We start from the raw sequence: 57,671 nt of genomic DNA on the forward strand, positions 1-57,671 counted from the left end.
TGGGCAACACCGAAAAACGCGGCACCGAAGTGCACTTTCTGGCCGATGAAGAAATTTTCGGCAAGATCGAATTCCATTACGAAATCCTCGCCAAGCGCCTGCGTGAGCTGTCTTTCCTGAACAACGGCGTCAAGATCAAGCTCGTTGACCAGCGCAACAACAAGGAAGAAGACTTCGCCTTCGCGGGCGGCGTCAAGGGTTTCGTCGACTACATCAATCGCGCCAAAACCGTTCTTCACCCCAACGTTTTCTACGCTGCGGGCAACACCAAAGTCACCACCGGCAACGTGCACGACGTAGAACTCACGGTTGAAGTCGCCATGCAGTGGAACGACTCCTACCAGGAGCAGGTGCTGTGCTTCACCAACAACATCCCCCAGTCCGACGGTGGCACCCACCTTACCGGCCTGCGCGCAGCGATGACGCGGGTGATCAACAAGTACATCGAAGAAAACGAAATCGCCAAAAAGGCCAAGGTCGACATCTCGGGTGACGACATGCGCGAAGGGCTTGCCTGCGTGCTCTCGGTGAAGATGCCGGACCCCAAGTTCGCCTCCCAGACCAAGATGAAGCTTGTCTCCGGCGAAGCCCGTCCGGCTGTGGAAGAAATCGTCGCCGCCAAGCTCGCCGAATTTCTGCTCGAAAAACCGATTGACGCCAAGACCATCTGCGGCAAGATCGTCGAAGCCGCGCGCGCCCGCGAAGCTGCCCGTAAGGCGCGTGAAATGACGCGCCGCAAAGGTGTGCTCGACGGTATCGGGCTACCCGGCAAACTCGCCGACTGCCAGGAAAAAGACCCCGCCCTGTGCGAACTCTACCTCGTCGAAGGGGACTCCGCAGGCGGCTCTGCCAAACAAGGGCGGGACCGCAAGTTCCAGGCCGTGCTGCCCCTGCGCGGCAAGGTGCTCAACGTGGAACGGGCACGATTCGACAAGCTCATCTCCTCCGAGCAGATCGCCACGCTCATTACTGCGCTCGGCACCAGCATCGGCAAGGACGACTACAAGCCCGAAAAACTGCGCTACCACCGCATCATCATCATGACCGATGCGGACGTTGACGGCGCCCACATCCGCACCCTGCTGCTCACCTTCTTCTACCGCCAGATGCCTGAGCTGGTCGAAGGCGGCCACATCTACATCGCCCAGCCGCCGCTCTACAAGATCAAGCACGGCCGGACCGAGCTGTACATCAAGGACGACAACGAACTGTCCGCCCACCTTCTCAAACTCGCGCTCGAAGGCTCCAGCCTCACCCCGCGCGAAGGTGTTGAGCCGATCGCGGGCAACGCACTCGAAGAGATGGCCCGTGGCTACCTCGTCGCCGAAGCCGTCATCAACCGTCTGGTTAGCTGGATCGACCCTGACGCGCTTCACGCCGTCATGGCCCACGGCACTGAGTTGGATCTGAGCGACGAAGCCAGCGCACAGGCCTCCGCCCAGCGTCTGCAAGCCATTGTGCCGCCTGCCATCCAGGTCAGCGCCTACTACAACGAACTGCGCGAAGGCTGGCACCTGGCACTTGAACGCATGCACCACGGCAACATCAAGCGCACCGAGATCGACCCGGGCTTCGTCTCCTCCAGCGACTACACCGCACTACGCCGCGCCAGCCAGTTCATCACCGGTATGATCGGCGAAGGTGCCGTCATGCGCCGCAACGACAAGAGCTGCCCCGTCACCAGCTTCTCCCAAGCCATCACCTGGATGCTCGGCGAAGTCGAACGCGGCCTGGGCAAGCAGCGCTACAAAGGGCTGGGCGAAATGAACCCCGAGCAGCTCTGGGAAACCACCATGGACCCCGCCGTGCGCCGCCTGCTCAAAGTCCAGATCGACGACGCCATCGCCGCCGACGAGATTTTCACCACCCTCATGGGCGACCAAGTCGAACCCCGCCGGGAATTTATCGAACGCAACGCCTTGAATGCACGGAATATTGACGTGTAAACGTGTCTGTAGTGCGCGTAACCCGAAATAGTGAGACAAAATCCCGTTTCGTGAGACTAAAAATCCCGAATTGGTGAGACAAACGTGGATGTTGGAAAAAAACAGTGTCGGGTGATACGGAAAGTGAAATCCGTACCAGGTCGGTGAAAAAATCCGACAAAAAGAGGCCGAGAGGCCTCTTTTTAGTTGGTAAGGCGGAAATTGAAGCCTTACAGAAATTGCGATGTTAGCGTGCCGCTTTGGTATCCTTCTTTGCTGCGACAAGCATCTGAAACAAACAAAGTAACAAATCTGCTTCTTCGATGACTAGAGACCAACTCAAGAAACTTGAAAACGATCTTTGGAGCGCTGCAGACAAGCTACGCGCCAACTCTGATCTCAAGGCCAGTGAATACAGCACGCCCGTACTGGGGCTGATCTTCCTGAAATTCGCCGATAACAAGTATCGCCAGCACGAAGCTGCCATCGAGCAGGAATACCAGCGGCGCAAAGGTAAGCGCACCGAACGTAGCCTGGAAGAAATTGCCATCGAGAAATGCGGTTTCTATCTCGATACCAAGGCACGCTATGACTATCTGCTGAATCTTCCCGAGAAGGAAAATATCGCCAAAGCCATCCGCGCCGCGATGGCCAGCATCGAGAAGACCAAGCCAGAGTTGCTGGGCGTGTTGCCGCAGGAGGAATACGACCGTTTCACCCGCAGCGATAAAAACAAAGGGATTCCAAAGGATCTGCTCAAGCTCTTCTCTGACATCCCGGTCGATGCCTCGGGCGATGTTTTTGGTCAGATTTACGAGTACTTCCTTGCCAACTTTGCGCTGAGTGAAGGCCAGGGTGGTGGCGAGTTCTTCACGCCACGTTCTGTCGTCAAGCTGATGACCGAAATCATCGAGCCGCACGGCGGCAAGGTCTTTGACCCTGCCTGCGGCTCGGGTGGCATGTTCGTGCAGTCCGCTGAGTTCATCCAGCAGCACCAGACCGACAAGGCCGCCGATCTGGACGTGTTTGTCTGCGGGACTGAAAAGACACTGGAAACCGTCAAACTCGCCAAGATGAACCTCGCGGTGAACAACCTGCGCGGTGAAATCCGGCAGGCCAACACCTACTACGAAGACCCCTTTAAATCCTTCGGTGCCTTCGACTACGTGATGGCCAATCCGCCCTTCAACGTGGATGACGTAACGCTGGACGCCGTCGAGAAGGACCGCCGTTTCAACACCTACGGTGTGCCGCGCAACAAGACCAAGGTAAAAAAATCAGAGGGCAAGGAAAAAGCTGTCGAGACCGTGCCCAACGCCAACTACCTGTGGATCAACCTGTTTGCCACATCGTTGAAAGAGGGCGGCCGTGCTGCGCTGGTGATGGCTAACTCAGCCTCGGATGCCCGCCATTCCGAGGCTGACATCCGCCGCTCGCTGATTGAGCAGAACCTCATCTACGGCATGCTCACCCTGCCGTCCAATCTGTTCTACACCGTCACCCTGCCCGCCACGTTGTGGTTCTTCGACAAGGGTAAGACAGATGACAAAGTGTTGTTCATCGACGCCCGCAACATTTTCACGCAGATTGACCGCGCCCACCGCGAATTGAGCGATGCGCAGATCCAGAATATCGCCCTCATCCCCCGCCTGCACAAGGGTCGCCGTCAGGAGTTTGTGGATCAGGTGGATAATTATCTGCATCAGGGAATGGCTCAGCTCAAGGACGCCGCAGAGCACCTGCCAGCCCTGAGTGAACGCCTGCTGGCGGTGCTGGACGAGGAGGCGGAAGAAGACTCCGCCTCTAACCAAGCCGCGCGAGACGCCATTGCCGCGCTGCAGGCGCAATGGGGCCAGCTTGCTACGCTGCAGCAGGCTCAGGCCCAGCATGAACGCACGCGCGGTCAGAAGCACAGCATCGACCAAAGCAACACTAAACAGCATGCCTTGCGTGCCCGCTTCACCCCCTTCTTCAGTGGCCTGCACGTAGCCGTGAAAACGCTGGACAAGGCCATCCGCGAGATGGATAAGCGCAAGGCCGAGGCCGCCAAGGCGGAAGGAAAGCGCACTACCGCCAACCGCCAGACCAAGGGTGTAAAGGTGGAGATGCAGGCCCTGCACGACGAACTCAAAGCTGCCGAGCTGTATTACCAACATGTGAGCTGGTTGCAGGAGCGTTTCCCCAAGGCCGCCTACGAGGACGTTACTGGCCTGTGCAAGTTGGCTAGCCGGGAGGAGATCGCCGAACAGGACTGGTCGCTGAACCCGGGGCGCTATGTGGGCGTGGTGATTGAGGAGGATGGGAAGACGGCAGAGGAGTTTCTCTCGGATCTAGCCATTTCCCAGGAGATTCTTGTGGCTCTATCCGAAGAGGCAGCCGTACTGACCGCCAATATCAACGGCAACCTACAGCAGATAATGGACGCACCATGAGTTGGTCAGCATCCTCTTTCCCTATGCGGCCGCTTGGGGAGCTTGCAACCATCCAAGCTGGATATGCGTTTGAGAGTGCCCGATTTACGGACGTGCCAACGGATCTGCCTCTGGTAAAGGGGGAGAACGTTCAGCAGGGCTATGTAGATTGGTCAATTGCTAAACGTTGGCCTGAAGCTGAGATAGATGCGCTTGAACAATTCCTCTTAAGGCCCGGCGATATTGTGGTTGCAATGGATCGGCCTTGGGTTGAAGCAGGATTGAAGTGGGCTTACATTAAGCCGGAAGATCCACCTTCGCTTCTGGTGCAACGGGTCGCGAGGCTGCGGGCTGGGGCTGAAATTGATCAAACTTATCTGCGCGCAATCATTTCAAGTTCGTACTTCTCCGCTTACATCCAACCAATCGTCACTGGCGTTAACGTTCCGCATATCAGTGGAAAGCAAATTGCTGCATTCAAGGTGCCAGTTCCATCGATGGATGTACAGCGAAAGATTGCAGCCTTAATTTGTGCCTACGATGACCTGATCGCCAATAATCAGCGCCGCATCGCCTTGCTGGAGTCCATGGCCGAGGAAATATACCGCGAGTGGTTTGTGAGGATGCGCTTTCCAGGTGCGGGTCATAAGCCCTTGTCGAACGGAATACCCTCAGGATGGGTAAGCAGACCGCTTCGGAAATTAATTACGCATTACATCGGCGGAGGTTGGGGTGAGGATCAGGCCACGACTATCTGCCCCGATGGTGCATTTGTCTTTAGAGGAACTGATCTCCCAGCAATCCAAGACGGGGATTGGGACAATTTTGTTTATCGCTTCCACAAGCCGTCAGCCCTTGCTTTCAGAACATTGGCGGTTGGTGATTTTGTGTTTGAAGTTTCTGGGGGGAGCACTAATCAACTGCTTGGCAGAAACCTGATGGTGTCAACCCAGCTTTTGGAACACCTTGACGCGCCTGCCATTTGCGCCAGTTTTTGCAAGCTGATTCGATTCGACCAAGCCGCTATCGCGCCGCTGTGGATGAAGTACTTCTTGAAGTTGTATTACGACAGTGGTCTCGTCGGTTTATACCAAGTTCAATCAACTGGCATCAGCAATTACCAGTTCGAGGCGTTTATCACGAGGCAGACAGTGCTTGTGCCAGATGCGAGTCTACAAGCCGAGTTCTGCAAGCTGGTCGAACCACTGAACGAGCAACGCGACTCGCTTGCTAGAGCAAACTTGCATTTGAAGAGGACGCGCTACGCCCTCCTCCCCCGCCTAATCTCTGGCAAACTACGGGTTGATGCCTTGGACATAAAGTTTCCGCCCAGCATGCAACAGCCCGAGGAGACAGCACCGTAGGCAAGCATCAAGCAGGGTCTTGTTCATTCCGGCGCATAACACCAGGGAGGGGCCATGGCAGCGAAGAACTTCATCAGCGAAGACGACATCGAACAGGCTCTGTTGCAGCGACTGCAGCACCTGTGCGGCTTCGATGTACTGAATTGCTTCACGGCCCAGCCCGAAGACCTGAACGACGGCTCCGGTCGTAGCGATAAACGCGAGGTAATTTTGGCCGACCGACTACGCGCGGCGCTGGAGCGCCTGAACCCGCAGGCCCCGGCCCATGCGGTGGAGCAGGCTTTGGCCCAGCTGCTGCAGCCACGTACGGCGATGAGCTTGGTGGCGGCCAACCACGAGATGGACGGCCTCATCCGCGATGGGGTGCCGGTGACCTACAAGCCCGAGAGCGGGCCGCAGGCCGGGCAGATGGTGACCGAGCGGCTGCGCGTGATCGATTTCGATGCACCAGACCCGCGCACCGGTCGCAATCACTATCTGGCCGTGAGCCAGTTGTGGGTGCGCGGTGAGCATGGGTATCGGCGGCCCGATGTGCTGCTCTACGTGAACGGCCTGCCGCTGGTGTTCATCGAGTTGAAGAACAGCAAGGTCAAGTTGCGTGCGGCTTTCGACGACAACCTTATCACCTACAAGGCCGAGATTCCGCAGCTTTTTGTAGCCAATGCGCTGTGCCTGCTGAGTAATGGCATCGAAACCCGGCTGGGCAGCCTGACGGCGCAGTGGGAGCACTTCTTCACCTGGCTGCGGGTGGATGATGAGAAAGAGCAGCTCGACCGCAAGGCGATTGCCGCTCAGGGCTTGAGTGTGGAACGAGTGGTGCAGGGGCTGCTGCGGCCTGAGCGCCTGTTGGATTATGTGGAGAACTTCTGTGTGTTCTACCGCGAGACGCAGAAGGTGATTGCGCAGAACCACCAGTTCATCGGCGTGAACAACGCCTTTGGGCAGTTCCAGCGCCGCCGCGAGTTGGGTGGGCGGCTGGGTGTGTTCTGGCACACCCAGGGCTCGGGCAAGAGCTTCTCGATGGTGTTTTACACCCGCAAGATCTTCCGTAAGCTCACTGGCAATTTTACGTTTGTGGTGGTGACGGACCGTGACGATCTGGACGGCCAAATCTACCGTAACTTTCTGCACACCGGCGTGGTGGCGGCCAAGGACGATGTGCGCCCGCGCGACAGCGCCCAGTTGCGTGACATGCTGGGCAAGAACAAGCGCGTGGTGTTTACGCTGATCCAGAAATTTCGCTACGACAAGGGCAAGGACTATCCGTTGCTCTCGGACCGCGACGACATCGTCGTGATCGTGGATGAAGCGCACCGCACGCAGTACGCGGGCTTGGCCGAGAACATGCGTGCCGGTTTGCCGCGCGCCAATTTTCTCGCTTTCACCGGTACGCCCCTGCTGGGCAGTGAGCGCAAGACCAATGTTTGGTTTGGCGATTACGTATCGGAGTACAACTTCCAGCAGAGTGTGGAAGACGGCGCCACGGTGCCGCTGTTCTATGAGAAGCGCGTGCCCGAGGTGCTGATCCAGAACGATGATCTGAGTGCGGAGTTCGCCGAGATTCTGGAAGACGAGAATCTCGATGCGCAGGCACAGGAGAAACTGGAAAGGCGCTTCGCGCAGGAGATGGAGGTGGTCAAGCGCGATGACCGGCTGGACATCATTGCGCGTGACATCGTCTACCACTTCCCCCGCCGTGGCTATCTGGGCAAGGGCATTGTGATCTCGGTGGACAAATTCACCGCCGTGACCATGTTCGACAAGGTGCAGACGCTGTGGAAAGCTGAGATCAAGGATTTGAACGGCCGCATCATTGCCACCAAGAACGACGTGGAGCGGCAGCGTCTGAAGCAGCTCAAGGCCTGGATGAGCAAGGTTGAGATGGCGGTAATCGTCAGTGAAGAAGCTGGAGAGGAGGAGAAGTTCGCCAAGAAAAAGCTCGACATCAAGCCGCATCGCCAGCGCATGAACGCGCTGGATGAACATGGCCATGACATCGAATTCAACTTCAAGGACCCTGAACATCCTCTGCAGCTAGTGTTCGTCTGCGCAATGTGGCTGACGGGCTTCGATGCGCCGACAGTCAGCACGTTGTATCTGGACAAGCCCATGCAGGGCCATACGCTGATGCAGACCATCGCACGAGCTAACCGGGTGAGTGGCTACGAGATCTTGGGGGTGACCAAGCGGAACGGCGAGATCGTGGACTACTACAACGTTTTCCGTCGTATGAAGAAGGCCTTGCGTGACTACGCCGCCGGCCCCGCAGATGACGAACTGCCTGTGCGGGAAAAGCAAGAACTCTTTGCTCTGTTGGACGAAGCCATCGAGCAGGGCTTTGCTTTTTGCAATGCACAGGATGTGCCCTTGCAGGAGGCGCTGGAACGGGGGGATGTGTTCACCAAGCTCGGCCAGTTCAATGTCTTTGCCGATACGCTGCTGGCCAGCGAGGAGCTACGCAAATCCTTCAACGTGTACGAGAACACTATCTCGGCACTATACGAAGCCTGCAAGCCCGAGGTCTTGAGCCAGAAAAAAGGCCGTGTGGTGTCGGCTTTCCAGTACCTGCGCGGGGTAATGGATGCCATCGTGGAGCAGACGGACATCGACAGCGCGGTGCAGCGCATTGAGGCGCTACTGGATGCCAGCGTGGTGGTGGACAACGCTGAGGCCTTTTCCGCCAAAGAATTTGAAGCGCAGTACAAGATTGTGCAGCGGGGTAAGGCCTGGGACCTCAGCAAGGTTAATGTCGATAAGCTGCGCGAGGAGTTCAAGCAAGCGCCGTTCAGGAACATCGAGATTGCTGACCTGCAGGCCTTCTTGCAGCGCAAGCTCACCGAGATGCTGGCGCAGAACAGCACGCGAGTGGCTTTTTTGCAGCGCTTGCAGAAGGTAATCGATGCCTACAACTCGGGCGCGACCTCTACCGAAAATTACTACGATGAGCTGACAGCTTACGCTGAGGAGTTGAAGGAAGAAGCCGAGCGTCACATCCGGGAAGGATTGACCGAGGATGAGCTGGAGTTGTTCGATCTACTGCAGAAGGAATCACTCACGCAGGACGAGACTCAGCGCGTGAAGCTCGCGGCCAAGCACCTGCTCAAGCGCCTGGTAGAAGAGCAGCCCAAGGTGTTGATCCAGAACTGGCACCAGAGTGCGCAGACGCAGAAGCAAGTGCGGGCAGAAATCGAGCGCGTGCTCGACACAGACTTGCCGGAGAGCTACGACCGCACAACCTTCAAGCAAAAGTGTGACAACGTGTACGACCTGGCTGTGGAGTACGCGATCAGGGGCAAGAAGTGGGCTGCTTGATAGGGAAGCAATCGTTCTGCCATGGCGTACAAGTGGCGATCGGGAGAGAGAGTGCATGAGTGATCAGCCAAGCGGGGAGTTCCTGCTCTACGAAACTGAAGACGGTAGAACGCGCGTTGAATGCCGTTTCGCCGAGGATACCCTGTGGTTGAGCCAAGCCTTGATGGCTGACTTGTTCCAGACCACGCCGCAGAACATCACCCTGCATCTGAAGTCTCTGTACGCAGAGGGTGAAATTGATCCGGTAGCAACTTGTAAGCCGTACTTACAAGTTCGCACGGAGGGTGGCAGGCAGGTCAAGCGTGAGCTCAGTTTCTACAACCTCGATGCCATCCTGGCTGTGGGCTATCGTGTGCGCTCGGTGCGCGGCACGCAGTTCCGGCGCTGGGCGACAGATAGGCTGCGGGAGTACCTCGTCAAAGGTTTCACGATGGATGACGAGCGACTGAAAAATCCGCCAGTGGGGCAGTCACTGGCGCCGGATTATTTCGATGAGCTGCTCGGTCGCATACGCGATATCCGCGCCAGTGAACGGCGGATGTACTTGCGGGTGCGCGAGATTTTCGCGATGGCTGCGGACTATTCGCCAAGCTTGGCGGAGACAACACAGTTCTTCCAGACTATCCAGAACAAGCTGCATTTTGCCGTGACAGGTAAGACTGCAGCCGAGTTGATCCATGAGCGGGCGGATGCTTCGGCGCCGAACATGGGGCTAACAAGCTGGAAGTCTGACCGTGTAAACAAAACCGATGTGCGTGTGGCGAAGAACTACTTGCGTGAAGGTGAAATCGACGAGCTAAATCGCATCGTAACGATGTGGTTGGATTTTGCCGAGGACCAAGCGAAACGTCGCAAGGAGGTCTTCCTAAAGGACTGGGAAGCGAAACTGAACGACTTCCTTAGGTTCAACGAACGCGAAGTGCTGCCTGATGCGGGGAGTCGCTCGCACAAGCAGGCCGTGGCGTACGCGGAGGCCGAGTACGAGCGCTTCGCTGCCCAGCGCCGTACGCTGCTGGAAGCAGAGGGCGAAACGCATAACGTTCAGATGCTGGAAGCGGCTGCCAAGGCCCTATCCCCAGCCAAAAACAAAACCCGCCCGCGAGGCCGCAAATGAGCGACATCAAACTCTTCCGTTACGCCAATAACGGTGCCAGCGAGCTGGCCGGCAAGTCTGCTGCCATCGAGCGCACGCTTCAGCGGCTGATCGAATCGCAGATGGACACCTTTCTCGGTGTGCGCTTCCTCGCCACCGAGTACAACACCGGCGCCAAACATCGCGGGCGTATTGATTCATTGGGGCTGGACGAGAATGGCTGCCCGGTGATCATCGAGTACAAGCGCCACAGCAATGAAAACGTGATGAACCAGGGCCTGTTCTACCTGGACTGGTTGCTCGATCACAAGGCGGATTTCCAACTGCTGGTGATGAAGCAGTTGGGCAAGGAGGAAGCGGACAAGATCGAGTGGGGTGGCACGCGTCTGCTATGCATTGCGGCGGACTTCACGCGTTACGATGAACACGCTGTTGCGCAGATCAACCGCAATATCGAGCTCATTCGCTACAAGCTGTTTGGTGATGATTTATTGTTGTTTGAGTTGGTAAATGGGGTAAGTGCAACGTCTACCACGCCGCAAGTGGTGGTAGAGGATGAGCCCGTGTTTGAGGGGAAGCCTGCCAAGGTGCTCGCGGCTTCTACGCAAGCAATGAAAACCCATGCCGATCAAATCTCCACAGCTTCCCCTGACCTGCTGAGCTTATTTGAGCAGACGCGCAGTTTCATTCTTGCGCAGGGGGATGACATAATCGAGAAGCCACTCAAACTCTATGTGGCTTTCCGTCGTTTGAAGAATTTTGTGTGCATGTCGCTGATCTCGAAGGTCGATCCGCATGTGTTCATGACCCTCAAGCTTGATCCGGCAACTGTGATGCTGGAAGAAGGCTTCTCGCGCGACGTGACCAATATTGGTCACTGGGGTACAGGCGATCTGGAGCTGACCCTGCGTACACCCGCCGACTTCGAGAAGGCCAAGGCGCTGATCGAGCGGGCGTATTCAGAAAACTGAGCGCATCCATTGATGCTTGGGAAGAACACAAAACCCCTGAATTTCCAACGTTGGAAAGTACTTTAAATATAGTATTATTCTTTGTAATCAATAACTTAGTTGTTGACGGCTTTCGAAAATCTGATAGTCTTGTAGGTACTGTCCTATTGAGTATTTTCGTGAGCAGCCCCTTTTCTGACTTCCTCCGATCTCAACGTTTGCGAAGTGGCCTGCGCCAAGCTGAGCTGGCGCATCTGCTTGGCTACGAACAGGCCTACATCTCGGCACTTGAGCTTGGCGAAAAACCTCCGAGTGAAGAGTTTCTGAAGCGGCTTGGGGCTGAGCTGCGCTTTACTGCGAAGGACTTCGCAGAGATGAATGAAGCCGTTCTGGAGTCTCAGCGGCGCTATGTCCTGCCCCGCGATCTGCCTACCGACATCTACCGCATGTACCGAGAGCTCTGGCTGAAGCTGGAAAAGCTCCACCCGGCTCAGATCGGGGCGATTCGTCACATCCTTAAACTGGATGAGCAAATGAAGTCAGAACCTGTCTTTCAGCCCGCTCGCATCAAGCGACGCACACAGGAACAGGAGGCCACAATGTAAAACGGACCAAACCCAGAGGGCCTGATCCGTTCGACAACCGGCCGATGACCGGGTACTGTAAGTTAGCGCCTCCAGTATCCCGATAGACCGGCTCACGGTCAAGACCTCCCAAGACTTTTCCACTGGCCCACTTGGCTAGAACTGTTGGTTTTACAGCCAACAGCGGGTGGTTGTACGCCCCGAAATCCGGTGTTCCAGCCGTGCGTCGCCTACAGCGGCCGCGTCGGGTCAGTGTTGCCCAAACATTCTGAGGATACTGAAATGACATATATGTACATACCCCACGTTCCGGCGATCGGGCGGAGTTATCCACACCTTCCTTTTCATCAGACGCGTAACCCGGTACGGCATACTGGGCGCGGATTCCGGGTCAAGTTCGCCTCCCAGAAAATGCGCCGGATGATCCGCTGCGAAAGTCTGTTGGAGATGCAGGCTGTGCAGCTTGCTGAGTTCGCACGAGACATTCTGACTATTGAAGAGCAACCCTTCAGGCTGCGTTACAGGGTAAGTGGCAAGCTGCGCCGCTATACCCCCGACTTTCGGTTTTGCTGGAGGGACGGTCGGGAATGGATTGTCGAGGTCAAACCACAGGAACGACTGGCCCTTCCGAAGAATCAATCCCGGTTCGCCAGAATCGCCGAAGTGGTTGCGGCGTCTGGCGCAACATTCGTTGTGCTGACTGAAGCGCAGCTTCACCGCGATGCGCTGAATGATCAGATCAATCAATGGCTTCGCCGTCGTCAGATATCCTTCCCTTCCACTTCGGAAGCACCACTGCAGAAGCTTTGGGCGGATCGAATCGGAAAGCTGCAGTGCTCACTGGAAGAGGCAGAGCAGGCCTTGGGCGGCAAGGACGTCGTTCAGCAGCTTTTCGCTCATCGTGACTTGGTGTGTGAGCTTGATGCGATAGGTTCTTCTCGCATGACCGTTCGTTTGTTCAGGGAGGGAGACGATGATGCCCTCTTTGTTTAGTCCGGATCAGATTCTCCTGGTCGCTTCGGACTACTGTCGGGTTGTGGAAGTCAATGCCAGTGGCGTCATGCTGCGTTCAGCCAAGCACGGCAATCTGCGCGAGGAAAGTGAGGCTGCGCTCCTGGATCTCTACACCAAGGGCGAATTAGTTTTCACGAACCTCGAGGCTTTGCCAGAGCAGGTTAGCGAGCAACTCAATCCGCCCAGGCCTGGACGGAGTCTGGATGACTACGCGGAGCCGTTGAGGAAGGAAGCGTATCTGCGCTGGAAGTATCTCAGCGAGCTAGCCCCTGGCGGCGTACCGGCCTGTCCCAAGGCGCAGCTGCCTGAACGGCTCAAATGCCTTACCGAGAAGCTCAACCCAGGTGGCCGGGTGCCTTCGGTGCAGAGCTTTTACCGCTGGCGGTGTCGATACAGAGCTTCTGGTGAGGATATCCGTAGCCTGGTGCCGAGAACAGCGCTGCGTGGTCAGCAGCCAAAATCTGACTACCCAGAGCGTCTGATTGAGATCATCAACGAAGGCATCCAGCGGGTCTACCTCAACCGCCAGGCTGAAACCAAAGTTGCCCTGCGCGACTGGATCCATGCCGAAATCAAGCGCGAGAACCTGAAGCGAGCCAAGGAAGAAGCCTTGCCGCTGGTGACGATGAAAGTCATTCAGCGCATTCTGGATCAGCGTGATCAGTATGTGATCCTGAAACGCCGCTACGGTGATCGTATTGCACGGCAGCGCTTGGCCATGTTCAGTCGCGGTCCCCAGTGTGACCGGGTCCTGCAACGCGTCGAGGTGGATAACTCTCCGCTTGATATCGTGGTGATCGATGAGATCACCCGGTTGGTTCTGGGTCGGCCGTGGATCACAGCCATGGTTGATCGCTACTCACGCATGCTGGTTGGCTTTCACATCAGCTTTCGAAAACCCAGTGTGGAATCCGTGCTGCGTTGCTTGAGGCATGCATTGCTACCCAAGACCTACGTCAGGGAGAAATTTCCCGCGATCAAGCAGGAGTGGCCGTGCTTTGGGCGCATCGAGCAACTGGTCTGCGACAACGGACTGGAATTTCACGCCCTGGATCTTGAGACCGCTTGTGCGGATCTGGGCATCCATCTGATTTACTGTGAGCCGCGAGCGCCGTTCCTGAAGGGCGTTATTGAGCGTTTTCTCAAAACGCTCAACTATTCTCTGACCCACAGCTTGCCTGGAACGACCTTCGCGAAGTACGACAAGCGCGGGGACTACAAGACAGAAGCGAATGCGGTACTCACGCTGGCGGAGTTCAACGAGGTGTTGCACCGCTGGATTGTGGATATCTATGCGCAGGAGTTCCACCGGGGTATTGACTGTGCTCCGCTGACGCGTTGGCAGGAAAGCGTTCAAGAGCATCCCCCTGCCCTGGTGCCAGACCCCAACCAGCTACGCGTCTATCTGAGCTGCGTCGAAACGCGCCAGTTGGACAAGGACGGCATTCAGCTCAAAAACCTGAACTACAGCTCCCCTGAGCTTGAGTCGATTCGTGGCACACGCAAGTCAGTGGAAGTGACCTGCCGCTACGACCCGAACGACCTTGGGACAATCCATGTCCTGGATTCTTGCAGTGACGAGTACATCGAGGTTCCCTGTACCCAGTTCGAGTACGCCTCGGGGTTGCGAGTCGAGCAGCATGAGCTTATCAACAAGCGGGCGCGCATGAACTACGCCTCGATGCCGTTGCGCGACGCTCTGTTGGTGGCAAAGCAGGATCTGCGGGAATTCACAGAGGCCTTGCTGGCAGGACGGCTGAGCAAGACCAAGAAGCAACGTCGGGAAAAAGATCGTGAGGTGCTGCAAAACCATGCAGATAACACGCTCCACACAAGTTGTTCCTCTGTGCAGAACAAAGCCAAGCCAGCGAAGGCCCCTGAAAAGGATGCTTTTGATATCGATGATTGGCTCGGTGATATGAGTGCCCCCATCTACAGCGTGAATCAGCATGCATCGCATGATGCCAATAATGACAAAGGAATTGCACGATGAAACCCGAACATGCCTTGAGCAGCCCGCCCAGCCTTTTTCCTCAAGTGACTGACTTTCCTCGCAACTTTCTGGATCTCCCCCAGGCGGACGAGAAACCCTCCCCACTGGAGCTTGCGGCCTCCTTCCGGAAACAGATTGTCAATTACCCGGCCTACGCACACGCCATCAGGGCGGTGGAGCGGTGCCACAAGATGGGGAAAGCGGGCTTGGACGAGCCCGATTGCCTCCTGATTACTGGCGTATCGGGTGCAGGGAAATCTACCATCCGCAAGCAATACGCAGCCCGCTTCCCTCGATACGAGGATCCGGACCGAACGCGCATCCCTGTGCTTCATCTGCAGCTTCCATCCCAGCCGACTATCAAGAACGTGGCCGAGCGAATGCTCCTGGAAATGGGTGATCCCTTTGCCGACCGTTCCACGGCAGAAAGCAAGACGGCGCGAATCATCACGCTGTTACGAGAGTGCCGAACCGAACTCATCATCCTTGATGAGTTCCAGCACTTTGTCGATTCTGCGCGCGGGAAAGTGGATTACGTTGTCGCCGACTGGCTCAAGCAGATCATCAATGCGACGCGTATTCCCTTCGTCCTGATGGGGCTTCCGCGCTGTGAGCAGATCCTTGTTGTCAATGAACAGTTGAGGCGGCGGTTCAACCGAAAAATCATCATCCGCCCGTTCGGCATCAAAACCAAACGGGAAGCGGAGCAGTTCATTGGTCTGCTCAAAACGCTCGAATCGACGGTTCCCTTGCCGAAACCCTCCTGTCTTTCGAGCTCGAACCTGATCAAACCCATTTACTACGCCACGGCGGGGCTGATTGATTTTCTGATCAAGCTTGTGGGAACGGCCACTGAGCTCGCCGCAGAGGACGGAGCGCAATGCCTTGACACTGACTATCTCTCCAAGGCTTTCGAGACCGTCATCCTGCCGGGATGCTCCGACGAGATGAATCCATTTTGTGAAGATTTTGTTCAAAGAATCCTGAATCGGGAAGGGGAGCCGTTTCATGGGTACCGCTAAGCACGCAAAGACCAAGCTTCTTGTTCATAGCNGCATTCATGAGGATGAAAACCTCACCGCCTATCGAATGCGGATAGCAGAGGAAAATGGATTGGATAAACCGTATTGGGCCTTTGAAAGGATGGGCAAAGCTTTTCAAAATAAGCTTGAATCAATTCAAAAAACAGCGATCCTGACCGAACAGCCCTTTGAGCATCTCCTCAGTCGTGCGTATCTCGACTTCTTGCATTACGCAGTGCATATCAATTGGTGTGGCAGCTTGGTGTCCAGAGAAATGATCAGGAAAGACCCCGCGCTGTGCCCAGTCTGCATCAAGGAGAAAGCTTACATCAGGAGTTTTTGGGACCTCAAAACGGTGGTGGCGTGTCCGTATCATGATTGCTGGCTTGTGGACAAATGCCCGTCATGCAAAAACACGATTAAATGGGACGGGATAAGAGGTACTCGTTGTTTATGTGGAGACAGCCTGGCTTGTTCAGACGAAATCACAGGTGCGAGTAAAGAAGCCATTTCCCTTGCCGCCATATCTGAAATCGCGTTTGGGTTCAAATCGGAGGCCTTACTCAGGAAAGCGAAAGTATTCCCCAAGACGCTATTAGAACTACCGCTTTCTATCTTGAGCCAACTCTATAACGAGGTCGTTTATAGTTGTTTTAAATATGATTACGGTGAACCAAAAGGAGATATGAATTTTGACTCGTTTGACTTGGTTTTCGATGCTTCAGCAGTGAACTATTTTGTGAGCGTTTTTTCGAACTGGCCTAGCGGATTAAGCAGCCCACCAAGCTGGGTCGATTTTTCTTCGCCATCGTCAAGAAAAAACTTCGTTAAGTCCATCAGATACTTCCCGAATTTGATGAATGGACTGGTGCGTGACGGATTCCGTCCGAAATGTGTAATGGAGTTCATTTTTCGTGACACAAATCTATCTGAGAAATATTTTCGGGGAAATGAACTCAGTGAAACCGAAGCAAGCTATATCGTTGATCAGATCATGAAAAAGAGATAAGGCCGAGCTTTGATCACGCCAGGCATCATTGGGCATGAAGGACCAGCAGGTCATCAGTTGCTGGTCCGCCCTTTTCCCGTACAGGGGGAGAGCAGTCTCGGCTACGTGCTTCGGCTCTCATCCCTGAACGGCCTGGACTCTCCCGTCTGGTTGGAGCAACTCGGGACTGGATCCAGTTTGAGCCGCATGTCAGGACACGAGGTAGGTACTTTCCTGCGAGGCCCATTGCGAATTTTCCTGCGTTTCATGGCTCCGATCCGAGAGGCCTTTCTTTGCGGCACTGGAACACTCGTCGGCCCCGATTCTGCCCAGACTGCCTGGCTACGCAGGCGCTATGGAAAGCGAGCTGGGACCTGAATCTCTACACCGCTTGCCCAATACACAAGGTGCAGTTGCTGGAGCAGTGCTCGGCATGTGGAAAACTCTTGTCATGGAGAAGGCGCTCGCTTACGCAATGCTCATGCGGCGCATCCTTGTCCGAGCAACACGCACCGGTGGCCTCGCAAGCCACGATTGCGCTGGCGGAGGAGCTTGAAAACCGTCTTCTGCACTCCCTTGAGAATGTGGAGCCCCGCTTTCCTGCGCTGGCGCAGCTTGGCATGGAAGAAGTGCTCAATCTGTTCTTTTTCCTGGGTGCCTATGCCGTATCGGCAGCACCTAAGCCACTCAAGGTCCCACGACTAGCAGAACTCGCTATGTCACGGGCAATCGCAGAGAACGGCGCTGCAGCGCCGCTTGATTGGCCGCATGGCTTCTCGTCATTTCTGGATGGTATTGTGGATCGGAACCGCCAGGTTGATGCACCAGATGCCCGCCTGCAACAGCGCTATGGATACTTCTACCGAGCCTTCCAGCTTGAGTTCAACAACCCGGCGTATCAATTTCTGTATGAGGCATTCGAAGCTCATGTCCGGTCGACCTGGAAGGGGCAACTGGCTCGTCGTCATCGCAATCTGTCGAGCGAAACGCGAACATCACATGATTGGATTCCACTGTTACAGGCCGCAAAGGTGCTCGGGGTCAGCAACAAAACGATTCAGCGTTACATTGAACAAGGGCGATTGGTGGGACAAACGTATCGAACTGAGGCCGGGCGGATCTTCGGTAGCGTTTCACGGGCAAGTGTGGCCGATCTAGCGGAGACCAGAAAACACTGGCTGACACTCAAAGCTGCCCGAGCCTACTTGGGCATTTCACGCAAGGTCGCGGAGTCCTTGCTGCGCAAAGGGAGTATGACGCCCATCAGTGGCCCAAGCGTTGACGGTACGACTGTCTGGATGTTCGGTGTGAGGACGCTCCCTGATCCCCGCGATAGCTGCCTGCAACCCAACGCCACAGCTGATGAAAAGCCATGCGATGGAGCGCTTTGAACGATGGAAGTAAAACCGCTCGTTGTTTTTCTGGACTGTGAATTCACAGACTTCATCCAGATTGATCTGATCAGTATTGGACTCGTGTGCGAGGACGGTCGTGAGTTTTATGCAGAAAGGACTGATTTTAGTTTGGAGGAATGCTCGGATTTTGTAAGTGCAGCAGTTTTGCCGCTTCTTGGCTCAGATTCCGAAGCCAGGATGTCCAGGGAGGAGTTAACAACTCGTCTGCATACATGGCTCGCCGCGCTGCCAGCGTTCATGATTGCCTGTGACTCAAACCACGATCGTGATCTGCTCGTGGATGCTCTGGATTATCAGCCTGTGAACAATCTGGTGGGGTGGATTAATCTGAACTCGCTTGCACCTGAGGAGCATGCTGTTTTTCAGCACGAGGCTGCTCGATATCACGATTTGCCTGACCACCCTTGGCATCATGCGCTCCATGACGCCCGAGCGCATCGTGTGGGGTGGCTGGCCACAAAAACGCAGGGGCCGCTCCTGAATATTCGAAGTGACTGAACCAACTAGGCGCGAGGTTCTCTGAGTGGTTTCTGTGGATAAGTTTGGTGTCGATGCTTGGGTGGTAGTGGACGTTGGCTATCCACCATATGTTGGAACTACCGTGGACGATCCAGACCTGCCGTAAGTTTTTGGAGACTACGTGCCGTATGTAACTGAGTAAATCCGCCATTCGTTAAAGTTAGCGACCGACAAGTCATCGGCCTTAGCTGCCGGTCGCCTTCTCTAAGTCGAACGACCGGAGCCTCCTCGTAACCAGACGAAACCTTTCCTCTGATCTGCTACTTGATTGCTATCGCCTCTGGCTCTTTGGGTTGCCAACCACCGCCCAGTGCCTTGAATGCTGCGACTGCGGCACGTGCTGATTCCGTTTGCGCCTGCACTCGCGCATCGGACGCACGCAGCAAATTCTCGTCCGCCTGCAAAACTTCGATCAGACTGATAGCCCCCTTCTGGTAAGCAGTAAATGAGAGCGAACGCGCGCGGCTGAGCGAGTCGACGCCTTGAGTGAGTACGGCAGTCTGTTCCTCCTTTTTGACCAAAGCCGAAAATGCATTTTCCACGTCCTCGGTTGCGAGTAATGCAGCGAGCCGATAGGCTGCCAGTGCCTCGGCTTCCTGCCCCTTCGCTTGCTCGATTTGTGCGTTGATGCGCCCGAAATCGAAAAGACGCCAGCGCAGACCAAGCACCCCGGAAGCCTGGCTGGCGCCATTGGTAAACAGGTTGCTGCTAGATATCGAGGTTGCACTGCCAACGAGGCCACTCAGGGAGACTTTGGGATAGTATTCCGCGATGGCGACGCCAATCCGTGCGTTGGATGCGGCGAGACGGCGCTCGGCCACGATCAGATCAGGTCGGCGTCTAAGCAGTTCGCCCGGAGAACCGGCAGCGGCAATCTGAGGAGGCGTGGGAATGTCGCTGGCTTCCGCCAGCTCCGCACGGTGGGTGCCGGGGAGCGCGCCAAGCATCACATCCAGTGCGTTCATGGCCGCGTCCAACCCTGTTTCCAGAACCGGGATAGATGCTTGCACCTGAGCCAGCGCCCCTTCGGCCTGCTTAACCTGCAGTTCCGCAGCCAAGCCCTTGCTGTACAGAAGCTTGATGGTCGAGAGTAAGTCCTGCTCAGTTTGTACCTGCCGTCGCGCAATGTCCAAACGTGTCTGTAATCCACGGATGGTGATGTAGGTATCGGCAGTCTGCGCGGCTACGGCCAATCGAGTCGCTACCGCACCCGCTTCTGACGCTTGATAGTCAGCAAGCGCCGCCTCCCGACCTCGGCGGAGGCCGCCGAATACGTCCAGCTCCCAGCTTGCGCCGACATCCGCTTCGTAAGATCCACCATAGCGGTCAAAACCAGGTGTCGAATTCAAAACTCTCCCCAAAGGAGTTTCGATGGACTGGTAGGCTCTGGCTGCTTGGCCACTGATATTGCCGGAGGGGAGCAAGGCAGCGTTGGCGGCACCAAGGCCAGCACGCGCTTGAACTACGCGCGCCGACGCCTGAGCAAGATCAAGGTTCTGCTCCAGGGCCAGGGTCACGAACCGAGTCAGACGAGCGTCACCGAAACCTGCCCACCATGTGACGAGATCTGCGTTTGAGGTCGCCTGACGCTGATTGATTGCCGCCTGACCGTGGAACTGCTCCAGCATGGGAACGTTTGGCTGTACATAATCAGGGCCGACTGCGCAGCCTGCTAGCAGGCCTGCCACGATGGCGATGAGAGTGTGTTTGGGCAGCATGGGGACTCTTTCGTGGATAAACTGTAGTGACTATAATACCAAATAGTCACAGGTTGTCCAGTTAAACCGACTGGAGTAAGCTTAATCCCATGAAAACGACGACTACCTATCCCACTTCAGCCCGAGGTCCGGCTGACCACGAGGTGCGAGACCAGATCGTGGCGGCGGCCACCGAGCACTTCAGCCGCTATGGCTATGAGAAAACAACTGTTTCCGATCTCGCAAAGGCCATTGGTTTCTCTAAGGCTTATATCTACAAGTTCTTCGAATCCAAGCAGGCCATCGGCGAGATGATCTGCACGAACTGTCTGCGCGAGATCGAGACCGAAGTCAGCGCGGCAGTTGCTGGGGCCGATCAGCCGTCAGACAAGCTGCGGCGAATGTTCAAGGCCAGCACTGAGGCGAGTCTTCGCCTGTTTTCTCAGGACCGCAAGCTCTACGAGATCGCCGCATCGGCTGCGACGGAGCGCTGGCAGGCAGTGCTTGCCTACGAAGAACACACTCAGAAGCAACTTCGAGATGTCTTGCAGGAAGGGAGGCAAACGGGAGATTTTGAGCGCAAGACGCCGCTTGACGAGACGGCGATGGCGATCTATCTGGTGATGCGCCCTTATCTGAATCCTCTATTGTTGCAATATAGCTTTGACTACACGGAAGAGGCGCCCGTTCTACTTTCCAGCTTGGTGCTTCGTAGTTTGTCGCCCTAAAAGTGAAGAGACGAGGTGTTGTGACTATTGACTTGATTAGTCACAAGTACCACAATGAAAGTTCTGAACACTTTGTTAAAGGGACTTTCATGCTCCGGCCCCGCCTCGCTACATCTCTATTCATTTGTGCATTACCGTTGGCATTGGTCGCTTGCGGTGAAAAGACGCTTTTCGATCCACGTACCGAGGCTCCCTTGGTGCGTGCAGTGACTGTTCAAGGGGCTGCTGCTGCGTCACGTTCATTTACGGGAACCGTCGCCGCCCGTGTGCAGAGCGATCTGGGATTTCGTGTCTCAGGCAAGGTGCTGGAACGCTTGGTTGACGCGGGCCAGACCGTCAAGCGTGGGCAAGTGCTCATGCGCATTGATCCCATTGATTTGAAACTCGCTGCACATGCCCAACAGGAGAGTGTTGCGGCTGCACGAGCACGCGCCCAGCAAACGGCGGACGATGAAGCCCGCTACCGCGACCTGCGCGGCACTGGCGCCATCTCTGCTTCAGCCTATGACCAGATCAAGGCTGCGGCAGATGCCGCCAAGGCCCAGCTCAGTGCAGCCGAGGCGCAAGCCGACCTTGCCCGTAATGCGAGCCGCTACGCTGAGCTGATCGCAGACGCTGACGGGGTTGTCATGGAGACAACAGCCGAACCCGGACAGGTCGTCAATGCAGGGCAGGTCGTGGTTCGCTTGGCGCATGCCGGGCGTCGCGAAGCGATTATCCAGCTGCCGGAAACCCTGCGACCTGCTGTGGGCTCGACGGGGCAGGCCACACTTTTTGGCAAGGAAGGCGTCAGCGTCCCCGCCAAACTTCGGCAACTTTCAGATGCTGCGGATAAGCTTACCCGCACTTTCGAGGCACGGTATGTGCTCGAAGGGGAACTGGTCAATGCGCCGCTAGGTGCCACGGTCACCATTGAGATCCCCGACGGGCCAAGTCCCAAGCAAGATGGCTTGCAGGTGCCCATCGCTGCCTTATTCGATGCGGGTAGAGGGCCTGGGGTGTGGATCATCAGTGGAACGCCTGCCAAGGTATCTTGGCGGCCCATCGTGGTCCAGCGTGTTGATGATGACCATGCACGTGTAGCGGGACAACTCAAACAAGGTGACAGGATCGTCGCGCTCGGCGCGCATCTGCTGCGTGAAGGCGAACAGGTCCGCGTGGCGGGCCTTGCCGCTGCCACGGCAACTGAAGGAGCGCGTCCGTGAGCGAAGGCCGTTTCAACCTCTCGGCGCTCGCGGTACGCGAACGCGCCATCACTCTGTTCCTGATCATCTTGATCACGGTCGCAGGCATTCTCGCCTTCTTCAAGCTTGGGCGCGCGGAAGATCCGCCGTTTACGATCAAGCAGATGACGATTGTCACCGTCTGGCCGGGCGCGACAGCCCAAGAGATGCAGGACCAGATCGCCGAACCGCTCGAAAAGCGCATGCAGGAACTGCGGTGGTACGACCGCACGGAAACCTACACGCGTCCTGGCATGGCCTTCACCATGGTTACCCTGCGTGACAATACGCCACCTTCGGCAGTTCAGGAGGAGTTCTATCAGGTCCGCAAGAAGATTGGGGACGAGGCCAAGAAATTGCCCGCAGGTGTCATAGGCCCCTTGGTCAACGACGAATATGCCGATGTGACGTTCGCGCTCTTTGCCCTTAAGGCCAAGGGAGAACCCCAGAGACTGTTGGTGCGCGATGCAGAAACGCTGCGTCAGCAACTCCTGCATGTTGCGGGGGTAAAGAAGGTCAACATCATCGGAGAGCAGCCGGAACGCATCTTCGTGTCCTTCTCCCATGATCGTCTGGCGACTCTGGGGGTTGCGCCGCAGGATATCTTCGCCGCACTCAACAGCCAGAACGTACTGACCCCGGCTGGGTCCATCGAGACCAAGGGGCCCCAGGTCTTTATTCGCATTGATGGTGCATTCGACAAGCTGGAGAAGATTCGGCAGACCCCGATTGTTGTGCAGGGGCGCACGCTGAAACTGTCAGATGTGGCCACTGTCGAGCGTGGCTATGAAGACCCAGCCACCTTTCTGGTCCGCAACGGCGGTGAACCGGCACTGTTGCTCGGCGTTGTGATGCGCGACGACTGGAACGGGCTTGATCTGGGTAAATCACTTGAGGCAGAAGTCACCAAGATCAACGCGGAACTCCCCCAGGGAATGACCTTGTCAAAAGTGACGGATCAGGCCGTCAACATTCGCTCGGCGGTAGACGAGTTCATGGTCAAGTTCTTTGTCGCATTGCTCGTCGTGATGGTGGTGTGCTTTCTCAGCATGGGCTGGCGAGTCGGTATCGTTGTGGCTGCGGCTGTCCCCCTGACGCTGGCGGCTGTGTTCGTCATCATGGCGGCCTCTGGAAAGAACTTCGACCGAATTACCCTTGGCTCCCTGATCTTGGCGCTGGGTTTGCTGGTGGATGACGCCATCATTGCAGTCGAAATGATGGCGGTGAAGATGGAAGAGGGCTATAACCGTATCGCTGCCTCCGCCTATGCATGGAGCCTGACTGCTGCGCCGATGCTCTCCGGCACGCTGATTACCGCCGTCGGCTTCATGCCAAATGGTTTCGCACGGTCCACTGCAGGCGAATATACCAGTAACATGTTCTGGATTGTTGGTATCGCACTGATCGCGTCGTGGGTGGTCGCGGTCGTCTTTACGCCCTACTTGGGCGTCAAGCTGCTGCCTGACATCAAGAAGACCCATAGCAGCCACACCTCACTCACCGTGGCCCTCTATGACACTCCGCGCTACAACCGCTTTCGTCAACTACTGGGGCGCGTCATCGCCCAGAAGTGGATCGTCGCCAGTGCGGTGATCGGGCTTTTCGTGGTGTCAGTGCTTGGCATGGGCTTGGTGAAGAAGCAGTTCTTCCCAACCTCCGACCGGCCAGAAGTGCTTGTTGAAGTGCAGATGCCCTATGGTACTTCGATCAAACAAACCAGTGCCGCAACCGCTAAGGTAGAAGCTTGGCTTGCGAAGCAAAAGGAGGCCAAGGTGGTGACGTCCTATATTGGACAGGGTGCTCCCCGGTTCTTCCTGGCAATGGCGCCTGAATTGCCGGATCCGTCGTTTGCCAAAATTGTGGTGCTGACGGGCGATGACAAGGAACGGGAAGCCCTCAAGTTCAGACTGCGCGAGGCTGCGGCTGAGGGGCTGGCGCCGGAAGCTCGGGTACGCGTCACCCAGATCGTGTTTGGCCCTCCCTCGCCATTTCCGGTTGCCTATCGCGTCACGGGGCCGGACCCGGACAAATTGCGCGAGATTTCTGCGCAAGTCGAGAACCTTATGCATGCCAGCCCGATGATGCGCACTGTCAACACGGATTGGGGGCCACGTGTACCCACCTTGCACTTTACGCTTGATCAAGACCGCCTTCAGGCCGTTGGGCTCAGCTCCAGCTCGGTAGCGTTGCAACTGCAGTTCCTGCTCAGTGGAGTGCCACTTACGGAGGTACGTGAGGATATCCGCTCCGTGCAGGTGGTGGGCCGCGCTGCCGGTGAGATTCGTCTTGATCCTGCGAAGATTGCTGGCTTTACCTTGGTCGGAGCGGCCGGGCAGCGCATCCCGTTGTCTCAGGTTGGCAAGGTTGACGTGCGCATGGAGGATCCTATCCTGCGGCGCCGCGACCGTACGCCTACGATCACGGTGCGGGGCGACATTGCTGAAGGCTTGCAACCGCCGGATGTTTCGACGGCCATTACCAAGCAGTTGCAGCCCATCATGGCGAAGCTGCCGAGCGGCTACCAGATTGTAGAAGCGGGCTCCATCGAGGAATCTGGCAAGGCCAACGCAGCCATGCTGCCGCTGTTCCCGATCATGATCGCGCTCACGCTGCTCATCATCATCCTGCAGGTTCGCTCAATGGCCAGCATGGTGATGGTATTTCTGACCAGTCCGTTGGGCCTGATTGGCGTAGTGCCGACGCTGCTCGTTTTCCAGCAACCATTCGGCATTAATGCGCTAGTTGGCCTGATCGCGTTGTCGGGCATCCTGATGCGCAACACACTGATCTTGATCGGCCAGATCCGTGAAAACGAAAAAGCCGGACTGGATCCATTCCGCGCACTGGTCGAAGCGACCGTACAGCGTTCTCGACCTGTGATTTTGACGGCATTGGCTGCAATCCTGGCCTTCATTCCGCTGACCCATTCGGTGTTCTGGGGAACGCTGGCCTACACGCTGATTGGTGGGACGCTGGCGGGGACAGTTTTGACGCTCGTGTTCCTGCCTGCCATGTATTCCATCTGGTTCAAGATCAGGCCTGCACCTGCGCAGAGCTGATTCCTCAATCTAGTATAACCAGTGCCCCCTCGAACTTTAACATTGAAACCAAATGGAGAATTTCCACATGACAGATGATAAAACATGGGTGCTCGTAACGGGAGCATCAAGCGGCTTCGGCGTGGAGTTTGCCAAACAATACGCCGCCCAGGGCCGGTCTCTCATTCTGGTTGCTCGGACACTAAGCAAGCTTGAATCACTTGCTGTGGAGTTGCGCAAGAACTTTAATGTCGACGTGATGGTGGAACAGGTGGATCTGTCCTCAATCATTGAAGTGACTGGCCTTTATCAGCGTCTGCGAGAGCGTAATATTGTGGTTGATGTATTGATCAACAATGCAGGCCATGGGTTACAAGGGCCTTTCATGGATACGTCTTTGGACCATTTGTTGGCAATGATTGATCTTGACATCTCCAGCCTCACCGCTATGACACGCCTATTCGGGAATGACATGAGAGCCCGAAAGAAAGGAAGCATTCTGATGGTCGCGAGCTTGCTTTCCTATCAGGGCGTGAAGAACTTCGCTGTCTATTCTGCCGCCAAAGCCTATGTGTTGAAATTCTCGGATGCGCTTCATCGCGAACTCAAGGCAGATGGCGTTGTTGTTACTGCACTGTGTCCGGGCCTGTCGGACACCGGATTTGCGGCGGGTGCCAAGCAAAAGCTGACTCCTGCGCTCAAGATGGTGATGATGCAGCCTCGACCCGTTGTTCGTGCCGGGATTCGAGCACTGCAGGCAGGTCGAATGAGCGTTGTACCTGGATTGGGTAACAAGGCAATAACTATTCTGACTTGGGCTACGCCGCGCTGGTTGCACCAGTCGATCATGGCAGCGGTGATGGGAGTCTAGGTGTCTGCCACAAGAACTCTGGGGCCTGACTTGAGGAGTCAGGTATGCCGGACAACTGGAATACGATCATGACTCTCCCTGACGACCAGACTACTACGTCTCCGCCAGATTCGATGCCAAAGAGATTATTTGGAAAGCCCTCCGGTATCACCTCGCCATGGCCCGTATTTTTGGTGGCTGGTATTGCAGTGCTCCTTGTTTCCATGGACGGCACCATGTTATTCGCAGCCTTCAGTGCTTTGCGCGCAGGTTTTCCGCAAGCGACTGCTGCCGATCTCTCGTGGGTGCTCAATGCCTACACCGTGGTTTATGCAGCAGTGCTATTTCCATCCGGTGGATTGGCAGACCGGCATGGGCACAAGAAGGTTATTTTCCTTGGCGTGACTTTGTTTTTATCGGCTTCTACGGCTTGTGGCTTGGAGCTCAACGTAGAGTGGCTGGTTGCTGCGAGAGCACTGCAAGCCATGGGAGCTGCGTTACTGACACCTGCATCGCTCTCGCTTGTGCTGGCAGCCTTTCCGACCAATAAACGCGCAGTTGCGGTCAGTCTATGGAGTGCAGTTGGTGGTCTGGCAGCTGCAGTGGGACCTAGTCTGGGCGCATCGTCGTTGCATCGCTCGGATGCGAAAAGCGCCTGATATTAGGAAGACCTTGATCAAGGACTTCGCTATCCGCATTGGAGGCAACGATGGAAATCGAAACACAATCAAGTGTTTGGCTAGATCAGCAGACTGAAGCACTGCAACGCTTGCGTGACGGCGGTGGAGTGCCTGGCATAGCCAAGATGGAACAACTTGCTGGCAAGAGCGGGCGAGAGATCCTTCATGCGATGATGTCCGGCGAATTGCCATATCCGCCCATGAACGAGACCATGAACATGACGTTACTGGAGGCGGGTGATGGTCGTGCTGTGTTCCAAGGGATTCCGTTGTTGCAGCACTACAACCTGCTGGGCACGGTGCATGGCGGTTGGTTCGCCACACTACTGGACTCAGCGCTCGGTTGTGCGGTTCAAACGACACTATCTGCCGGGCGTTCCTACACGACAGCGGAGCTCAGCATCAACATTGTACGGCCCGCGTCGCAAAAGACCGGCCCTTTGCGTGCCATCGCCAGGGTTGTACACCGAGGCGGCCAAATGGTTACGGCAGAGACACGCGTCGAGGACGAGGAAGGCAGGTTATACGCACACGCGACCACAACCTGTTTTGTCTTCAATGCACGAGCAACTTGACGGCAAGGTTATACGGAACAGTCTCGACTCAAGGGCGAACGCGTTGGAAGGGCAGAAACAGAGGCGAAGAAATCGCTACACCTTAATGCCAACGGCTAAATGACCACAATGGAATAATAAGCGGATGCGTTTTGCATTCTACGCCAGCGGCCGCTTTGGCCGAGCAGTGCGAATTGGTGTTCCGGCAGGTTCCGAGGTACACCGGTCGTACGGATGGCCGCTATGTGAAGAGACCGAAGGCGGACTACTGGCAGATTGTTCCTCTATGCTTAAGCTGGTCTGTCCCTGTTGGTGCCCCATGTTCATGGGGTTGAGTGGGAGGGCCGGACAGCCGCTTTAACCCGCCACACGTGGTCGTCCAGCACCACGCCCGCCCGCCAAAAGTGGCGCTTTTCATGCACTCACGCACCCGGGCCAAAGCCGCATGACTGTTGGGCTTGGCGCGGTTTTTCAAGATGTGAAAAACTTGCATTTCTACGCGTTTTTGTGCGTTTTTATGCACTGAAAAATGGGGTACATGAACACGAGGACCAGCAAAGTGCTCAGCGACGTTAGCGGAAATGCGCTTATCAAGGGCGTCTTGGCGCAAGGATTGATCTCACCACAGCCAGCGGCGTTGAGGGAATACAATGCAGCCTATCCTGAGGAACCCGCCCATGCCAGATTCAAATACTCCTGCACGCGTCATGCTGGCGCTGCTCAAGCCCTACCGAGGCCGCGTGATCGTCGCGGCTCTGGCGCTGGTGGTCGCCGCTCTGGCCATGCTTGGCGTCGGCCAAGGATTGCGCGCTGTGATCGACAAGGGTTTTGCGGCCGGTGATCCGGCCTGGCTGGACCGCGCGCTGGTGCTCATGTTCGGCGTCATTGCGCTGCTCGCGGCGGCGACTTACACCCGTTTCTACAACGTTTCGTGGCTCGGTGAGCGGGTAACCGCCGACCTGCGTCGGCGCGTCTTCAACCACCTTTTATCCCTACCACCGTCCTATTTCGAGCAGGGCAGAACCGGCGCCGTGATTTCGCGCCTGACCGCCGACACCACACTGATTGAGCAGGCCGTCGGCTCAAGCCTGTCGATTGCGCTACGCAATGTGCTGATTCTGATTGGCGGGCTGGTCATGCTATTTACCACCAATCTCAAGCTCACCCTGCTGGTGCTCTGCGGCGTGCCGCTGGTGGTCGTACCGATCGTGCTCTTCGGCCGGCGCGTGCGGCGTTTTGCGAAAATCAGCCAGGACCGCGTCGCCGATCTGGGTAATCGTATCGATGAAACTATCCACGAGATTCGCATCGTCCAGGCATACGGCCATGAAGACGCGGATCGGCGCGATTTCGCTGGCCTCGTCGAGAGCGGCTTTGCTACCGCGCTAACTCGCATCCGCAACCGCGCGACACTGGTCGCTGCCGTGATGGTGCTGGTTTTCGGCGCCATCGCGCTGATCCTGTGGATCGGTGGGCACGACGTGCTTGCTGGCCGCATTACTCCGGGGCAACTGTCTGCCTTCGTCTTCTACGCAGCGCTGGTTGCCAGCTCGGTAGGCGCGCTGTCCGAATCCTGGGGGGACTTACAACGCGCAGCGGGCGCCACCGAACGCCTGCTCGAACTTCTCGCGGCGCAGCCCGAGGTTGGTCGTCCCGAGCACCCCACCGCCCTGCCTGCAAAGCCGCGCGGTTCCATCGTTTTCACCGATGTGGTCTTTCGCTATCCATCACGCCCCGAGACGCCGGCGCTCGCCGACTTCAGTCTGGCTGTTACGCCGGGCGAGACCGTTGCACTGGTCGGCCCTTCAGGCGCTGGCAAGACGACCGTCTTCCAGTTACTGCTGCGCTTCTATGACCCGCAGTCGGGGAGCATCAGCCTTGACGACGTTGAACTCTCAAACGCCGATCCACTGGCGGTGCGTGGCGCCATCGCGCTGGTACCTCAGGAGGCCGTGATCTTCGCCACCAGTGTCCTGGAAAACGTCCGCTACGCACGACCCGATGCCACCCGCGATGAAGTTCGCGCGGCCTGCGTTGCTGCTTATGCCGATGACTTCGTGAGCCAGTTGCCACAGGCCTATGACACCGACTTGGGCGAGCGCGGCGTGCGTCTGTCGGGCGGTCAGCGCCAGCGCATCGCAATTGCCCGCGCGCTGCTCGCAGATCGCCCCATCCTGCTGCTTGACGAAGCGACCTCGGCGCTTGATGCCGAAAGTGAGCGCCTCGTCCAGGGCGCGCTTGATAAGCTCATGAAGGGGCGCACGACGCTGGTCATCGCCCATCGTCTCGCCACCGTTCAGCGAGCTGACCGCATCGTGGTCATTGAGCACGGACGCATCGTAGAGACCGGCAACCACCAGCAACTGGTGCATCAGAACGGACTCTACGCGCATTTGGCGCGGCTACAGTTTTCGTCCTAAAGGCGCCAGCCATGGCTTGAATGACTGGTATGTTCGTACAAGCTTTTGCGAAGGAGGGACATCCTCCCTCCTTCGCAGGAAACCGTCCCCGGCTCACTCTGGCAGGGCATCACCAGAAAGTTGATTCAACACGGCCAAGGCTTCGCTCGGCAATTTCAAGTTCGCACTTGCTAGATTCTGTTGAAGATGTGCAACGGATGAAGTACCGGGAATCAGCAGGATGTTTGGCGCACGGTGAAGCAACCATGCGAGCGCGGTCTGCATCGGAGTCGCGTCAAGTTGCGCAGCTACTTCGTCCAGCGCTTTGGATTGTAGCGGCGTGAAGCCGCCGAGCGGGAAGAATGGCACATAGGCAATACCAGCCGCAGAGAGTTCATCGATCAGTCGATCATCGCTGCGATGCGCCAAGTTGTAATGGTTTTGCACACAGACGATGTCCGCTATGGCAAGGCCTTCAGCAAGCTGCGTTTGCGTCACATTACTCAGGCCAATGTGCCTGACCAGCCCTTTGCGTTGCAATTCTGCAAGTGCCGTAAGTGGTGCCTCGATGGAGCCTTCGGCAGGGCCATGGACGTCAAACATGATGCGCAGATTTACGACATCGAGCACGTCCAGCCCTAGATTGCGAAGATTGTCATGCACCGCTGTTTCCAACTCTGCGGGTGTGAATGCTGGCCGCCATGATGCATCATCGCCACGCATTGCGCCGATTTTGGTGACAATCACAAGGTCGTCACGGTAAGGGTGCAGCGCCTCACGAATCAGTTGGTTCGTGACGTGCGGGCCGTAGAAGTTGCTCGTGTCGATATGATTAACGCCGCCGTCGATTGCTGCACGCAGCACTTCGAGCGCTCCGGCACGATCCTTCGGTGGTCCAAATACGCCCGGGCCAGCCAGTTGCATTGCCCCGTAGCCCATCCGGTTGACGGTACGATCAGCTAACTTGAAGGTGCTCGTAGCATTGATGCTGGTTTCGGTCATTTCATACTCCGATGGAAGATACGAAACCAAGTCTAGGCGCCGCCCAATTGATCCACAATCCAGCAAAATTCGCACAGCCTGTGCCAAAATCAGCACAATGGCAGACCTCGAAGATCTCACTGCATTTGTTGCTGTCGCACGCGAAGGTGGCTTTCGCGGCGCAGCGCGAGCAACCGGCACCAGTGCGTCGCGCCTTAGCGAGGCACTGCGCAGGCTGGAAACCAAACTCGGCGTTCGGCTGCTTCATCGCACCACACGCAACGTAGCGCTGACCGACGCTGGTGCACGCCTGCTAGAGCGGTTGGGCCCTGCGCTTGCCGAAGTTGAAGCGTCGCTGGATGTAGTCAATGGTTTTCGTGATCGTCCAGCGGGCAGGCTGCGGCTGAACGTGCCAGTAAGCGCGGCACGGCTTGTGTTGCCCCGCATCGTGCCGCCATTCCTGGCCGCTTATCCCGACATCTGCCTTGAGGTGATTGCCGAGGATCGTTTCGTCGATCTGGTCGCCGAGGGCTGCGACGCAGGCATCCGTTACGAGGAGCGCCTGGAGCAGGACATGGTGGCAATTCCCATCGGCCCCAGACGACAGCGCTTTGCGGCGGCTGCATCGCCTGCCTATCTGGAACGCCGGGGTCGGCCGAATCATCCGCGCGAACTCCTTGAACACGCCTGTCTGCGTGGTCGCTTCGCAAGTGGCGCCATGAACGCCTGGGCGTTCGAACGCGATGGCGAGGTCGTGAAGGTGGACCCGAATGGGCCGCTGATTGTTGGCGTGGGAGCAGCCACTGATCTTGCTGTCGAAGCTGCCGTCGCCGGTAGCGGCATCATTTATCTCTTTGAAGACTGGCTGCGTCCTTATATCGAACGCGGGGAATTGGAGCCTGTTCTGGAGCCATGGTGGCCGAGCTTTTCCGGCCCGTTTCTCTACTACCCAGGGCGACGTTACCTTCCCGCTCCGCTTAGGGCGTTTGTCGACTTCGCCAACTCAATGCAGCCATGGCGTTAATCGGTAGTGCTCTGTGTTGGGGCGCTTGCCAGGCGTAGTACCCCGCAAGGATGAACTTGCATCACCTTGCATATGCACCGCAATTCTTCCCCTTGAGCGATTTGCGCCTGTTGCTCATCAACACCTCCATCGGTTTTTGATTTTAAGGCTTCAAGGTGTCTAGAAAACCCGATGCGATTCAAATTACGCCGAAAGCATAAAGCAGATATTCGAACAAAATAGCCAACCGGCGTAACTGTTATCAACAGCCGCTTCCGAGCTTTTGTGTTGAAAACTCGGCTTTTTGCTCGACATGCAGCTTTCAAAATACTGACGTTCTCCCCACTGATCAATGAGTCGCCCAAAACCTTCATTAGCAATCTGACACGGGCATCATCAGAAAATGACCACATTGCAGACATTGGCGGGAATTTTCCGGATGCCCACTAGACTGTATGAGGGCAGCTGATCACAAGCACCGCATGAACCAGAAAATTTTGGTTTATTTCAGTAGGCATGTCGATTTTGACTGGGCAGGATCGTCGTGGAGTTAGAACCCGGAATAAGCCGGCGTTTGCATCGTTTTTGTACAGAGGAGACGCGCATGCGCTACATGATCATCGTCAAGGCGACCATCGAGTCGGAAGCTGAAACCACTCCGATTTCGGCCGATGCGGACCTGCTGACGGAAATGGCTTACTACCACGAACAGTTGACGAAGGCTGGTGCGCTGCTCGACGGCTCGGGACTCAGGCCGAGTTCTCAGGGCTGGCGCATCCGCTACGAGGGCAACACTCGCTGCGTGATTGATGGCCCGTTCGCCGAAACCAATGAGTTGATCGCCGGCTACACCCTCATTCAGGTGAAATCGCGCGAGGAAGCGATGGAATGGACGCGCCGTTTTCCAAACCCTGCCGGGCACGGTAAGCCGGCCGAAATCGAAGTGCGGCGGCTATACGAGTTCGCAGACTTCGCGCCCTCGCCAGTGATTGAGCGCATGCGCAATATCCTCTGAGTTGTACGGTCATACACCTATTATTCTTTCAAGGAGCCTGGTCATGAATGTCACCGTTTCGCCCATCCCCGAAGGCATGCACAGCCTTACCCCACATATCGTCTGCCGCGACGCCAGCGCCGCGATGGACTTCTACGTCCGCGCCTTCGGTGCCGTCGAGCAAGCCCGCCTGCCCGGTCCCGACGGCAAACTCATGCACGGCATGATGAAAATCGGCGATTCGTCGCTGATGCTGGTGGACGAAAACCCCGAATGGAACATGAACTCGCCGCTCGCGCTCGGCGGCACGCCAGTCACGCTGCATCTCTACGTCGTGGACGTTGACGCGGCAATCGCGCGCGCGGTTAAGGCGGGGGCCGTACTCAAAATGCCCGCTGCCGACATGTTCTGGGGCGACCGCTATGGCCAAGTTCGAGATCCGTTCGGGCACACGTGGTCCATTGCAACACACATCCGCGACATGAGTCCGGACGAAATTCAGGCCGCCTCGAAGCTGGCTTGCTCGGGCGCCTGAAGCGAAACGCTTCGCGCGGCCACCGCATTCCTCGCCATGTTGTGACAAACCATGTAGGTGATGGCATTCCATCCAAGCTCGACCCCTGAACCCCAAAGGAGGATGCTGCAATGAAATTCATGCTGTTAATCATTGAGCCGCGCGGCCAGCGCGACACCCGCAGCGAGGACGAGGGCCGCGCGCTGTATGCCGAAATGGTCGAGTTCGGCCAGGGGCTCGCCGCCCGCGGGCAATTGTTGGCAAGCGAATCGCTGCGCCCGGACAGTCATGGCGTACGCATCCAGCGACGCAGCGAGCAGGCCCGTCTGATCGACGGCCCCTTCGCCGAAGCGCGCGAAATGGTGGGCGGTTTCTTCCTGATTGAGTGTGGCAGCCGCGAGGAGGCACTGGTAATTGCCCAAAACTGTCCCGCCGCACGCTTTGCCACCGTCGAGGTGCGCGAATGCGCGCCGTGCTACGTGCAGTGAAATTGGAGAAATGCCATGACCAATATTGCCAAGAACACCATTTGCCTTTGGTTCGACGGTACTGCAGAAGACGCGGCACGGTTTTACGCCGCAATTTTTCCAGACTCTTCGGTTGACGCGGTATATCACGCACCTGGAGATTTCCCTGCCGGGAAGGCCGGGGCTGTTTTGACGGTCAGTTTCACGGTGATGGGCATTCCGTGCCTCGGGCTAAACGGTGGTCCCGCGTTCAGCCACAGTCCCGCGTTCTCCTTTCAGGTAGCAACCCTTGACCAGGCTGAAACGGATCGCTACTGGAATGCGATTGTCAGCAATGGCGGTCATGAGAGCGATTGCGGCTGGTGCCAGGACAAATGGGGGTTGTCGTGGCAAATCACGCCGCGCGCACTGATGGAAGCGATTGCCGATCCCGATCCGGCAGCCGCTAAACGTGCGTTTGATTCGATGATGACGATGCGAAAGATTGACATTGCCACGATTGAGGCAGCACGCCGTGGCTAAGAACCTGTTCATGATCTTACTGCGAGGCCGTGATCGGGGCTCATGCGCTGCTCGAAATCCTCATTTATCAAACATAAACTCCGGTTTCTGCGCTGCTCTTCACCCCGCTGACGGCCTCTCGCTACAGATCGTGAACAGCTTCTAAGACATCTGGAGTACAAGCGGCGCATTGGGCGACACAAATATTGAGCATGCGAGGGGAATAGCGATGAGCAAATTGCGTGTGGAAAGTTTTTCGATGTCCATCGATGGATGCAGTGCAGGCCCAAACCAGAGTCTCGAAAACCCGCTGGGTATTGGAGGGCGAGCGCTGCACGAGTGGTTTTTTCCTACGGCTACGTTTCAGCAGATGTTTGGAAATGAAGCGGGTACCACTGGCATCGATAACGATTTCGCGGTGCGAGGTTTCCGCAACATAGGCGCATGGATCCTCGGTCGAAATATGTTTGGCCCGATTCGTGGGCCATGGCCAGACGGCAATTGGAAAGGGTGGTGGGGCGATAACCCCCCGTATCACGTACCTGTGTTCGTGTTGACTCACCATGCCCGTGACTCGATCACAATGGATGGCGGCACGACCTTTCACTTCATCACAGATGGAATCCACTCTGCATTAGACCGTGCCAAAGAAGCGGCAAACGGATTGGATGTTCGGATTGGCGGCGGGGCCGCAACAATCCAGCAATACTTGCGAGCGGGTCTGATAGACGAGCTACATATTGCGATTGCACCAATTCTGCTTGGCGCTGGGGAGAAATTGTTCTCTGATATCAATTTAATCTCCCTTGGCTACCAGTGCGTGGAGCACGTTGCCGCGGCCAAGGCAACTCACGTCGTACTCAGGAAGATTTGATTGTTTATCATCGCAGCCCCCCAAACAAGGCGCTCTAACGGGCGTTCTGAATGCAAATATCATGACCTGCATTTCACCCGCGGGCGAGTGTGAAACGCCATCCTCCCTGAGGAGTTTTTCATGAAAGTGACCGTTGAAACCCTTGTGCTCGCGCCGATCGACATCGTCTGGCGCGCTTATACGACACCTGCGGACATCATGCAATGGAACGCCGCATCGGACGACTGGCATACCACCGCTGCCAGTGTGGACCTGCGCGAAGGCGGTACCTTTACTTCGCGCATGGAAGCCAAGGACGGCAGTGAGGGCTTCGACTTTTCTGGCACCTATACCCACATCATACCGCTGCGCAAGATCGAATACGCCTTCGGCGACCGTACCGGGCAGGTTGAATTCGTTGAGCAGTCCGACGGGGTGCAGGTGCGTGTTTCCTTTGATCCCGAAACCACGTTCCCGATCGAATACCAGCGCGCCGGTTGGCAAGCGATTCTCGACAACTTTGCACGCCACGTGGCGGCACGCTGATCCTTTTCTGCAAGGAGAGCAAGATGCCCTGTTATGAGTTGATAGGGCGGGATTTCGAAACAGGCCTGCAGGCCAAAAAAGGCGACTGAACATGACGACCAAACAAATGTTCATTAATCTGCCCGGCTCCGATTTAAAGGCGTCCATCCCCTGCTTTACCCGCCTCAGCTTCAACCCGATAGTGAGGTTTACTGGATGACGGCGGTCGCCGATACGCTCGCCGCAATATGGCATATCGAGTCGGCCAAGGTCGTGGGCGCCGTTGCCCGGCTCACACGCGACCTGGCGCTGGCGGAAGAGTGTGCGCAGGACGCGCTGGTCGCAGCACTGGAGTACTGGCCGGTGCATGGTGTTCCGGACAATCCCGCGGCCTGGCTGACCACCGCTGCCAAGCGGCGTGCGCTTGACGTGCTTCGTCATCGAACGCAGGCCGCGCCAAAACATGCCGAACTCGCGGTCGAACTTGACACACAGCACACCATCCGCGCAGCCGATTTCGCCGAAGCGGTGGATGCCGCACTCGACGACGACATTGGCGATGACCTGCTTGCGCTGATGTTCACCGCCTGCCATCCGCTACTCTCGCCCGAAGCACGCGCGGCGCTGACCCTGAAAGTGGTTGGCGGCCTGTCTGTGGAGGAAATCGCGCGCGCCTATCTCAAGCCCGCCGCCACCCTCGCGCAACGCATCGTACGGGCCAAACGCACCCTGGCTGAAGCACGCGTGCCCTTCGAAACACCACGCGGCGCGGAACTGACGGCGCGGCTGCCGTCGGTGCTGGAAGTGCTTTACCTGATTTTCAACGAAGGCTATGCCGCCACGGTGGGTGACGACTGGATGCGTCCAGCGCTGTGCGAGGAAGCGCAGCGTCTGGGCCGCGTGCTCGCCAGCCGCCTACCAGACGTTGCGGAGGCGCATGGCCTGCTTGCGCTGATGGAAATTCAGGCATCCCGACTTGCCGCGCGCGTCGACGCGGCAGGTCAACCGGTGCTGTTGATGGATCAGGACCGCACGCGTTGGGATCGCCTGCTGATTCGTCGCGGGCTGGCTGCACTGGCACACGCCGAGGGCTTGCCAGGTCCGTTCGGCCCCTACACCTTGCAGGCCGCCATCGCCGCCTGTCATGCCCGGGCCGCTGTGCCCGCCGATACCGACTGGTCGCGCATTACTGCGTTCTATGACGCCTTGATGCAGATATCTCCCTCGCCAGTGGTGGCGCTCAATCGGGCTGTCGCGGTCAGCATGGCCTTCGGTCCCGCCGCCGGGCTGGAACTGGTCGAGGCGCTCACTATCGATCCGGCGCTCAAGACCTATCACCTGCTACCGGCGGTGCGCGGCGATCTGCTGGTCAAGCTGGATCGCATCGAGGAAGCGCGCGTCGAATTCAGGCGCGCTGCGAAGTTAGCGCAGAATGCGCGGGAACGGGCTTTGTTGATGGCGCGGGCGGCGACCGGGGAGTGAGCCGGGCACCCCCTGGTGTACAGGATCTGCCCCAAAAAATGCTGCGTCCTCGTAGCCGACTTCCTGGGTGATCACCTCCGTCTACGATCTACAGGCCCCAAGGGGGCGAGACACAGCCAAAAAAATGTCACACAGTGGTTTGAACTTCAGCTTTTATCGGCCAAAGCAGCCTCTCAGTGCTGTCTGAGCGGCAGGTGTAGCGGGCAAGGAGGCCTGCCCCACGGCGACGGAATCAGGCGTAACTTACTTTGGTGGTGAAGATTCAACTGGCGCTGCTTTTGAGACTAATCATCAAGCCCAAGTACGGGGAAACTGTGGAGAGACTTCCCTGCGTAACACAGTGCGGCGAATTCGCTGGCTGGCAACGGGCGGGCAAAAAGATAGCCCTGGATCTCGTCGCAACCTTGGGTGCGCAGGCAATTCAGTTGCAACGCTGTTTCGACCCCTTCGCCAACCACCTTGAGGCCCAGACGATGCGCCAGGTCGATGATGGCGGCGGCAATCACTGCGGCTCCTTCGTCGTTGCCAAGGTCGCGCACGAAGGACTGATCGATCTTAAGGGCGTCGATCGGAAAGCGCTGAAGGTAGCCGAAGCTGGAATAGCCGGTTCCGAAGTCGTCGAGCGACAGATGTACGCCAATCTGCTTGAGCGCCTGCAGGATTGCGATGGTGCGCTGCGGGTCGTCCATCAGCATGCTCTCAGTTAGCTCCAGCTCCAGGCAATCGGCATTGAGACGATGGCGTGTCAGCGCCGCCTGCACCACTGCCGGCAGATCGCCAGCATGGAACTGGCGTGCTGAGACGTTCAGGGCCAGACGGCATGCAGGAAGGCCTTCGTCATGCCATGCACGCAACTGACGGCAGCACTCGTCGATTACCCAGGAGCCGATTGGCACGATCAAGCCGGTCGCCTCGGCCAGCGGGATAAACTGCCCCGGTGGTACGAGTCGGCCATCGCTCTGACGCCAACGGATCAGGGCCTCGGCGCCGCAAATGCGGCCAGTCTGCAGTTCGACCTTGGCTTGGTAGTGGAGCTCGAATTCCTGTCTTTCGACGCCTTTGCGCAGGGCCGCATCAAGCTCCAGCCTGCGCAGGGCCTCGGCGTTCATTGCTGCGGCATAGAAGCAGAAACGGTTGCGCCCCTGGGCCTTGGCCTGATGCAGGGCTGCGTCGGCATTGCGCAGCATATCGTTCGAGTTGGCTCCGTCATCGGGATAGATGCTAATGCCGATGCTGGCCCCCACATAGAGCTCCGCCGCATCCGTCAGGTGGAAGGGCTCTGCAAGGGCGACGAGAATCGCCTGTGCCACTTTGGCTGCCAACTCCGGGTGTTCGATCGCTTCCAGAATCAGCACGAACTCGTCACTGCCCAGGCGCCCTAGCGTGTCCTCGCTGCGCACGCGCTGGCGCAGGCGTGTTGCGACTTCCACCAGCAATTGATCGCCGGCCTGATGCCCGAGGCTGTCATTGACGGTCTGGAAACGGTCGAGATTCAAGAACAGCACGGCTACCCGGCGGCGTGACCGCGCCGCCTGATTCAACGAGTGCTCTAGACGCGACTGCAGCAACAGACGGTTGGGGAGCTCGGTCAGCGGGTCATAATGCGCCAGATGGTCGAGCTGCTCCTCGTTGCGCCGCTGCTGGCTGATGTCAGTCATCAGCGCTACGTAGCGCCCAGTTTGGCCATGCTCATCAGTTACTGCTGAGATGGTGATCCAGCACGGATAGGGTTCGCCGCACTTGCGCCGGTTCCAGATCTCGCCATGCCACTGCCCAGTGTGATGCAGGCTCGCCCACAGCCCTTGATAGTACTCCGGCCCATGCCTATCCGAGCGCAGGATACGGGTGTTGTGGCCAAGTACCTCAGCTTCGGTATATCCGGTCATGTCGGTAAAGGCCTGATTGACCGCCAGGATTGCGCCCGAGGGATCCGTGATCATGACTCCTTCGCGCGCACTCTCGAACACGGTCGCGGCCTGGCGCAGGCGTTCATCGGCCTGTCGGCTCTCGGTGATGTCGCTGGTGATGCCCACGTAGCATCCGGCCAGCCCCTGCGTTGTGGTGACTGGATGACCACGCTCATGCACCCAGCGTCGGCTGCCGTCAGGACGCATGACCTGGTATTCCAGCTCGAAAGGCTGTCCAGCCTGCATGGCCTGCTGTTTGGTCTGCCAGACCCGCTCGCGCTCAGCTTCGTCGAGCGCCTGCAACTTGAGCGAGGGATCCGCATAGAGCGCCGCGCAGGGCTGCTGCCAGATGGTTTCGTATGCGGGGCTGACATAGGCATAACGACGTGGCGAAGGCTCAATCAACCAGATTACCTCGGGAATCGTCGCTGCAATCAGGCGGAAGCGTTCCTCACTCTCCAGCAGCGCCTGTTCGGCGGCCTTGCGGGCTCCGATGTCTTCGATCACCGAAATGAAATAGCCGGCGGTGCCGTCATTGTCACGAACGAGCGAAACGGTGAGCTTGACCCACACCACCGCCCCATCCTTGCGAAGGTAGCGTTTTTCCAGTTCATAGCTGCTCAGCTCGCCACTGAGCACATTGCCGACCAAACCGATGTCCAGTTCCAGATCGTCGGGGTGGGTGATGTCCTGAAAACTCAGCTTGAGCAGTTCGTCATAGCTGTAGCCCACGATTTCGCAGAGCTTGCGATTGACGCGCAGCCAGCGCCCGTCCGGCGCGACATGGGCGATGCCAACAGCAGCCTGCTCGAAGGTGGCACGGAAGCGTTCCTCGAGACTATGCAACTCCCGCCCAACGCGTTGCCGCTCCTTGATCAGGCTGTCGATGCGGGCCAGCAATTCATCGACCGTGAAGGGCTTCTGGATGTAATCCTGGACACCATGGCGGAGCAACTTGGCACGCAGAACATCGTCCGCCTTGGCGGTCAGCATGATGATGGGGGTGGCGTCCAGATCCGGATGCTGGCGGATGATCTCGACTAGGCGGTCACCGCTCATGCCCGGCATCATGACATCCGAGAGAATCAATGCAGGCCGCAGATCGAGTGCCATGCGCAGCCCAGCATGCCCGTCAAACGCGTTGGCCACGCGATACGGCCCGGCCAGTGCTGAGCTGACGAAGGCATTCATGTCCGAATTATCTTCAATCACCAGGATCAGGGGGGCGTCACCATTCCACACCTCTTGAATGACTGAGCGGTCGACAGACCGCAGCTCTTCGAGCGGCGGATCGGCCAGTATGGATTCACCTGCCACCAGTGTGCCAACCACACAGCCTACCGGGGCACGCTCCGGCAAGCGCACCACGAAGGCTGCGCCGCCTTCGGGGGCCTCCCGCGCCATGACTGCACCGTGTTGCAGAGCAACGAACTCGCGGACGATGGACAGTCCAAGGCCGGTGCCGCCGACGCGTCGTTCGGCACTGTCATCAAGTTGGTGGAACCGTTCGAACACCACCTCACGCATGTTTACCGGAATCCCCGGGCCGCTGTCGCAAACCTCCAGCACAGCCTCGTCCGCCTCGTGGTGCAAGGCGACCCGCACAATGCCGCCATCTGGCACGAACTTGAAGGCATTCGAGATCAGGTTCAGTAGCACCCGCTCGCACTTCTGTGCATCAGCCTGCACATTGAGTTGCAGCGGACAATCCACCTGATAGCGGATGTTGCGGTCGCAAGCGATGGTATCGAAATTGGATGCGAACACGCGTACCATTCCGGCCAGATCGAAGCGCACGTAATGCACACGCATGTGTCCAGCATCAAGCTTGGCCAGATCCAGCAGGTTGTCGACCTGGCGGTGGAGCAGCCGCGCATTACGCTGCACCACCTGCAGGTTGTGCCGTTCCGTCCTGTCTAGGTGCGGTGATTCGAGCAGGTGTGCCAGCGGACCGAGAATCAGGGTCAGCGGGGTGCGCAACTCGTGACTGACGTTGGCGAAGAAGCGGGTCTTCAACTCATCAAGCTCCCGCGTCTTACGGTACAGGCGGTCGAGTTCCTCGTTGGCACTCTTGAGCTGCGCGCTGGCCTCGGCCACCTCGCGGGCGCGCGCGAAAACCTCGGTTTCCATGCGTAGCGCCTGCTGACGTAGAGTGTCGTTGAGGCGGTTTTCCTCCACCCCCTGCTGCTTGAGGCGCACGAACTCGGTCACATCTTCGACGCGATGGATGATATAGGCCAGATGTCCGTTTGCACTGGCCACCGGGGTGTTGAGCGGACTCCAGTAGCGCGCCTCGAACCCACCGCCCTCCTCGACCGGCTTACGGATGTCGTACTTCTGCACCGGCATTGCATCAGCTTGACCGGTCTGCAGCACGCGCTGCAGCGACACACGCAGGTTCCTGACGCCTTCGGCCTCGGGGTCATCTGGATTATCCGGAAAGACCTCGAAGATCCACTTGCCGAGAATGTCATCCGGGCGAGTCATCGTGGCACGCGCGTAGGCCTGATTGACGGCCACGATCTGCAGCTGTGGATCAAGCACCAGATACAGGCCCGGCGCAGCATCGAAGAGGCTCTGATAATCGGGCGTCCGGTTCAGTAGATTTTCGGGCGATTCGGCGTTCGTCATCCCCAACTTACTCCAATTAATACAATTGCCATGCGAGTAGTCTACTCATGGCCTGCATCGGCCCGTAGTTCGCACCACGAGCAACTTGGAAGCAACAAATTTCTAAGAAAGATAGATCAATCCGAACCTTGTCTCCCACAATTGGCCCCCAAGTGCAGATTGCCGATTCAATTGAAATGAATCGTCCCAGGTTGCGTGGCTACTGCGCAGCCTGTTTAACCGCAAGGCGCGGAAGCTTTCTCCACCCCGGTTCTTTACGCAATCCTTACGCCCGTTAGTGTTCATTTAACACCGGCTTTACGCCGATCTTTCTAGAGTTCGAAGCAAGAAAGAGCGTGTTGCTCTTTGTTGTCGGAGGTCTTCCGTGAACGAACTCTTGATCATCGCTGTCCTGCTCGCTGTGTTTGCCAGTGTTGTGTTGCTGGTCGCTGCGTGTCGCAGACTGGGGGTGCACAAATGAACATCCTCTATTGGCTGGCGGGGGGGGTTGCCCTGCTGCTGTTCATCTACTTGCTGATTGCGCTGTTCCGCGCCGAGGAGATGTCATGAACCACTCCTCTATCGTGCAGGTTTTGTTGTACTTGTTTGTACTGCTGGTGCTGGCTTGGCCGTTGGGGCGCTATTTGGCTGATCTGTTTGAAGGGCGTTGGGCTACGCGCTGGCCGCGTTTGGGGCGGCTTGCCGGGCATGCATACCGTCTGTGTGGTATTCAGCCTGAAGAGGAGATGAGTTGGTGGCGCTATGCGCTGGCTTTGCTGGTGTTCAATGCCATCGGTGTGCTCGTGGTATATGCCATACAGCGCATGCAGGCCTGGTTGCCGCTTAATCCGGCGGGCATGGCTGCCATTGAGCCAGGTTCGGCCTTCAATACCGCAATCAGCTTTGTTACCAATACCAATTGGCAAGGCTATAGCGGTGAGGCGGCGATGAGCCACCTGACCCAGATGCTGGCCTTGGCGGTGCAGAATTTTCTTTCCGCTGCCACGGGGCTGGCTGTGGCGATTGCCTTGATTCGCGGTTTTGTCCGGCGCAGTGCGCAAGGGATTGGCAATGCATGGGTGGATCTGGTGCGTGGCACGGTGGGGGTGCTACTGCCGCTGTCTGTGGTCGTGGCGGTGTTCCTGGTTGCCCAAGGCGTGGTGCAGAACTTTTCCGGCCCGCAGGAGGTGAGTCTCATACAGCCCTTCGAGTATTCGCAACCCAAGCTGGGTACCGATGGTCAACCGCTCAAGGATGCGGGTGGGCAGGTCATCAACGAGACCTTGATGGCGAAGACGCAGAGTATCCCGATGGGGCCTGTTGCTTCTCAGGAAGCTATCAAGATGGTCGGTACGAATGGTGGTGGTTTTTTCAACGCGAATTCTGCGCATCCTTTCGAGAATCCGACGCCGCTGAGCAATTATGTTCAGATGCTGGCGATCTTTCTGATCCCGGCGGCCTTGTGTTTCACGTTGGGGCACATGGTGGGCAATATCCGTCAGGGCGTGACTATCCTGGCTGCGATGAGTCTGATTTTCCTGGCACTGCTGGCGCTTACGATTTGGGCTGAAGGCCATGCCAACCCGATGCTGACAGCCTTGGGCATGGATGGTGCGGGCGGCAATCTTGAGGGTAAGGAGTTGCGTTTTGGCAGCCTGCAATCTGCCATCTTTGCGGTGATTACGACAGCGGCATCCTGTGGTGCGGTCAATGCCATGCATGACAGCTTCATGCCGCTCGGGGGGCTGGTGCCGATGCTGCAGATCCAGCTCGGCGAAGTGGTGTTTGGTGGCGTGGGCGCAGGGCTCTATGGCATGCTGATTTTTGCCATCGAAGCAGTTTTCATCGCGGGTCTAATGATCGGGCGTACCCCGGAATATCTGGGCAAGAAGATCGAGTCTTTCGAAATGAAAATGGTGTCAATCGCTATTCTTGCCACCCCTTTATTGATCCTGGGCGGTACTGCCGTTGCAGTGATGATGCCAGATGCATTGGCGAGCCTTGCCAACCCGGCGGCGCACGGTTTCTCGGAAATCCTGTACGCATTTTCATCGGCCACCAACAACAACGGTTCGGCTTTTGCGGGGCTGTCGGCCAACACGCCGTTCTACAACCTTGCCTTGGGACTTGCGATGTGGTTCGGGCGCTTCACCGTGATCATCCCGGTGCTGGCGATTGCGGGGCAGCTTGCGGCCAAGCCCCGTTTGGCCGAGACGCCGGGAACGCTTCCCACGCATGGCCCGTTGTTCGTGGTGCTGTTGATCGGTGTGGTGCTGCTCGTTGGTGCGCTCACCTATCTGCCTGCTCTTGCGCTCGGCCCGATTGTCGAGCATCTGCAACTTTTCCATTGAAAGGAAGCTTGTCATGAGCAAATCTCAAGCGCTTCCGCTGTTCGACCCGAAGCTGGTGAAGCCTGCCCTGCTCGAATCCCTGCGTAAGCTCTCACCTCGCGCCCAATGGCGCAACCCGGTGATGTTCGTGGTATGGATCGGTAGTGTTCTCACCACCATACTTGCCGTGCAGGCCAGTTCCGGTCGTGGGGATGCTTCGGCTGGTTTTGTCTGGGCGATTACGATCTGGCTGTGGTTTACGATCCTGTTTGCCAACTTTGCCGAAGCCATTGCCGAAGGCCGTGGCCGGGCTCAGGCCGAGGCGCTACGCGGGTTGCGCCGGACGACATGGGCCAAGCTGCTGCGGGAACCCCATTACGGTGCCCAGTGGCAACTGCGTGAATCGAACGAATTGCGCATGGGGGATGTGGTGATCGTTTCAACCGGCGAGACGATTCCGGGTGATGGAGAAGTGATCGAAGGGGTCGCCTCTGTAGATGAGTCGGCAATTACCGGTGAATCTGCGCCTGTGATCCGTGAGGCGGGCGGTGACTTCTGTTCGGTGACGGGCGGCACACGCGTACTCTCAGACTGGCTGGTGGTTCGCATTACCGCGAATCCGGGCGATGCCTTCCTTGACCGCATGATTGCAATGGTCGAAGGCGCCAAGCGCGGCAAAACGCCCAACGAGATCGCCCTGACCATCCTGCTCGTGGCGATGACCATGATCTTCCTGTTTGCCTGTGCCAGCCTCCTGCCTTTCTCGCTCTACAGCGTAAGCAGCGCCGGGCAAGGCTTGCCGATCAGCGTGACCGCACTGGTTGCCCTGCTGGTGTGCCTGATCCCGACGACGATCGCCGGTCTGCTGTCTGCCATTGGCGTGGCTGGCATGAGCCGCATGATGCAGGCCAACGTCATTGCCACCTCGGGGCGCGCAGTCGAAGCGGCCGGGGACGTGGACGTGCTGCTGCTCGACAAGACGGGCACAATCACATTGGGTAATCGTCAGGCCAGCGCATTCATCCCCGCTCAGGGCGTTAGCGAACGCGAACTGGCTGATGCAGCCCAGCTTGCCTCATTGTCCGACGAGACGCCCGAAGGACGCAGCATCGTCGTGCTGGCCAAGGATAAATTCAATCTGCGTGGTCGTGAGCTGCATGACGCGAGCTTCGTGCCCTTCACGGCGCAAACGCGTATGAGCGGTGTCGACATCACGAAAGGCGATGCCCAGCAACACGGCCAGCGCCACATTCGCAAGGGGGCTGCGGAGGCCGTGCGGGGCTGGGTTCAGGATCAGGGCGCAGCCTTCCCTTCCGACGTACTGCGCAATGTAGAGGCGGTCGCCAAGCGTGGCAGCACGCCGCTGGTGGTGGCTGATGGCAAACGCGTGCTGGGGGTGATAGAACTCAAGGACATTGTCAAAGGCGGCATTGCTGAACGTTTTGCTGCACTGCGCCGGATGGGCATCAAGACCGTGATGATCACGGGGGACAACAAGCTCACCGCCGCCGCCATTGCCGCCGAGGCAGGTGTGGATGACTATCTTGCCGAGGCGCGTCCAGAGGACAAGCTGAAACTGATCCGTGATTACCAGGCCGAGGGACACCTGGTTGCCATGACAGGAGATGGCACCAACGACGCCCCCGCACTGGCCCAGGCCGATGTGGCGGTGGCGATGAATTCGGGCACCCAGGCGGCGAAAGAGGCTGGCAACATGGTCGACCTCGATTCCAACCCGACCAAGCTGATCGAGATCGTCGAGACCGGCAAGCAGATGCTGATGACACGCGGCGCCCTGACGACCTTTTCCGTGGCCAATGACGTTGCCAAATACTTTGCGATTCTGCCCGCTGTTTTCGTCGGCACTTATCCACAGCTTGCGCGGCTGGACGTGATGCAGCTCTCCAGCCCGACTTCGGCCATTCTCTCCGCCGTGATATTCAATGCCCTCATCATTGTGGCGCTGATCCCGCTAGCCCTACGTGGGGTGCGCTATCGCCCACTTGGCGCAGCCGTGTTGCTGAGGCGGAACCTGTTGATCTATGGTTTGGGCGGTGTGGTATTGCCTTTCCCATGCATCAAACTGATTGATCTTACATTGCATGCTATGGGAGTTGCCTGATGAACACCCTGAATCAAAATATGCCTACAGAATCGGTCTGGCACACCTGTGTCGATACTTTGCGCCCGGCATTATGCCTGTTCGCGCTGCTGAGTCTGCTGACGGGCGTGCTCTACCCGTTGACCATAACGGCTATCGCTCAGATCATATTCCCGGCCCAGGCCAATGGTAGCCTGATCAGGCGCGGCGATCAGGTTGTTGGCTCAGCGCTGATCGGCCAGTTCTTCAGCGAGCCGAAGTACCTGTGGGGGCGCCCCTCGGCGACCGGGCCGATGCCATATAATGCGCTGTCCTCCGGTGGCTCCAACCTCGGGCCGACCAACCCCGCACTGAGCGACGCGGTCAAAGCCCGCATCGAAGCCTTGCGCATCGCGCAACCCGGACAATCTGGCACCATCCCGCAAGACCTGGTTACGGCCTCCGCGTCGGGGCTTGATCCGCATGTTTCGCCCGAAGCGGCGCTCTGGCAGGTTGAACGTATTGCCCATGCACGCAGCATTGCACCGGAACGCGTAAAGGCTATCATTGCAGCCAACACCCAGGCGAGCGATCTTGGCCTCTTTGGCGAGGCGCGCGTCAACGTTCTACGGGTCAATCTTGATCTGGATGCCAAGCCGTGACTGAACAACGCCCTGACCCTGATCGCCTTCTGGCCTCCATCGCACGAGATGAACAGCTGGCGACACGTGGCAAGCTGAAGATTTTCTTCGGCGCTTGTGCAGGTGTCGGTAAAACCTATGCCATGCTTTCGGCAGCCCGCCAGCGTGCTCTGGAAGGCGAGGAAGTTTTGATCGGTCTTGTCGAAACGCATGGCCGCAAGGAAACGGCTGCTCTGCTGGAAGGTCTCGCCCAACTGCCGCGTCGTGAGCTGAGCTACCGTGGTCATATGCTCACCGAGTTCGATCTCGACGCCGCGCTGGCGCGCAAACCAGCGCTGATTGTGGTGGACGAACTGGCTCACAGCAATGTTGAGGGGAGCCGCCATCGCAAGCGTTGGCAGGACGTTGAGGAATTGCTGGCCGCCGGGATCAACGTATGGTCGGCGCTCAACGTCCAGCACCTGGAAAGTCTCAACGATGTCGTCGGCAGCATCACGGGTATTCGCGTCAACGAAACCGTTCCAGATCTGGTTTTCAAGTGCGCCGATGAAGTCGCACTCATCGACTTGCCGCCCGAGGAACTGCAGGCCCGTCTGAAGGCGGGCAAAGTTTATCTGGCGGAAGCGGCCGAACGCGCTGCGGACAATTTTTTTCGCACGGGCAACCTCATCGCCCTGCGCGAGTTGGCCCTGCGCCGGACGGCTGACCGGGTTGATGCGCAGATGCGCGCCTGGCGCAGCGAACGGGCGATTGAACGCGTTTGGGAGACACGGGAGCGTTTGATCGTATGCATCGGCTCAGGCATTGGCGGCGAAACCTTGGTGCGCAATGCCGCCCGCATGGCCGCCAATCTGCAGGCGGAATGGATCGCACTCAGCGTTGAAACCCCTGAAATGGCAGGTGAATCTGAAACCCGACGCGGTCGACGACGCCGTGCGCTGAAACTCGCCGAATCGTTGGGCGCAGAAGTCTGCACGCTCAGCGCCAATGACGCGGCAACCGCAATCGTGCGTTTTGCGCAAAATCGCAATGCAAGCAAAATTGCCTTAGGGCGGGCGCGTCGCAATGCATGGCAGCGCTTGCTGCATCCCTCGTTGCTGGATCGGCTGGTCAGCCTGGAACACGAGCTGGAGCTGGTCGTGGTCGGGCTGGAATGCAAGGAAGAGGCTTCCCCATCCGTGCCGGATTCAAGCCGTCGGCTGCCCCGCTCCTGGCGGGGTTATATCTGGACTGTCGCCATCTGCGCCATGACAACCGCGTTGGCCGGGGTATTGCTGTCTTTTTTCGATCTTGCCAATGTCGTCATGGTCTTCCTGCTTGCTGTCGTTGGCATCGCGCTGCGCTTTGGGCGTGGCCCTGGCGCGCTGGCGGCATGTCTATCAGTGGCCGCGTTTGATTTTTTCTTCGTCCCGCCGCGCCTGACCTTCACCGTTAATGACACACAGTATTTCTTCACCTTTGCGATGATGTTGGTTGTGGCGCTGGTGATCGGCCAGCTTGCCGCCCGACTCAAGTTCGAGGCGGTTACGGCAGCCACCCGTGAGCATCGCTCACTGCAACAGGCCGAATTCTCGCGCGCGCTGTCGGCAGCCTTGTCGACTGAGCAGATTATTGATCTTGCCACGCAACGCTTGCCGGGCATCTTGGATGCAAAGGTCTCGATCCTTCTCCCCGATGCGCAGGAGCGCCTGCATCCCGCCCACAGCAATGCCTTTGATTTTGCCGACACAGCCGTGGCCGCATGGGTCTACATACATCAGCAAGCAGCAGGGCTTGGCACCGCCACACTGACGGCGGCACGTTCCCGTTACCTGCCATTGAAGGCATCACTGCGGGTGCGCGGAGTACTCGGCTTGCAGCCAGAAAAAGGCATCAATCTCGATGAACCTGAAACGCTGCGGCAAATCGAAGCCTGTTGTGTGCAGGTGGCACAAGCCCTTGAACGCGTGCACTACGTCGAAGTGGCCCAGGATGCGCTGGTGACCATGGAGTCTGAGCGCCTGCGCAACTCCCTGCTATCCGCCGTCTCACACGATCTGCGCACGCCGCTCACCGGTCTTGTCGGTATTGCCGATACACTGGCAGCCACAGGCCAGCACTCGCCAGAAGAAAACGAAATGCTGCAGGCGATGCGCGACACGGCGCATCGTCTGGTTGCACTGGTCACCAATCTGCTCGATATGGCTCGTTTGCAGACTGGGCACGTCAAACTTCGGCAGGATTGGTGTGCCATTGAAGAGGTTATAGAAACAGCAAGTCGCCAAATGGCACTGCCACTACAAACACATCATTTGATCGTGCAGTGCGATCCAGGGCTGCCCTTGTGCCGTTTTGATCCGATTCTGATCGAGCGTGTTTTGGTCAATCTGCTCGACAATGCCGTCAAATACACGCCTGCAAACAGCACAATCCACATCCTGGCGCATGCGGAAGAGGCGCTGCTGACTGTCAATGTCGAGGATGACGGACCTGGGCTGGTGCCGGGTTCCGAAGAGCGATTATTCTCCAAGTTCGAGCGAGGCAGCAGCGAAAGCGCCCAGCCCGGCGTTGGCTTGGGGTTGGCGATCTGCCGTGCCATTGTGGCAGCACATGGCGGCAGCATTTGTGCGCGCAATCGCGCCGAGGGCGGGGCCGTCTTTTCGTTCACACTGCCGCTTGGCAAAATGCCGGATACTGACGAACTGGAGTAGCTATGAATGCCCCGAGTCTGCGGGTACTGATCATTGAGGATGACCCCGTCATCCGCCGCTTCGTGCGCAGCGCGCTGGAGGCCGAGGCATGCGAAGTCTTTGAAGCCGATACCGCAGCGCGTGGCGAGATTGAGGCAGGCACACGCCAGCCCGCCTTGCTCATTCTGGATCTTGGATTACCTGATCGGGATGGGCAGGACGTCATCCGGGGGCTGCGGACTTGGTCGCAGGTGCCCATCATTGTGCTGTCTGCACGCACCAACGAAGATGAAAAAGTCCGGGCACTGGATGCGGGGGCTGACGACTATCTGGTCAAACCTTTTGGCGTGCCCGAACTCCTGGCGCGTGTGCGCGCCCAACTACGCCGCAGCGCCTTGATTGGTCACGAAGCCCAGCCGGTCTTCTGCTTCGGCCAGATTGAGGTCAACATGATTGAGCGTCGCATTACCCGGGCCGGGGAAGAGGTTCACCTGACGCCCATCGAATTCCGCCTGTTGGCCGCACTGATCCGCAGTCATGGTCGCGTCATGACCCACCGCCAGTTGCTAACGGAAGCCTGGGGGCCGGGCTACGCAGAACGTAGCCACTACCTGCGCATCTACATGAAGCAACTCCGCGAAAAGCTGGAACGCAATCCTGCGCAGCCGGAATTCCTGCTGACTGAAACCGGTGTAGGGTACAGGTTGGCAGGATAATGCCAGCCTGTATCTGCATTCTTACGTCATGAATCCAGTGTTTTGTCCACAGAATGTGCACAGGGGTGTGGATAAAATCTTCTCGTGCCGAGAATGACTTATCCACACCCTACTTGGCGCTTTACTTGTTTTTGCGCCGTATCAGCAGGTAGACCGCCGGGATCAAGAACATGGAGAGCAGTGGCGCGGTGATCATTCCGCCCACCATGGGGGCGGCGATCCGCTGCATGACCTCAGAGCCGGTGCCGCCACCCCACATGATCGGTAGCAAGCCTGCGAGGATCACCGCCACCGTCATGGCCTTGGGGCGCACGCGCAATACCGCCCCTTCCCGAATGGCTTCGCTCAGTGCAGTTTGATCGGTGTGTCCTGCCGCCAGCCGTGCCTCCCAGGCATGCTTGAGGTAGAGCAGCATGATCACCCCGAATTCGGCTGACACGCCTGCCAGGGCGATGAAGCCCACCGCACCTGCCACAGACAGGTTGTAACCCAGCAGCCAGAGCAACCAGATGCCGCCCACCAGCGCGAACGGCAAGGTCGCCATGATCAGTAGCGCCTCATCGATCCGGCGGAAGGTCAGATAGAGCAGCACGAAGATGATCAGCAATGTGAAAGGCACCACGATCTTCATCTTGGCGGTGGCGCGCTCCAGATATTCAAACTGCCCGGACCACGCAATCGAGTATCCCGAAGGCATTTTCACCTGGGCCGACACAGCTTGCTGCATATCCTTTACCGTGCTGGCCAGATCGCGCCCCCGGATATCCACATACACCCAGCCGGACAAACGCGCGTTCTCGCTCTTGAGCATGGGCGGGCCGTCGCTGACGCGAACCTGGGCCACGTCCCCCAGCCGCAGCCACGCCCCGCGCGGGCCGACGATGGGCAGATCGCGCAGCGCCTGCACCGAATCGCGGATTTCACGCGGGTAACGCACATTGATCGGGTAACGCGCCAAGCCTTCGATGGTTTCGCCGATGTTTTCGCCCCCAATGGCGGAGCTGACCACCGACTGCACGTCCGCGATATTCATGCCAAAGCGGGCTGCCGCGTCGCGGTCGATCTGCACATCCACATAGCGCCCGCCAGTCAGGCGTTCGGCCAGTGCGGAACTCACCCCCGGCACCTGCTTGACCACTTGCTCAATCTGCGTGGTCAGGCGCTCGATCTGCGCCAGATCGGTCCCCCCCACCTTGACGCCCACCGGGCTCTTGATGCCGGTGGCCAGCATGTCCAGGCGGTTGCGGATCGGTGGCACCCAGATGTTTGCCAACCCCGGCACCTTGACGATGCGGTCCAGCTCTTCGATCAGCTTCTCCGTTGTCATACCCGGTCGCCATTCTTCCTTGGGCTTGAACTGGATCGTGGTCTCGAACATCTCCAGCGGGGCCGGGTCGGTGGCCGATTCCGCCCGCCCGGCTTTGCCAAAGACACGGGCGACTTCCGGCACCGTTTTGATCAGGCGGTCGGTCTGCTGCAACAACTCCGCAGCCTTGCCCGCCGACAGCCCTGGCAAGGCGCTTGGCATATACAGCAGATCGCCTTCATCCAGCGGCGGCATGAATTCTCCACCGATGTGTTGCAGTGGCCACAGGCTGGCGATCAACAAAACAAGGGCTGCGCCCAGCACCGTTTTGGGGTAACGCAATACCCGCTCCAACAAGGGTTTGTAGCAGGCAATCAAAAAGCGATTGAGTGGGTTGCGCGTTTCATCCGGTATCTTGCCGCGAATCAGATAGCCCATCAGCACGGGGATCAAAGTCACCGCCAAAGCTGCTGCGGCTGCCATGGCATAGGTCTTGGTGAATGCCAGCGGCGAAAACATCCGCCCTTCCTGTGCTTCCAGCGTGAATACCGGGATGAATGACAAGGTAATCACCAGCAGCGAGAAGAACAGCGCAGGCCCCACCTCTGCTGCCGCATCCGCAATGATCTGCCAGTGCGTAGCCCCCTGCGGGGATTCGCCCGGATGCGCATGACGCCATTGCTCCAGATGCTTGTGGGCGTTTTCGATCATCACCACGGCCGCATCCACCATGGCACCAATCGCAATCGCAATGCCACCCAGCGACATGATGTTTGCATTGACGCCCTGATAATGCATCACGATAAAGGCCATCAGCACGCCCAGCGGCAGTGAGACAATGGCGACCAGCGAAGAGCGCAGATGGAACAGGAAGAGGAAGCACACCAACGCCACCACCACGAATTCTTCGAGCAGCTTATGCTTGAGGTTATCCACAGCGCGCTCAATCAGTTTGCTGCGGTCATAGGTTGGCACAATTTCCACGCCTTCTGGCAGGCTCGATTGCAGGCTGGCAAGTTTGGCCTTGACGGCGTGGATCGCCTCCAGCGCATTGCGCCCGGAGCGCAGTACAATCACGCCTCCCGCTACTTCGCCTTCACCATCCAGATCGGCAATCCCCCGGCGCATCTCGGGGCCAAGCTGGATCGTTGCCACATCGCCCAGGCGCACGGATACGCCCGCATTGGTGCTGAGGAGTGGCACCTTGCGGAAGTCATCCAGCGTTTTCAGATAGCCACTGGCCCGCACCATGTATTCGGCCTCCCCCATTTCCAGCACCGAGCCGCCGGTTTCCTGATTTGCCTTGTTGAGTGCATCAATGACCATGGCATGGCTCAGGCCGTAGGCGCGCAGGCGATCCGGATTGAGCACTACCTGATATTGGCGCACCATGCCGCCGACGGAGGCGACTTCCGCCACATCCGGCACGGTTTTCAGTTCGTACTTCAGGAACCAGTCCTGCAGGCCGCGTAGCTGCGCCAGATCGTGCTTGCCACTGCGATCCACCAGCGCGTAGCTGTAAATCCAGCCTACGCCGGTGGCATCTGGACCGAGCGCCGGTTTGGCACTGGCAGGCAGGCGGGATTGCACCTGATTCAGGTATTCCAGCACCCGCGAGCGTGCCCAATACAGATCGGTGCCATCTTCAAACAGCACGTAGACGAACGAATCACCAAAGAACGAGAAACCCCGTACCGTTTTGGCTCCGGGCACCGACAGCATTGTGGTGGTCAGTGGATAAGTCACCTGGTTTTCCACAATCTGCGGCGCTTGGCCGGGGAAGCTCGTGCGGATGATGACCTGCACGTCCGACAGGTCCGGCAAGGCATCCACCGGCGTGCGCAACACCGATACCACACCCCATGCAGACAGCATCAATGTGGCCAGCAGCACCAGAAAACGGTTGGTGATTGACCAGCGAATCAGGCGGGCGATCATTTGTGCGCTCCCTGTGCGTCAATCGGCATCACGTGTGTCAGCACCGGCTGCCCGCCCGCAGGTACCTGGAAGGCGACATGCACCTTCTGCCCCGGTTTGATGTCCTTGGGCCAACCATCCTTGGGTACGGTAAAGCCCATTGTCATGGCGCCCCATTTGAGTTCGGGAATCGGCGGGTGGGAGAGCATGGCCAAGTCGCCATCGAGCAACTCGAAAACGGCTACCACCGCATACTCCTTTGGCGCACTGGCCGCTGGCGTGGTACGGGTGCCCACGGCACGCAGATTGGCCTCGGAATCCAGCAGGAACTGGCCGGAGACGACAAGCTTCTGCCCGGCCTGCAAGCCCTTGATGATCTCAATGCGCCCATCGGCTTCCTGCCCGGTTTGCACTTCGCTGGGGTGATATTTGCCCTCGCCATCGGCCACCATCACCACGCTGCGCTCGCCGGTGCGGATTACTGCTTCGCTGGGCACCAACAGGGCGGAACGGTTGTCCACACCCAGGGCCAGACGCACAAACATGCCAGGGGCAAGTCGGCTACCTGGGTTGGCCAGTTCGATGCGTGCCTTCAGCGTGCGCGTGGTGGCGTCTACCTCGGGCAACAAGGTCTGTATCCGGCCATGGAAAACCTGATCGGGGAAGCCCGCGGCATGTGCATCCACGGCCGTGCCGGGCTTCACCCACATCGCCTGGGCCTCTGGTACTTCGGCATTGACCCATACGCTATCCAGACTGTTGATGCGGAACAGTGTGGTGCCTGCTGCAACGGTCATGCCCTCCCGCGCTGCCAGCTCAAGCACACTGCCGGAATTGGGCGCGGTAATCGTGGTGCGCGCCAAGACCTTGCCACTGCGTTCAACTTGGTTGATCAATGCCTCTGGCATCCCAGCCTGCCTCATCCTTGCGCGTGCGGCGTCGATCAACACTGCAAGGTTTTCGCCCTGCATATGGCGCAAGGCCAGATATTCTTCCTGTGCGGCCACCCAGTCTGGCACATAGATGTCGGCCAGGGGCTGGCCGCGCGTGACGTGGTCCAGCGTCGCCCGCACATAGAGTTTTTCCACATAGCCGGTGTTGCGGGCCTGCACAACGGTGAGGCCACGTTCGTTCCAGGTCACGCTGCCACTGACTTCCAGCTTTGGCTGCAAGCTGCCCTGCTCGACCGCTACCGTACGCAGCCCCAGGTTCTGTACTTGGCGCCCGCTCACGCTGATGCCACCGGCATCGGCAGTATCATCCGCATAGACCGGCACTAGGGGCATATCCATGAAGGGGGATTTGCCCGGTTTATCGAATTTCTGCCCCGGCACCATCGGGTCGTGCCAATACAGCACCTTGCGGCCAGTCGCAGGGTCGACCTTACCTGCGCCATTCGCCACAGCAGCGCCGGATGTTGCGCCTGTGGCGGCGTGGCTCATGCCAAAGCGGTACGCCACGGTCGCGCTCAGGGCAGAGGCGAGCACCACCGCAACGGCCCCGGCCAAAATCATGTTTCGTTTCATGGTTGCACTCCTTGGGTGGGCGAGGCGAGCGGGTTGTCTTCTTCGCGGGGATTCACGTAATTCAGGCTGGCCCAGGCGCGGGCGGTATCGAGCGCGACGCGCTGGCGCTCCATCTGGGTATCAACAGCCATGCGGCGCGCCTCCAGCACACGCTGCAGGCCACCCGTAGCGGCTTTGTAGCCCGCCATGGCCGCATCAATCTGTTGGCGCGACAGCGGAATCAGCTCGGCGTCATAGCGCTGCAATCTGGCCAGATCAGCCTGCCATGCGGCAAGACTGGCACGCAATTCGGCCTGATAACTGCGCAGCATATCCTCCTGCTCTGCTTTGGCCTGATCGAGCTTGGCCAACTGCGCGGCCAACTCACGGTCTTGCCGCTGTGGACGATCCCATGGCAGGGGCATGGAAAAATTCAGCGATACCATGTTCGGGTAACCGGGGCCGCGCTGGCTATACATCAGCTCCACGCTGACATCGGGCTTGCGGTTCTCGCGTGCCACGCGTACATCGGCTTCGGCTACTGCCACCCCCGCAGCGCGCATTGAGAGGGCCGGATGAGAGTCGATACCTTCGAGTAATTGGGCAGGTTGCCAGGAGAGATGCTCGATATCTGGCGGCTCCGCCAGGGTACGTGCTGCGTCCTCACCCACCCAGCGCGTCAGTCGGGCACGGGCGATGGCAATATCGCGCTGCATCTGCGCCAGTTGATCGCGCATGCGCTCGCCTGCCAAGCGGGCCGCCATGACATCTGCCTGCTCGCCACGCCCGGCGCGGAAAGCCGCTTCACCGGCCTGGCGTTGCAGATCCAGTTCATCAATCTGGGTTTTGATAAAGGCCAGGGTGCGCTCCTGGTAGGCGACCTCAAACCAGCTCAGGGCCGTTTCGCGGCGGATTTCCGCAAGGCTTAAGCGCTGTTGAACGCGGGCGAGGCTTGCTTCCTGGCTGGCGCGGTCGCTACGGGCTTCACGCTTGGCGCCACGCGTGAATTCCTGCATCAAGGCGACCGAACGCATGGTCATGCCCTCTTGCACAAGGCTCCACGCGCCTTCCCCACTGACAGGGACATTATTCACCCCGACTTTGAGGACGGGGTCAGGTAACTGCCTCGCGGCGACGGCCATTTCGCGTGCGGCAGTTTCCTGGGCGCGTGCGGCTGTCAGTTGCGGAGCGCGGTTTTCGGCGATCTGCTGGGCCTCGACGAGCGTCAGCGGTCCGGCGGCATATACGCCACCGGACAACAGGGCTGCGAGGATCCAGCCGCCGACATGGCGGGCTTGGATCTTCATGAAGAAACTCCCGAAAAGATCAGCGCTGAATCGAGGTGACGGTCAACACACCGTCGATCTGCTCTGCGCGAAAGTGGATCGCGTCGCCTTGCTTGAGCTTGGGCGGCAGGGCGACCCCGTCCTTGATGACGAACACCATCGTCATAGCACCCATGCCCAGATTGCGCAACTCACCGTGCTTGATGGTGATCTTACGGGCCTTCAGATCAATGGCGCGAACCTCGCCACTACTGAGTTCAGTGTTGGCAGGAGCGTCAGACATAGCCGCCATGTTGTGCATGTCATGGCCCATGTTTTGTTGGGCCTGGGCGGCGGCAAATTGGGAGAAAGCAGCAATGGAAACGGAGGCGAAAACGGTAATCAGGCTACGAGTATTCATGGCAAATTCCTGGTCGAATCAATACACCACCCGCCACAGCGTGTGGACGGGCGGACAACGAAAACGAGTGAGTGACGATCAGGAATTGCTGCGCGGAGGTCTTTCCAGACCATCCGGAATGAAGCCCAAAGGCTCAATGAGGTTCAAGCTGAGATAGGCCGTGGCGCCCAATGGGGCAGGTACTTGAACGCCCGCAGATGTACCGAACATGACGCCAATGCAGCATGTACCGCACACCTTGAGTTTGGCAGGCATGTGGTCGATATGCCCGCCAGGTGCGTGGGAGGCTGCCATGCCATGATCGGCCTGGGCCATGTCCATATCGTGGCAAGACGCCATGTGCTCCGGCTCAACCGTCTCCTGAGCCATGGATGCCGTACCTCGTTCCATGCTCATGGCCATGACAGCCGCCGACACCCCCTGCAAGGGCAGTGCCAACACAAGCAGACCGACGAGAAGGATGTGGAATAAGCGGTACATTGAGCAGGATTTGATACGGGCGCGGAAGAATAGTTCCACAAAAAGCGTCAACTTCACTGTATAGAAAAGCGGAACATCAGGCAAGCACAGGCGCACAAGAGGGAATAATTTTTGTGGATAATCATCAAAGGTCGTCAAAGGAAACGGCGAGCAGGCCTCCGTGCTATTGGTTACGGTGCTTCAAGATGGCCTGTCCTGTTGAGTTCATAGCGCTCAATCGTGCCATCTGCCCGAAACTGGAATTGGTTGATGCAGCAGTTTTCCTGCTTGAAGGTGGTCCACTCCGTAACAGGGCGATCAAGCGTCATCAATACCAGGCATCGATTGACGGCTTCGTGCGCGGCAATCAGAACATTCTGCGCATCAGATTGTTTAAGCCAGCTCAGAAAGTTCGAGCAACGCTCCCAGACTTCAAGAATGGTTTCGCCTCCATCGGGTTTGAAATGCCATCGCAGCAGTCCGCTTGCTGCGCGCGCTTCCTGATATTCCTGCACGGGGCCACCTTCAAAAATGCCAAATGATCTTTCGCGCAATCTTTCATCCGTGATAATCGGAAGTCGGTGATGTTGGGCGATGGCCTGAGCGGTTTGTAAGGCACGCGCTTGAGGACTGGATATGATGAGATCAATTTTCTCTTCAGCAAGCGCTTGCCCCAAGGCCCTTGCCTGACGATGGCCCGAGTCACTTAATGGAATGTCCCTTGTTCCTTGTATCAGCTTGGCCGCATTGTTAGCGGTGATGCCGT

44 protein-coding genes and 1 pseudogene (2 of these 45 running past the window's edge) are annotated in these 57,671 nt (G+C 58.0%); 35 read left to right on the forward strand and 10 right to left on the reverse strand.

Annotation, left to right across the window (positions count from 1 at the left end; translation table 11 throughout):
• The 14 genes and pseudogenes from gyrB to B145_RS27150 all read left to right on the forward strand — a co-directional run.
• Window positions 1-1,946, forward strand: partial view of a DNA topoisomerase (ATP-hydrolyzing) subunit B gene (gene gyrB / locus B145_RS0102125; RefSeq protein WP_018604836.1) — the 3' portion only. 538 nt of this gene lie to the left of the window's left edge; 1,946 of the gene's 2,484 nt are visible here — the last part of the coding sequence; its start codon lies beyond the left edge, outside the window; its stop codon occupies window positions 1,944-1,946.
• A gap of 302 nt (window positions 1,947-2,248) precedes the next feature.
• Window positions 2,249-4,357, forward strand: a complete 2,109-nt coding sequence (locus B145_RS0102130) for a type I restriction-modification system subunit M (protein ID WP_018604837.1) — start codon at window positions 2,249-2,251, stop codon at window positions 4,355-4,357.
• Complete coding sequence (locus B145_RS28490; RefSeq protein WP_083917571.1) at window positions 4,354-5,700, forward strand: restriction endonuclease subunit S; 1,347 nt, start codon at window positions 4,354-4,356, stop codon at window positions 5,698-5,700. Before B145_RS0102130 ends, B145_RS28490 begins: the two co-directional genes overlap by 4 nt.
• 54 nt (window positions 5,701-5,754) lie before the next feature.
• Window positions 5,755-9,012 (forward strand): type I restriction endonuclease subunit R, encoded by a 3,258-nt coding sequence (locus B145_RS0102140; RefSeq protein ID WP_018604839.1) that lies wholly within the window; start codon window positions 5,755-5,757, stop codon window positions 9,010-9,012.
• 55 nt (window positions 9,013-9,067) lie between these two features.
• Entirely contained in the window at window positions 9,068-10,126 is a 1,059-nt protein-coding gene (locus B145_RS0102145; RefSeq protein WP_018604840.1) for a virulence RhuM family protein, read from the forward strand.
• Window positions 10,123-11,076 carry a DUF5655 domain-containing protein gene (locus tag B145_RS0102150; protein WP_018604841.1) on the forward strand — a complete coding sequence of 318 codons (954 nt, stop codon included), beginning with the start codon at window positions 10,123-10,125 and terminating at the stop codon, window positions 11,074-11,076. Before B145_RS0102145 ends, B145_RS0102150 begins: the two co-directional genes overlap by 4 nt.
• A 158-nt stretch (window positions 11,077-11,234) precedes the next feature.
• Complete coding sequence (locus tag B145_RS0102155; RefSeq protein ID WP_018604842.1) at window positions 11,235-11,660, forward strand: helix-turn-helix domain-containing protein; 426 nt, start codon at window positions 11,235-11,237, stop codon at window positions 11,658-11,660.
• A gap of 261 nt (window positions 11,661-11,921) precedes the next feature.
• Window positions 11,922-12,632 (forward strand): TnsA endonuclease N-terminal domain-containing protein, encoded by a 711-nt coding sequence (locus tag B145_RS0102160; protein WP_018604843.1) that lies wholly within the window; start codon window positions 11,922-11,924, stop codon window positions 12,630-12,632.
• The gene (locus B145_RS0102165) at window positions 12,613-14,646 is read left to right on the forward strand and encodes a Mu transposase C-terminal domain-containing protein (RefSeq protein WP_157288228.1); all 2,034 of its coding nucleotides are present in this window, start codon (window positions 12,613-12,615) and stop codon (window positions 14,644-14,646) included. The genes B145_RS0102160 and B145_RS0102165 overlap by 20 nt, the downstream gene beginning before the upstream one ends.
• Complete coding sequence (locus B145_RS0102170) at window positions 14,643-15,668, forward strand: TniB family NTP-binding protein (protein ID WP_018604845.1); 1,026 nt, start codon at window positions 14,643-14,645, stop codon at window positions 15,666-15,668. The genes B145_RS0102165 and B145_RS0102170 overlap by 4 nt, the downstream gene beginning before the upstream one ends.
• Entirely contained in the window at window positions 15,655-16,677 is a 1,023-nt protein-coding gene (locus tag B145_RS0102175; RefSeq protein WP_018604847.1) for a TniQ family protein, read from the forward strand. Before B145_RS0102170 ends, B145_RS0102175 begins: the two co-directional genes overlap by 14 nt.
• Window positions 16,678-16,949: 272 nt before the next feature.
• Window positions 16,950-17,060 (forward strand): annotated as a pseudogene (locus B145_RS29585) (TniQ family protein); the annotation flags it as partial.
• Window positions 17,061-17,150: 90 nt separating this feature from the next.
• Window positions 17,151-18,047, forward strand: a complete 897-nt coding sequence (locus B145_RS0102180; protein WP_245541815.1) for a MerR family transcriptional regulator — start codon at window positions 17,151-17,153, stop codon at window positions 18,045-18,047.
• Window positions 18,048-18,050: 3 nt separating this feature from the next.
• Entirely contained in the window at window positions 18,051-18,569 is a 519-nt protein-coding gene (locus B145_RS27150) for a 3'-5' exoribonuclease (protein WP_018604849.1), read from the forward strand.
• Between the two features lie 281 nt (window positions 18,570-18,850).
• Here the strand turns inward: B145_RS27150 and B145_RS0102190 are convergent, their stop codons facing one another.
• Window positions 18,851-20,308, reverse strand: coding sequence for an efflux transporter outer membrane subunit (locus tag B145_RS0102190; RefSeq protein WP_018604850.1), 1,458 nt, complete (start codon window positions 20,306-20,308; stop codon window positions 18,851-18,853).
• A gap of 89 nt (window positions 20,309-20,397) precedes the next feature.
• Between B145_RS0102190 and B145_RS0102195 the strand changes: the two genes are divergently transcribed.
• The 7 genes from B145_RS0102195 (at window position 20,398) to B145_RS0102225 (ending at window position 29,780) form a co-directional block, all read left to right on the forward strand.
• A complete protein-coding gene (locus B145_RS0102195) occupies window positions 20,398-21,015 on the forward strand; it encodes a TetR/AcrR family transcriptional regulator (RefSeq protein ID WP_018604851.1) in 618 nt (205 codons plus the stop codon).
• 89 nt (window positions 21,016-21,104) lie between these two features.
• On the forward strand, window positions 21,105-22,220 hold the full coding sequence (locus B145_RS0102200) for an efflux RND transporter periplasmic adaptor subunit (protein WP_026258746.1): 1,116 nt from the start codon (window positions 21,105-21,107) through the stop codon (window positions 22,218-22,220).
• Window positions 22,217-25,297 (forward strand): efflux RND transporter permease subunit, encoded by a 3,081-nt coding sequence (locus tag B145_RS0102205; RefSeq protein ID WP_018604854.1) that lies wholly within the window; start codon window positions 22,217-22,219, stop codon window positions 25,295-25,297. Before B145_RS0102200 ends, B145_RS0102205 begins: the two co-directional genes overlap by 4 nt.
• 67 nt (window positions 25,298-25,364) lie before the next feature.
• Window positions 25,365-26,147 (forward strand): SDR family NAD(P)-dependent oxidoreductase, encoded by a 783-nt coding sequence (locus B145_RS0102210; RefSeq protein ID WP_026258747.1) that lies wholly within the window; start codon window positions 25,365-25,367, stop codon window positions 26,145-26,147.
• 44 nt (window positions 26,148-26,191) lie between these two features.
• Window positions 26,192-26,785: an MFS transporter gene (locus B145_RS26930; protein WP_211209733.1), complete on the forward strand. Its 594-nt coding sequence runs from the start codon at window positions 26,192-26,194 to the stop codon at window positions 26,783-26,785.
• 50 nt (window positions 26,786-26,835) lie between these two features.
• Entirely contained in the window at window positions 26,836-27,381 is a 546-nt protein-coding gene (locus tag B145_RS0102220; protein WP_018604859.1) for a PaaI family thioesterase, read from the forward strand.
• A 656-nt stretch (window positions 27,382-28,037) separates the two neighbouring features.
• Window positions 28,038-29,780, forward strand: coding sequence for an ABC transporter transmembrane domain-containing protein (locus B145_RS0102225; protein ID WP_018604862.1), 1,743 nt, complete (start codon window positions 28,038-28,040; stop codon window positions 29,778-29,780).
• Window positions 29,781-29,873: 93 nt separating this feature from the next.
• Here the strand turns inward: B145_RS0102225 and B145_RS0102230 are convergent, their stop codons facing one another.
• Window positions 29,874-30,761: an aldo/keto reductase family oxidoreductase gene (locus tag B145_RS0102230; protein WP_018604866.1), complete on the reverse strand. Its 888-nt coding sequence runs from the start codon at window positions 30,759-30,761 to the stop codon at window positions 29,874-29,876.
• 97 nt (window positions 30,762-30,858) lie between these two features.
• Between B145_RS0102230 and B145_RS0102235 the strand changes: the two genes are divergently transcribed.
• Window positions 30,859-31,764 (forward strand): LysR family transcriptional regulator, encoded by a 906-nt coding sequence (locus B145_RS0102235; RefSeq protein ID WP_026258748.1) that lies wholly within the window; start codon window positions 30,859-30,861, stop codon window positions 31,762-31,764.
• On the opposite strand, the gene B145_RS28495 is transcribed toward B145_RS0102235, so the two are convergent.
• Window positions 31,761-32,165, reverse strand: coding sequence for a hypothetical protein (locus tag B145_RS28495; RefSeq protein WP_157288230.1), 405 nt, complete (start codon window positions 32,163-32,165; stop codon window positions 31,761-31,763). The two genes, B145_RS0102235 and B145_RS28495, sit on opposite strands and share 4 nt — an antisense overlap.
• A 182-nt stretch (window positions 32,166-32,347) precedes the next feature.
• Between B145_RS28495 and B145_RS0102245 the strand changes: the two genes are divergently transcribed.
• From B145_RS0102245 to B145_RS0102275, 7 genes are all read left to right on the forward strand, one after another.
• A complete protein-coding gene (locus B145_RS0102245; RefSeq protein ID WP_018604879.1) occupies window positions 32,348-32,758 on the forward strand; it encodes a YciI family protein in 411 nt (136 codons plus the stop codon).
• Window positions 32,759-32,801: 43 nt separating this feature from the next.
• Complete coding sequence (locus B145_RS0102250; RefSeq protein ID WP_018604883.1) at window positions 32,802-33,272, forward strand: VOC family protein; 471 nt, start codon at window positions 32,802-32,804, stop codon at window positions 33,270-33,272.
• 110 nt (window positions 33,273-33,382) lie between these two features.
• On the forward strand, window positions 33,383-33,739 hold the full coding sequence (locus B145_RS0102255) for a YciI family protein (protein WP_018604885.1): 357 nt from the start codon (window positions 33,383-33,385) through the stop codon (window positions 33,737-33,739).
• A gap of 15 nt (window positions 33,740-33,754) precedes the next feature.
• Window positions 33,755-34,240, forward strand: a complete 486-nt coding sequence (locus B145_RS0102260; RefSeq protein ID WP_018604887.1) for a VOC family protein — start codon at window positions 33,755-33,757, stop codon at window positions 34,238-34,240.
• A gap of 208 nt (window positions 34,241-34,448) precedes the next feature.
• The gene (locus tag B145_RS0102265) at window positions 34,449-35,093 is read left to right on the forward strand and encodes a dihydrofolate reductase family protein (RefSeq protein WP_026258749.1); all 645 of its coding nucleotides are present in this window, start codon (window positions 34,449-34,451) and stop codon (window positions 35,091-35,093) included.
• Between the two features lie 120 nt (window positions 35,094-35,213).
• Entirely contained in the window at window positions 35,214-35,618 is a 405-nt protein-coding gene (locus B145_RS0102270) for an SRPBCC family protein (RefSeq protein WP_018604891.1), read from the forward strand.
• 195 nt (window positions 35,619-35,813) lie between these two features.
• Complete coding sequence (locus B145_RS0102275) at window positions 35,814-37,079, forward strand: RNA polymerase sigma factor (protein ID WP_018604892.1); 1,266 nt, start codon at window positions 35,814-35,816, stop codon at window positions 37,077-37,079.
• Between the two features lie 284 nt (window positions 37,080-37,363).
• Here B145_RS0102275 and B145_RS27155 read toward each other — a convergent pair whose 3' ends face one another.
• Entirely contained in the window at window positions 37,364-41,617 is a 4,254-nt protein-coding gene (locus B145_RS27155; RefSeq protein WP_018604893.1) for an EAL domain-containing protein, read from the reverse strand.
• A 456-nt stretch (window positions 41,618-42,073) separates the two neighbouring features.
• Between B145_RS27155 and B145_RS27995 the strand changes: the two genes are divergently transcribed.
• Genes B145_RS27995 through B145_RS0102315 form a run of 6 tightly spaced genes read left to right on the forward strand, consistent with a single transcriptional unit; the run spans window position 42,074 to window position 50,032 of the window.
• Window positions 42,074-42,166 (forward strand): potassium-transporting ATPase subunit F, encoded by a 93-nt coding sequence (locus tag B145_RS27995; RefSeq protein ID WP_018604894.1) that lies wholly within the window; start codon window positions 42,074-42,076, stop codon window positions 42,164-42,166.
• Complete coding sequence (gene kdpA / locus B145_RS0102295; RefSeq protein WP_018604895.1) at window positions 42,163-43,947, forward strand: potassium-transporting ATPase subunit KdpA; 1,785 nt, start codon at window positions 42,163-42,165, stop codon at window positions 43,945-43,947. The genes B145_RS27995 and kdpA overlap by 4 nt, the downstream gene beginning before the upstream one ends.
• A 13-nt stretch (window positions 43,948-43,960) precedes the next feature.
• Window positions 43,961-46,048 (forward strand): potassium-transporting ATPase subunit KdpB, encoded by a 2,088-nt coding sequence (gene kdpB, locus B145_RS0102300; protein WP_018604896.1) that lies wholly within the window; start codon window positions 43,961-43,963, stop codon window positions 46,046-46,048.
• On the forward strand, window positions 46,048-46,668 hold the full coding sequence (gene kdpC, locus B145_RS0102305; RefSeq protein ID WP_018604897.1) for a potassium-transporting ATPase subunit KdpC: 621 nt from the start codon (window positions 46,048-46,050) through the stop codon (window positions 46,666-46,668). The genes kdpB and kdpC overlap by 1 nt, the downstream gene beginning before the upstream one ends.
• Window positions 46,665-49,337: a sensor histidine kinase gene (locus B145_RS0102310; RefSeq protein ID WP_018604898.1), complete on the forward strand. Its 2,673-nt coding sequence runs from the start codon at window positions 46,665-46,667 to the stop codon at window positions 49,335-49,337. The genes kdpC and B145_RS0102310 overlap by 4 nt, the downstream gene beginning before the upstream one ends.
• Window positions 49,338-49,339: 2 nt before the next feature.
• Entirely contained in the window at window positions 49,340-50,032 is a 693-nt protein-coding gene (locus tag B145_RS0102315; protein WP_018604899.1) for a response regulator, read from the forward strand.
• Window positions 50,033-50,153: 121 nt separating this feature from the next.
• On the opposite strand, the gene B145_RS24120 is transcribed toward B145_RS0102315, so the two are convergent.
• The 6 genes from B145_RS24120 to B145_RS24125 form a co-directional block, all read right to left on the reverse strand.
• Window positions 50,154-53,276: an efflux RND transporter permease subunit gene (locus B145_RS24120; RefSeq protein WP_018604900.1), complete on the reverse strand. Its 3,123-nt coding sequence runs from the start codon at window positions 53,274-53,276 to the stop codon at window positions 50,154-50,156.
• Complete coding sequence (locus B145_RS0102325) at window positions 53,273-54,781, reverse strand: efflux RND transporter periplasmic adaptor subunit (protein WP_018604901.1); 1,509 nt, start codon at window positions 54,779-54,781, stop codon at window positions 53,273-53,275. The genes B145_RS24120 and B145_RS0102325 overlap by 4 nt, the downstream gene beginning before the upstream one ends.
• Window positions 54,778-56,067 (reverse strand): TolC family protein, encoded by a 1,290-nt coding sequence (locus B145_RS0102330; protein WP_018604902.1) that lies wholly within the window; start codon window positions 56,065-56,067, stop codon window positions 54,778-54,780. The genes B145_RS0102325 and B145_RS0102330 overlap by 4 nt, the downstream gene beginning before the upstream one ends.
• A gap of 19 nt (window positions 56,068-56,086) precedes the next feature.
• A complete protein-coding gene (locus B145_RS0102335) occupies window positions 56,087-56,446 on the reverse strand; it encodes a copper-binding protein (protein ID WP_018604903.1) in 360 nt (119 codons plus the stop codon).
• A gap of 78 nt (window positions 56,447-56,524) precedes the next feature.
• On the reverse strand, window positions 56,525-56,983 hold the full coding sequence (locus tag B145_RS0102340) for a hypothetical protein (protein ID WP_157288231.1): 459 nt from the start codon (window positions 56,981-56,983) through the stop codon (window positions 56,525-56,527).
• A gap of 113 nt (window positions 56,984-57,096) precedes the next feature.
• Window positions 57,097-57,671, reverse strand: the 3' portion of a protein-coding gene (locus B145_RS24125) for a histidine phosphatase family protein (protein WP_083917573.1). It continues 25 nt past the right edge of the window; the window shows 575 of its 600 coding nt (coding positions 26-600); its start codon lies beyond the right edge, outside the window; it ends in the stop codon at window positions 57,097-57,099.

The organism is Uliginosibacterium gangwonense DSM 18521 (assembly GCF_000373965.1).
Lineage (GTDB): Bacteria > Pseudomonadota > Gammaproteobacteria > Burkholderiales > Rhodocyclaceae > Uliginosibacterium > Uliginosibacterium gangwonense.

Bases quoted from the DNA above. Each gene is read 5' to 3' on its own strand.
- B145_RS0102130 (WP_018604837.1), top strand. From the start codon at position 2,249: ATGACTAGAGACCAACTCAAGAAACTTGAAAACGATCTTTGGAGCGCT.
- B145_RS28490 (WP_083917571.1), top strand. From the start codon at position 4,354: ATGAGTTGGTCAGCATCCTCTTTCCCTATGCGGCCGCTTGGGGAGCTT.
- B145_RS0102140 (WP_018604839.1), top strand. From the start codon at position 5,755: ATGGCAGCGAAGAACTTCATCAGCGAAGACGACATCGAACAGGCTCTG.
- B145_RS0102145 (WP_018604840.1), top strand. From the start codon at position 9,068: ATGAGTGATCAGCCAAGCGGGGAGTTCCTGCTCTACGAAACTGAAGAC.
- B145_RS0102150 (WP_018604841.1), top strand. From the start codon at position 10,123: ATGAGCGACATCAAACTCTTCCGTTACGCCAATAACGGTGCCAGCGAG.
- B145_RS0102160 (WP_018604843.1), top strand. From the start codon at position 11,922: ATGACATATATGTACATACCCCACGTTCCGGCGATCGGGCGGAGTTAT.
- B145_RS0102165 (WP_157288228.1), top strand. From the start codon at position 12,613: ATGATGCCCTCTTTGTTTAGTCCGGATCAGATTCTCCTGGTCGCTTCG.
- B145_RS0102170 (WP_018604845.1), top strand. From the start codon at position 14,643: ATGAAACCCGAACATGCCTTGAGCAGCCCGCCCAGCCTTTTTCCTCAA.
- B145_RS27150 (WP_018604849.1), top strand. From the start codon at position 18,051: ATGGAAGTAAAACCGCTCGTTGTTTTTCTGGACTGTGAATTCACAGAC.
- B145_RS0102190 (WP_018604850.1), bottom strand. From the start codon at position 20,308: ATGCTGCCCAAACACACTCTCATCGCCATCGTGGCAGGCCTGCTAGCA.
- B145_RS0102195 (WP_018604851.1), top strand. From the start codon at position 20,398: ATGAAAACGACGACTACCTATCCCACTTCAGCCCGAGGTCCGGCTGAC.
- B145_RS0102200 (WP_026258746.1), top strand. From the start codon at position 21,105: ATGCTCCGGCCCCGCCTCGCTACATCTCTATTCATTTGTGCATTACCG.
- B145_RS0102210 (WP_026258747.1), top strand. From the start codon at position 25,365: ATGACAGATGATAAAACATGGGTGCTCGTAACGGGAGCATCAAGCGGC.
- B145_RS26930 (WP_211209733.1), top strand. From the start codon at position 26,192: ATGCCGGACAACTGGAATACGATCATGACTCTCCCTGACGACCAGACT.
- B145_RS0102220 (WP_018604859.1), top strand. From the start codon at position 26,836: ATGGAAATCGAAACACAATCAAGTGTTTGGCTAGATCAGCAGACTGAA.
- B145_RS0102225 (WP_018604862.1), top strand. From the start codon at position 28,038: ATGCCAGATTCAAATACTCCTGCACGCGTCATGCTGGCGCTGCTCAAG.
- B145_RS0102230 (WP_018604866.1), bottom strand. From the start codon at position 30,761: ATGACCGAAACCAGCATCAATGCTACGAGCACCTTCAAGTTAGCTGAT.
- B145_RS0102235 (WP_026258748.1), top strand. From the start codon at position 30,859: ATGGCAGACCTCGAAGATCTCACTGCATTTGTTGCTGTCGCACGCGAA.
- B145_RS28495 (WP_157288230.1), bottom strand. From the start codon at position 32,165: ATGTCTGCAATGTGGTCATTTTCTGATGATGCCCGTGTCAGATTGCTA.
- B145_RS0102245 (WP_018604879.1), top strand. From the start codon at position 32,348: ATGCGCTACATGATCATCGTCAAGGCGACCATCGAGTCGGAAGCTGAA.
- B145_RS0102250 (WP_018604883.1), top strand. From the start codon at position 32,802: ATGAATGTCACCGTTTCGCCCATCCCCGAAGGCATGCACAGCCTTACC.
- B145_RS0102255 (WP_018604885.1), top strand. From the start codon at position 33,383: ATGAAATTCATGCTGTTAATCATTGAGCCGCGCGGCCAGCGCGACACC.
- B145_RS0102260 (WP_018604887.1), top strand. From the start codon at position 33,755: ATGACCAATATTGCCAAGAACACCATTTGCCTTTGGTTCGACGGTACT.
- B145_RS0102265 (WP_026258749.1), top strand. From the start codon at position 34,449: ATGAGCAAATTGCGTGTGGAAAGTTTTTCGATGTCCATCGATGGATGC.
- B145_RS0102270 (WP_018604891.1), top strand. From the start codon at position 35,214: ATGAAAGTGACCGTTGAAACCCTTGTGCTCGCGCCGATCGACATCGTC.
- B145_RS0102275 (WP_018604892.1), top strand. From the start codon at position 35,814: ATGACGGCGGTCGCCGATACGCTCGCCGCAATATGGCATATCGAGTCG.
- B145_RS27155 (WP_018604893.1), bottom strand. From the start codon at position 41,617: ATGACGAACGCCGAATCGCCCGAAAATCTACTGAACCGGACGCCCGAT.
- B145_RS27995 (WP_018604894.1), top strand. From the start codon at position 42,074: ATGAACATCCTCTATTGGCTGGCGGGGGGGGTTGCCCTGCTGCTGTTC.
- kdpA (WP_018604895.1), top strand. From the start codon at position 42,163: ATGAACCACTCCTCTATCGTGCAGGTTTTGTTGTACTTGTTTGTACTG.
- kdpB (WP_018604896.1), top strand. From the start codon at position 43,961: ATGAGCAAATCTCAAGCGCTTCCGCTGTTCGACCCGAAGCTGGTGAAG.
- kdpC (WP_018604897.1), top strand. From the start codon at position 46,048: ATGAACACCCTGAATCAAAATATGCCTACAGAATCGGTCTGGCACACC.
- B145_RS0102315 (WP_018604899.1), top strand. From the start codon at position 49,340: ATGAATGCCCCGAGTCTGCGGGTACTGATCATTGAGGATGACCCCGTC.
- B145_RS24120 (WP_018604900.1), bottom strand. From the start codon at position 53,276: ATGATCGCCCGCCTGATTCGCTGGTCAATCACCAACCGTTTTCTGGTG.
- B145_RS0102325 (WP_018604901.1), bottom strand. From the start codon at position 54,781: ATGAAACGAAACATGATTTTGGCCGGGGCCGTTGCGGTGGTGCTCGCC.
- B145_RS0102330 (WP_018604902.1), bottom strand. From the start codon at position 56,067: ATGAAGATCCAAGCCCGCCATGTCGGCGGCTGGATCCTCGCAGCCCTG.
- B145_RS0102335 (WP_018604903.1), bottom strand. From the start codon at position 56,446: ATGAATACTCGTAGCCTGATTACCGTTTTCGCCTCCGTTTCCATTGCT.